The organism is Rhodosalinus sp. FB01, assembly GCF_041365715.1.
GTDB lineage: Bacteria > Pseudomonadota > Alphaproteobacteria > Rhodobacterales > Rhodobacteraceae > Rhodosalinus.
Window position 1 is genome coordinate 170,737 of record NZ_JBGFSH010000003.1, and the last position, 54,917, is coordinate 225,653.

Annotated in this window: 53 protein-coding genes and 2 pseudogenes (2 of these 55 only partly in view); 25 read left to right on the forward strand and 30 right to left on the reverse strand. The window is 68.7% G+C overall.

The window, feature by feature from the left end; genetic code table 11:
- Window positions 1-328, forward strand: partial view of a sodium:solute symporter gene (locus AB6A65_RS05525; protein WP_371037364.1) — the end only. The gene continues 1,145 nt to the left of window position 1, outside the view; the window shows 328 of its 1,473 coding nt (coding positions 1,146-1,473); its start codon lies off the left edge, out of view; it ends in the stop codon at window positions 326-328.
- A gap of 1 nt (window position 329) precedes the next feature.
- On the opposite strand, the gene AB6A65_RS05530 is transcribed toward AB6A65_RS05525, so the two are convergent.
- A complete protein-coding gene (locus AB6A65_RS05530; RefSeq protein ID WP_371037365.1) occupies window positions 330-1,856 on the reverse strand; it encodes a cryptochrome/photolyase family protein in 1,527 nt (508 codons plus the stop codon).
- On the reverse strand, window positions 1,853-2,524 hold the full coding sequence (locus tag AB6A65_RS05535) for an SDR family NAD(P)-dependent oxidoreductase (protein WP_371037366.1): 672 nt from the start codon (window positions 2,522-2,524) through the stop codon (window positions 1,853-1,855). Before AB6A65_RS05535 ends, AB6A65_RS05530 begins: the two co-directional genes overlap by 4 nt.
- Before the next feature lie 272 nt (window positions 2,525-2,796).
- On the opposite strand from AB6A65_RS05535, the pseudogene AB6A65_RS05540 reads away from it, so the two are divergent.
- Window positions 2,797-4,364, forward strand: a pseudogene (locus AB6A65_RS05540) (2-isopropylmalate synthase).
- 75 nt (window positions 4,365-4,439) lie between these two features.
- Here AB6A65_RS05540 and AB6A65_RS05545 read toward each other — a convergent pair.
- Both AB6A65_RS05545 and AB6A65_RS05550 read right to left on the reverse strand, forming a co-directional pair.
- Entirely contained in the window at window positions 4,440-5,564 is a 1,125-nt protein-coding gene (locus AB6A65_RS05545; RefSeq protein ID WP_371037367.1) for a class I SAM-dependent RNA methyltransferase, read from the reverse strand.
- A gap of 11 nt (window positions 5,565-5,575) precedes the next feature.
- Complete coding sequence (locus AB6A65_RS05550; RefSeq protein ID WP_371037368.1) at window positions 5,576-6,562, reverse strand: 2-hydroxyacid dehydrogenase; 987 nt, start codon at window positions 6,560-6,562, stop codon at window positions 5,576-5,578.
- 165 nt (window positions 6,563-6,727) lie between these two features.
- Between AB6A65_RS05550 and AB6A65_RS05555 the strand changes: the two genes are divergently transcribed.
- The 5 genes from AB6A65_RS05555 to AB6A65_RS05575 all read left to right on the forward strand — a co-directional run bounded on the left by AB6A65_RS05555 (window position 6,728) and on the right by AB6A65_RS05575 (window position 11,565).
- A complete protein-coding gene (locus tag AB6A65_RS05555; protein ID WP_371037369.1) occupies window positions 6,728-7,210 on the forward strand; it encodes an SH3 domain-containing protein in 483 nt (160 codons plus the stop codon).
- Between the two features lie 178 nt (window positions 7,211-7,388).
- A complete protein-coding gene (gene ugpB / locus AB6A65_RS05560; protein WP_371037370.1) occupies window positions 7,389-8,705 on the forward strand; it encodes a sn-glycerol-3-phosphate ABC transporter substrate-binding protein UgpB in 1,317 nt (438 codons plus the stop codon).
- A gap of 66 nt (window positions 8,706-8,771) precedes the next feature.
- Window positions 8,772-9,650 (forward strand): sn-glycerol-3-phosphate ABC transporter permease UgpA, encoded by an 879-nt coding sequence (gene ugpA / locus AB6A65_RS05565; protein WP_371037371.1) that lies wholly within the window; start codon window positions 8,772-8,774, stop codon window positions 9,648-9,650.
- Complete coding sequence (ugpE, locus tag AB6A65_RS05570) at window positions 9,650-10,498, forward strand: sn-glycerol-3-phosphate ABC transporter permease UgpE (protein ID WP_371037372.1); 849 nt, start codon at window positions 9,650-9,652, stop codon at window positions 10,496-10,498. The genes ugpA and ugpE overlap by 1 nt, the downstream gene beginning before the upstream one ends.
- A 2-nt stretch (window positions 10,499-10,500) precedes the next feature.
- Window positions 10,501-11,565: an ABC transporter ATP-binding protein gene (locus AB6A65_RS05575; RefSeq protein WP_371037373.1), complete on the forward strand. Its 1,065-nt coding sequence runs from the start codon at window positions 10,501-10,503 to the stop codon at window positions 11,563-11,565.
- Here the strand turns inward: AB6A65_RS05575 and guaD are convergent.
- Together guaD and AB6A65_RS05585 are read right to left on the reverse strand one after the other, a co-directional pair.
- Window positions 11,555-12,868, reverse strand: coding sequence for a guanine deaminase (gene guaD / locus AB6A65_RS05580; protein WP_371037374.1), 1,314 nt, complete (start codon window positions 12,866-12,868; stop codon window positions 11,555-11,557). The two genes, AB6A65_RS05575 and guaD, sit on opposite strands and share 11 nt — an antisense overlap.
- A complete protein-coding gene (locus tag AB6A65_RS05585; RefSeq protein ID WP_371037375.1) occupies window positions 12,861-13,259 on the reverse strand; it encodes a PaaI family thioesterase in 399 nt (132 codons plus the stop codon). The genes guaD and AB6A65_RS05585 overlap by 8 nt, the downstream gene beginning before the upstream one ends.
- Before the next feature lie 151 nt (window positions 13,260-13,410).
- Here AB6A65_RS05585 and AB6A65_RS05590 point away from each other — a divergent pair, with 151 nt between their 5' ends.
- Complete coding sequence (locus AB6A65_RS05590) at window positions 13,411-14,433, forward strand: NADP-dependent oxidoreductase (RefSeq protein ID WP_371037376.1); 1,023 nt, start codon at window positions 13,411-13,413, stop codon at window positions 14,431-14,433.
- Window positions 14,434-14,458: 25 nt separating this feature from the next.
- Here AB6A65_RS05590 and AB6A65_RS05595 read toward each other — a convergent pair whose 3' ends face one another.
- From AB6A65_RS05595 to AB6A65_RS05615, 5 genes are all read right to left on the reverse strand, one after another.
- Entirely contained in the window at window positions 14,459-15,994 is a 1,536-nt protein-coding gene (locus tag AB6A65_RS05595) for an ATP-dependent RecD-like DNA helicase (protein WP_371037377.1), read from the reverse strand.
- A gap of 47 nt (window positions 15,995-16,041) precedes the next feature.
- Window positions 16,042-16,758: an autoinducer binding domain-containing protein gene (locus AB6A65_RS05600; protein ID WP_371037378.1), complete on the reverse strand. Its 717-nt coding sequence runs from the start codon at window positions 16,756-16,758 to the stop codon at window positions 16,042-16,044.
- Complete coding sequence (locus tag AB6A65_RS05605; protein WP_371037379.1) at window positions 16,700-16,906, reverse strand: hypothetical protein; 207 nt, start codon at window positions 16,904-16,906, stop codon at window positions 16,700-16,702. Before AB6A65_RS05605 ends, AB6A65_RS05600 begins: the two co-directional genes overlap by 59 nt.
- A 386-nt stretch (window positions 16,907-17,292) precedes the next feature.
- Window positions 17,293-18,579, reverse strand: a complete 1,287-nt coding sequence (gene ccrA, locus AB6A65_RS05610; RefSeq protein WP_371037380.1) for a crotonyl-CoA carboxylase/reductase — start codon at window positions 18,577-18,579, stop codon at window positions 17,293-17,295.
- Window positions 18,580-18,714: 135 nt separating this feature from the next.
- Complete coding sequence (locus AB6A65_RS05615) at window positions 18,715-20,061, reverse strand: 1-acyl-sn-glycerol-3-phosphate acyltransferase (protein ID WP_371037381.1); 1,347 nt, start codon at window positions 20,059-20,061, stop codon at window positions 18,715-18,717.
- Between the two features lie 161 nt (window positions 20,062-20,222).
- On the opposite strand from AB6A65_RS05615, the gene AB6A65_RS05620 reads away from it, so the two are divergent.
- The 4 genes from AB6A65_RS05620 (at window position 20,223) to deoD (ending at window position 23,725) form a co-directional block, all read left to right on the forward strand.
- Window positions 20,223-22,202: a methylmalonyl-CoA mutase family protein gene (locus AB6A65_RS05620; RefSeq protein ID WP_371037382.1), complete on the forward strand. Its 1,980-nt coding sequence runs from the start codon at window positions 20,223-20,225 to the stop codon at window positions 22,200-22,202.
- Between the two features lie 186 nt (window positions 22,203-22,388).
- A complete protein-coding gene (locus tag AB6A65_RS05625; RefSeq protein WP_371037383.1) occupies window positions 22,389-22,697 on the forward strand; it encodes an H-NS family nucleoid-associated regulatory protein in 309 nt (102 codons plus the stop codon).
- A 19-nt stretch (window positions 22,698-22,716) separates the two neighbouring features.
- Window positions 22,717-22,995 (forward strand): acylphosphatase, encoded by a 279-nt coding sequence (locus AB6A65_RS05630; protein WP_371037644.1) that lies wholly within the window; start codon window positions 22,717-22,719, stop codon window positions 22,993-22,995.
- 25 nt (window positions 22,996-23,020) lie between these two features.
- Window positions 23,021-23,725: a purine-nucleoside phosphorylase gene (deoD, locus tag AB6A65_RS05635; protein WP_371037384.1), complete on the forward strand. Its 705-nt coding sequence runs from the start codon at window positions 23,021-23,023 to the stop codon at window positions 23,723-23,725.
- Window positions 23,726-23,728: 3 nt separating this feature from the next.
- Here the strand turns inward: deoD and AB6A65_RS05640 are convergent, their stop codons facing one another.
- The 9 genes from AB6A65_RS05640 to AB6A65_RS05680 all read right to left on the reverse strand — a co-directional run bounded on the left by AB6A65_RS05640 (window position 23,729) and on the right by AB6A65_RS05680 (window position 31,264).
- Entirely contained in the window at window positions 23,729-24,577 is an 849-nt protein-coding gene (locus AB6A65_RS05640) for an urea carboxylase-associated family protein (RefSeq protein WP_371037385.1), read from the reverse strand.
- Between the two features lie 244 nt (window positions 24,578-24,821).
- Window positions 24,822-25,601 (reverse strand): succinate dehydrogenase iron-sulfur subunit, encoded by a 780-nt coding sequence (locus AB6A65_RS05645; protein ID WP_371037386.1) that lies wholly within the window; start codon window positions 25,599-25,601, stop codon window positions 24,822-24,824.
- Between the two features lie 13 nt (window positions 25,602-25,614).
- A complete protein-coding gene (gene sdhA, locus AB6A65_RS05650) occupies window positions 25,615-27,417 on the reverse strand; it encodes a succinate dehydrogenase flavoprotein subunit (RefSeq protein ID WP_371037387.1) in 1,803 nt (600 codons plus the stop codon).
- Window positions 27,418-27,436: 19 nt separating this feature from the next.
- Window positions 27,437-27,808: a succinate dehydrogenase, hydrophobic membrane anchor protein gene (gene sdhD / locus AB6A65_RS05655; protein WP_371037388.1), complete on the reverse strand. Its 372-nt coding sequence runs from the start codon at window positions 27,806-27,808 to the stop codon at window positions 27,437-27,439.
- Between the two features lie 11 nt (window positions 27,809-27,819).
- Window positions 27,820-28,203, reverse strand: a complete 384-nt coding sequence (sdhC, locus tag AB6A65_RS05660) for a succinate dehydrogenase, cytochrome b556 subunit (protein ID WP_371037389.1) — start codon at window positions 28,201-28,203, stop codon at window positions 27,820-27,822.
- Between the two features lie 352 nt (window positions 28,204-28,555).
- A complete protein-coding gene (locus AB6A65_RS05665; protein ID WP_371037390.1) occupies window positions 28,556-29,608 on the reverse strand; it encodes a MaoC family dehydratase in 1,053 nt (350 codons plus the stop codon).
- 2 nt (window positions 29,609-29,610) lie between these two features.
- Entirely contained in the window at window positions 29,611-29,814 is a 204-nt protein-coding gene (locus AB6A65_RS05670; protein WP_371037391.1) for a DUF1737 domain-containing protein, read from the reverse strand.
- A gap of 4 nt (window positions 29,815-29,818) precedes the next feature.
- Complete coding sequence (locus tag AB6A65_RS05675) at window positions 29,819-30,364, reverse strand: NnrU family protein (RefSeq protein ID WP_371037645.1); 546 nt, start codon at window positions 30,362-30,364, stop codon at window positions 29,819-29,821.
- A 42-nt stretch (window positions 30,365-30,406) separates the two neighbouring features.
- On the reverse strand, window positions 30,407-31,264 hold the full coding sequence (locus AB6A65_RS05680; RefSeq protein WP_371037392.1) for a CoA ester lyase: 858 nt from the start codon (window positions 31,262-31,264) through the stop codon (window positions 30,407-30,409).
- 184 nt (window positions 31,265-31,448) lie between these two features.
- Between AB6A65_RS05680 and AB6A65_RS05685 the strand changes: the two genes are divergently transcribed.
- Entirely contained in the window at window positions 31,449-31,757 is a 309-nt protein-coding gene (locus tag AB6A65_RS05685) for a hypothetical protein (protein WP_371037393.1), read from the forward strand.
- Here AB6A65_RS05685 and AB6A65_RS05690 read toward each other — a convergent pair.
- Complete coding sequence (locus AB6A65_RS05690) at window positions 31,754-32,506, reverse strand: sulfite exporter TauE/SafE family protein (protein WP_371037394.1); 753 nt, start codon at window positions 32,504-32,506, stop codon at window positions 31,754-31,756. The two genes, AB6A65_RS05685 and AB6A65_RS05690, sit on opposite strands and share 4 nt — an antisense overlap.
- Before the next feature lie 141 nt (window positions 32,507-32,647).
- Here AB6A65_RS05690 and mdh point away from each other — a divergent pair, with 141 nt between their 5' ends.
- The 10 genes from mdh to lpdA all read left to right on the forward strand — a co-directional run bounded on the left by mdh (window position 32,648) and on the right by lpdA (window position 44,297).
- Entirely contained in the window at window positions 32,648-33,610 is a 963-nt protein-coding gene (gene mdh, locus AB6A65_RS05695; RefSeq protein ID WP_371037395.1) for a malate dehydrogenase, read from the forward strand.
- Window positions 33,611-33,912: 302 nt separating this feature from the next.
- Window positions 33,913-35,106: an ADP-forming succinate--CoA ligase subunit beta gene (gene sucC, locus AB6A65_RS05700; RefSeq protein WP_371037396.1), complete on the forward strand. Its 1,194-nt coding sequence runs from the start codon at window positions 33,913-33,915 to the stop codon at window positions 35,104-35,106.
- Between the two features lie 45 nt (window positions 35,107-35,151).
- Window positions 35,152-35,577, forward strand: coding sequence for a hypothetical protein (locus AB6A65_RS05705; RefSeq protein WP_371037397.1), 426 nt, complete (start codon window positions 35,152-35,154; stop codon window positions 35,575-35,577).
- 16 nt (window positions 35,578-35,593) lie between these two features.
- On the forward strand, window positions 35,594-36,475 hold the full coding sequence (gene sucD / locus AB6A65_RS05710; protein ID WP_371037398.1) for a succinate--CoA ligase subunit alpha: 882 nt from the start codon (window positions 35,594-35,596) through the stop codon (window positions 36,473-36,475).
- 29 nt (window positions 36,476-36,504) lie between these two features.
- A complete protein-coding gene (locus AB6A65_RS05715) occupies window positions 36,505-37,038 on the forward strand; it encodes a DUF805 domain-containing protein (RefSeq protein ID WP_371037399.1) in 534 nt (177 codons plus the stop codon).
- A complete protein-coding gene (locus tag AB6A65_RS05720) occupies window positions 37,035-37,565 on the forward strand; it encodes a DUF805 domain-containing protein (protein ID WP_371037400.1) in 531 nt (176 codons plus the stop codon). The genes AB6A65_RS05715 and AB6A65_RS05720 overlap by 4 nt, the downstream gene beginning before the upstream one ends.
- Window positions 37,562-40,531 carry a 2-oxoglutarate dehydrogenase E1 component gene (locus AB6A65_RS05725; RefSeq protein WP_371037401.1) on the forward strand — a complete coding sequence of 990 codons (2,970 nt, stop codon included), beginning with the start codon at window positions 37,562-37,564 and terminating at the stop codon, window positions 40,529-40,531. Before AB6A65_RS05720 ends, AB6A65_RS05725 begins: the two co-directional genes overlap by 4 nt.
- Window positions 40,532-40,538: 7 nt before the next feature.
- Complete coding sequence (gene odhB / locus AB6A65_RS05730) at window positions 40,539-42,113, forward strand: 2-oxoglutarate dehydrogenase complex dihydrolipoyllysine-residue succinyltransferase (protein WP_371037402.1); 1,575 nt, start codon at window positions 40,539-40,541, stop codon at window positions 42,111-42,113.
- A gap of 307 nt (window positions 42,114-42,420) precedes the next feature.
- Window positions 42,421-42,810, forward strand: coding sequence for an MAPEG family protein (locus tag AB6A65_RS05735; protein WP_371037403.1), 390 nt, complete (start codon window positions 42,421-42,423; stop codon window positions 42,808-42,810).
- Window positions 42,811-42,908: 98 nt separating this feature from the next.
- Window positions 42,909-44,297, forward strand: coding sequence for a dihydrolipoyl dehydrogenase (gene lpdA, locus AB6A65_RS05740; RefSeq protein WP_371037404.1), 1,389 nt, complete (start codon window positions 42,909-42,911; stop codon window positions 44,295-44,297).
- A 44-nt stretch (window positions 44,298-44,341) separates the two neighbouring features.
- On the opposite strand, the gene AB6A65_RS05745 is transcribed toward lpdA, so the two are convergent.
- The 3 genes from AB6A65_RS05745 to AB6A65_RS05755 are packed head-to-tail and all read right to left on the reverse strand — an operon-like array spanning window position 44,342 to window position 46,664.
- Entirely contained in the window at window positions 44,342-45,094 is a 753-nt protein-coding gene (locus tag AB6A65_RS05745) for a lysophospholipid acyltransferase family protein (RefSeq protein ID WP_371037405.1), read from the reverse strand.
- A complete protein-coding gene (locus AB6A65_RS05750) occupies window positions 45,094-45,990 on the reverse strand; it encodes a cell division protein FtsX (RefSeq protein ID WP_371037406.1) in 897 nt (298 codons plus the stop codon). The genes AB6A65_RS05745 and AB6A65_RS05750 overlap by 1 nt, the downstream gene beginning before the upstream one ends.
- On the reverse strand, window positions 45,987-46,664 hold the full coding sequence (locus AB6A65_RS05755) for a cell division ATP-binding protein FtsE (RefSeq protein WP_371037407.1): 678 nt from the start codon (window positions 46,662-46,664) through the stop codon (window positions 45,987-45,989). The genes AB6A65_RS05750 and AB6A65_RS05755 overlap by 4 nt, the downstream gene beginning before the upstream one ends.
- Window positions 46,665-46,856: 192 nt before the next feature.
- On the opposite strand from AB6A65_RS05755, the gene AB6A65_RS05760 reads away from it, so the two are divergent.
- Window positions 46,857-47,792 carry a zinc-ribbon domain-containing protein gene (locus tag AB6A65_RS05760; protein WP_371037408.1) on the forward strand — a complete coding sequence of 312 codons (936 nt, stop codon included), beginning with the start codon at window positions 46,857-46,859 and terminating at the stop codon, window positions 47,790-47,792.
- Between the two features lie 30 nt (window positions 47,793-47,822).
- Here the strand turns inward: AB6A65_RS05760 and AB6A65_RS05765 are convergent, their stop codons facing one another.
- The 5 genes and pseudogenes from AB6A65_RS05765 to argH form a co-directional block, all read right to left on the reverse strand.
- Window positions 47,823-50,456 carry a TIGR02302 family protein gene (locus AB6A65_RS05765; protein ID WP_371037409.1) on the reverse strand — a complete coding sequence of 878 codons (2,634 nt, stop codon included), beginning with the start codon at window positions 50,454-50,456 and terminating at the stop codon, window positions 47,823-47,825.
- Window positions 50,457-50,505: 49 nt separating this feature from the next.
- Window positions 50,506-51,771 (reverse strand): annotated as a pseudogene (gene lysA / locus AB6A65_RS05770) (diaminopimelate decarboxylase).
- A gap of 60 nt (window positions 51,772-51,831) precedes the next feature.
- Window positions 51,832-52,158: a DUF2834 domain-containing protein gene (locus tag AB6A65_RS05775; protein ID WP_371037410.1), complete on the reverse strand. Its 327-nt coding sequence runs from the start codon at window positions 52,156-52,158 to the stop codon at window positions 51,832-51,834.
- Window positions 52,158-52,304 carry an argininosuccinate lyase gene (locus AB6A65_RS05780; RefSeq protein WP_371037411.1) on the reverse strand — a complete coding sequence of 49 codons (147 nt, stop codon included), beginning with the start codon at window positions 52,302-52,304 and terminating at the stop codon, window positions 52,158-52,160. The genes AB6A65_RS05775 and AB6A65_RS05780 overlap by 1 nt, the downstream gene beginning before the upstream one ends.
- Entirely contained in the window at window positions 52,301-53,692 is a 1,392-nt protein-coding gene (argH, locus tag AB6A65_RS05785; protein ID WP_371037412.1) for an argininosuccinate lyase, read from the reverse strand. The genes AB6A65_RS05780 and argH overlap by 4 nt, the downstream gene beginning before the upstream one ends.
- A 22-nt stretch (window positions 53,693-53,714) precedes the next feature.
- Here argH and AB6A65_RS05790 point away from each other — a divergent pair, with 22 nt between their 5' ends.
- The gene (locus AB6A65_RS05790) at window positions 53,715-54,275 is read left to right on the forward strand and encodes a TlpA family protein disulfide reductase (protein ID WP_371037413.1); all 561 of its coding nucleotides are present in this window, start codon (window positions 53,715-53,717) and stop codon (window positions 54,273-54,275) included.
- A 74-nt stretch (window positions 54,276-54,349) separates the two neighbouring features.
- Here AB6A65_RS05790 and AB6A65_RS05795 read toward each other — a convergent pair whose 3' ends face one another.
- Window positions 54,350-54,917 carry the 3' portion of a cytochrome-c peroxidase gene (locus AB6A65_RS05795; RefSeq protein ID WP_371037414.1) on the reverse strand. 485 nt of this gene lie beyond the right edge of the window, so the window shows 568 of its 1,053 coding nt (coding positions 486-1,053); the start codon falls outside the window, past its right edge; the stop codon is at window positions 54,350-54,352.

The window sequence follows — 54,917 nt, forward strand, 5'->3', positions numbered from 1 at the left end:
GCTCAGGAACGCGCCGATCATCGACCAGCTCGCGGCGCTTTCGGCGGCCGGGCTCGTGGTCACGGTGCCCGCAACCATCGGCGCCTTCTTCTGGCGCGGCGGCACGGCGGCAGGGGTGCTGGCCTCCTTCCTGGGCGGCGCGGGGCTTGCGATCTGGCTCGTCATGGGGGCGAGCGTCAGCGTCTTCGATCCGCGCCTCGCGCTCGGCGTGATCTCGACCACGGTCGCGCTTTTCGTGGGTGTCAGCCTCGTGACGCAACCGCGCGCCGGGGCGCTCGATTTCAAGCGCGCGCTGCGCCGCGACCTCGACGACCACGGCGTCTGGTAGGTCAGACCGTCTCGCCGGCCTCCATGCGGTCGAGGAACGCCCCGGCCTCGCGCAGGACCGTCCTGCGCCGGTCCTCGTCCATCCGGTCCCATGTGCGGTACATCTGCGCCATGCGCGGGTTGCCCTCGAAGCGCTCGCGATGCCTGTCGAGGAAGTGCCAGTAAAGCAGGTTGAAGGGGCAGGCCCCCTCCCCCGTCTTGCGGCTGACCGCGTAGTCGCAGGACTTGCAGTAGTCCGACATGCGGTTGATGTAGGCGCCCGACGAGACATAGGGCTTCGAGGCGACGATGCCGCCGTCGGCGAACTGGCTCATCCCGATCACGTTGGGCGCCTCCACCCATTCGTAGGCGTCGGCATAGACGGCAAGGTACCAGTCGTGCACCTCGGCCGGATCGACGCCCGCCAGAAGCGCGAAATTGCCCGTGACCATCAGGCGCTGGATATGGTGGGCGTAGGCCTCTTCCCGCGTCTGGGCCACGCTTTGCGCGAGGCAGCGCATGTGCGTCCGCGCCCCCCAGTAGAAATCCGGCAACCGCCGGTCGTGGCCGAGCGCGTTACGCGCGGTGTAGTCCGGACCTTCGAGGAAGTAGATGCCGCGGACGTATTCGCGCCAGCCGATGATCTGGCGAATGAACCCTTCCACCGCGTTGATGGGCGCGCGGCCGTCACGCCACGCCGCCTCCGCCGCCCGGCAGACCTCGAGCGGGGACAGCAGACCGGCATTGAGATAGGGAGAGATCACGGCATGGTAAAGGAACCGGTGCCCGTCCAGCATCGCGTCCTGGTAGTCGCCGAAGCACGGCAGGGCATGGGTCACGAAGTGATCGAGCGCGCCACGCGCCTCCTCGCGATCGGTGGCGAACCAGAACGGCCGGACATCGCCGAAATTGCTGGCGAACTCCCGCTCGACAAGGTCCAGAACCTCCTCCACGGTCGCGTCCGGGTCAAACCGCGGCGGCCCGTCGTTCGCGATCTCGTCCGGGGCGGGCTTGCGATTCTCGTGGTCGAAGTTCCACTTGTCCCCCGCGGGGGTGTCGCCTTCCATCAAGAGACCGGTCTTGCGGCGCATCTCGCGGTAGAAATACTCCATGCGCAGCGACTTGCGCCCCTCGGCCCAGCTCTCGAACTCGGCGTGAGAGGCGATGAAGCGGTCGTCCTCGCAGAGCGTGACCGGCACCGGGCAATGGCGCAGCGTCTCGATCAGCCGCCATTCGCCGGGCTCGGTGGCGAAGACCTCTGTGGCGCCGGTCTCATCGGCCCGGCGCAGCAGTTCGCCGCAGATGCTGCCGGCGTTCTCCGGGTCGTCGAAGGGCGTGTAGAGCACCCGCCAGCCCGCCCCGCGCAGCCGCTCGGCGAACTTGCGCATGGACGCGAAGAGGAAGGCGATCTTCTTGGGGTGATGGCGCACGTAGCTCGCCTCGTCGCGCACCTCGGCCATGACGACGATATCCTGCGATGGATCCGCCGCGCGCAGCGCCGCGATCTCTTCGCTCAGCTGATCCCCGAGGACGAGGACGAGACGGCTCACCACGGGATCTCCTCGAAGGCGTAATCGTAGAACCCGCCCGAATGGCGCGGCTGCAACCGCTCCACCACTTCGGCCAGCCGCTCGGCGGCGCGCTCGGGGGTGACGGTGGGATGGCCGCCGGCGTATTTCGCAGTGAGCGCCGTCTCCACGGTGCCGGGATGCAGCGCGGCGATGACGGCCTCGGGCCGGGTGCGCGCGATCTCCACCGCCGCGCCGTGAAGCATCTGGTTCAGCGCCGCCTTGGCCACGCGGTAGGAATACCAGCCGCCCATGCGGTTGTCGCCGATGGAACCCACCCGCGCCGAAAGCGCGGCGAAGACCGATCTTCCCTCGCGCGGCATCAGCCCGACGGCGTGCTTCAGCACGATCGCCGGCCCGACGCAGTTGAGCGAGAACTGGTCGATCATCGCCCGGGGTTCGAGGTGGCGAAGGCTTTTCTCGGGTCCGTGCCCGTCGAGTTCGAGGGCGCCCGTCGCCACGAAGATGAGGTCGAAGGGGCCCTCGAGCCGGGACAATCCCGCCTCGACCGAGGCCTCGTCGGTGACGTCGAACCCGTCGGCGGATCGCGACAGGCTCGTGACGTTCGCGCCGCGGCGGTCCAGCTCGGCCGCAACGGCCGCGCCGATCCCGCCCGAGGCGCCGATCACAAGTGCGTTCGAAGGTATCATGGCCGCGAATTAACGCAGGCGCCCGCGCTGTCAATCGCGTCGCCGCCCCGGGGAGGCCGGCGCATTTCAGGGGTTTTCCCGAACGCCAAATGGCGTATAGTTCGCCCCCATGACGAGCCGGGATCATATCGCCGTTTCCCGCGTCGGTGCCGTCGCGCCGGCCCTCGGCCTTCTTCTCCTTAGCCGCCTCTGAGCGTGCCGCTCGGCGCGACCGCTCAGAGGACGCAGTGCCGCGCCGGAGAGAAGCCAAGGACAACCGAAGAGATCAAGCCATGACCGACCAGAGCACGAAAGATCGCGTGTTGATCTTCGACACGACGCTGCGCGACGGCGAGCAGAGCCCCGGCGCGACCATGACCCACGACGAGAAGCTCGAGATCGCGGATCTTCTCGACGAGATGGGCGTGGACATCATCGAGGCGGGCTTCCCGATCGCCTCCGAGGGCGACTTCCGCGCGGTGAAGGAGATCGCCGAGCGCGCGCGCAACGCGGCGATCTGCGGGCTCGCGCGGGCCAACCCGACCGACATCGACCGCTGCTGGGAGGCGGTGCGCCGCGCGAAGCACCCGCGCATCCACACCTTCATCGGCACCTCGCCGCAGCACCGCGCCATCCCGAACCTCGACCAGGACCAGATGGCCGCGCGCATCCACGAGACGGTCACCCACGCGCGCAACCTCTGCGACAACGTGCAATGGTCGCCGATGGACGCGACGCGGACGGAATGGGACTATCTCAGGCGCGTGGTGGAGATCGCCATCAAGGCGGGCGCCACGACGATCAACATTCCCGACACGGTGGGCTACACCGCGCCCGTCGAATCCGCCGATCTCATCCGGCGGCTGATCTCCGAGGTGCCGGGCGCCGACGAGGTGGTCTTCGCCACCCACTGCCACAACGACCTGGGCATGGCGACGGCGAACGCCCTCGCCGCGGTCGCGGGCGGCGCGCGACAGATCGAGTGCACCATCAACGGGCTCGGGGAGCGGGCCGGGAACACCGCGCTCGAGGAGATCGTCATGGCGCTCCGTGTGCGGGGCGACATCATGCCCTACGAGACCCGCGTGGACACCACGAAGATCATGAACATCTCGCGCCGCGTGGCCGCGGTGTCCGGCTTCCCGGTGCAGTACAACAAGGCGATCGTGGCAAGAACGCCTTCGCGCATGAATCGGGCATCCACCAGGACGGGATGCTGAAGAGCGCCGACACGTTCGAGATCATGCGCCCCGAGGATATCGGGCTCGCGGCCACCTCGCTGGTGATGGGCAAGCATTCGGGCCGCGCGGCGCTCCGCGCCAAGCTCGAGGAGCTCGGCTACAAGCTGGGCGAAAACCAGCTGAAGGACGTCTTCGTCCGTTTCAAGGACCTCGCCGACCGCAAGAAGGAGGTCTACGACGAGGACCTCATCGCGCTGATGCGCGCGGGCGAGGACGCGGCGAAGGACCATCTCGTGGTGCACTCGCTGCGGGTGGCCTGCGGCACCGGCGGGCCGGCGGAAGCCGAACTCGTGATGACGGTGGACGGCGTGGAGAAATCCGCCACGGCCCGGGGCGACGGCCCGGTGGACGCGACCTTCAAGGCGGTGCGCGAGATCTGGCCCAACGACGCGCGTCTCCAGCTCTACCAGGTTCACGCCGTGACGGAGGGGACGGACGCGCAAGCTACGGTCAGCGTGCGCCTCGAGGAGGATGGCAACATCGCCACCGGCCAGTCGGCGGATACCGACACGGTCGTGGCCTCCGCCAAGGCCTACGTCAACGCGCTGAACCGCCTGCTCGTCCGCCGGGACCGGCTGGGGCAGGACGAGAAGGAAATCAGCTACAAGGACGCGGGCTGAGGGCGCCACGCGGTCTACGGACCGCGTGCAAGCCGCTTCGAAGCGGCTTGCAAGGGCCTTCGAAGGCCCTTGCGCTCAGCCCAGCGGCCCCGCCGTCTGCCAAAGCCGGACGCGCAGCCCGCCATGGGGCACCTGCGGGCCGGCATCGAGCGGCAGGCCGCTCGCGCGTGCGAGCGTGTCCTCGCTCGTCACCAGCGCCACCCGCCAGCCCGCGAAGCGCGCGCGCATGACCTCTCCGAACCGGCCGTAAAGCGCGCGCAGCGCGCCCGCATCGCCGATCCGCCCGCCATAGGGCGGATTCGCGATGACGAGGCCGGGCGCCCCCTCGGGCGGGACGAGATCGCTGATCGCCTGTCGGGCGAAGGCGCAGCGTCCGTCGACGCCCGCGCGCGCTGCGTTTTCAAGGCTCATGCGCACGGCGCCGGCGTCGCGGTCGAAGCCGTGGAAGCGCAGTGGCCCGTCGCGCGCCGCGCGCGTGGCGCGCATCGCGTCCCAGCGGGTGGGGTCGAAGCCTGCCAGCCTTTCGAAGGCGAAGGGGCGGTCGCGCCCGGGCGCGAGTCCGGCGGCGATCTCGGCGGCCTCGATCACGAAGGTGCCCGAGCCGCACATCGGGTCCAACACCGGCTCCGCGCCGTCGAACCCGGCCGCGCGGAGAAAGAGCGCCGCCAGCGTCTCGCGCAGGGGCGCCTTTCCGACCGCCTGCTTGTGCCCGCGCCGGTGCAGCGGCGATCCGGAACTGTCGAGGCTGATCTCGACAAGGTTGTTCTCGATCCGGACGAGGACGCGCAACTCCGCCTCGTCCGACACCGGAACGCCCGCGCCGCCCAGCGCCTGGACCACGCGCTGGGCCGCGGCCTTTTCGTGGTAGATCCGCGAGCGCCGGCAGCTTGCCTCGACGCGCACCGGCGTGTCCGTGCGAAAGACCTCGCCCCAGGGGACGCGCCGTGCACGCTTGTCGAGTTGCGCAAGGTGCACCGCGGGAAACCCGACGAGCCGCACCAGGACGCGGCCCGCACCCCTGAGCTCGAGGTTGGCGCGCCAGACCTCCTGCCATCCGCCCCGCGCGAGCACGCCGCCCGCGACCGTCGCGGTCACGTCGAAGCCCTTTTCGCGCGCCTCTTCCGCGAGCACCGGTTCGAGGCCGGGCGGCGCCGCGAGAAAGATCTCGAACGGGCCGTCCGGTCGGAGGTCGTCGGCCATCGCGCGCCGCGTCAGAGCATCGCCGGCACGACGAGGTCGGGCGGGCGGTGGCCGTCGGCGTGGGTCTTGATGTTGATGATGACCTTCTCGCCCATCTCGATCCGCCCCTCGACCGTGGCCGAGCCCATATGCGGCAGAAGCACCACGTTCCTGAGCTGCCGCAGGCGCGGGTTCACGCCGGTGCCGTGCTCGTAGACGTCGAGGCCTGCTCCCGCGATCTCGCCCGCGCGCAACATCCGGGTGAGCGCGTTCTCGTCGATCACCTCGCCGCGCGAGGTGTTCACGATCACCGCGTCCGGCTTCATGAGCTTCAGCCGCCGCGCGTTCATCAGATGGAAGGTGGAGGGCGTGTGCGGGCAGTTCACGCTGATGATGTCCATCCGCGCGACCATCTGGTCGAGGCTTTCCCAGTAGGTGGCGCCATGGGCGTCCTCGATCTCGGGGCGGAGGCGGCGACGATTATGGTAATGCACCTGCATGCCGAAGGCCTGCGCGCGGCGCGCCACGGCCTGCCCGATCCGCCCCATGCCGAGGATGCCGAGGCGCCGGCCGGCGAGCCGCCCGCCCAGAAGCGCGGTCGGCGACCAGCCGCCCCATTCGCCCGACTGCATGAGCGCGAGCCCTTCGGGAATCCGCCGCGTCACGGCGAGGATCAGCGCCATGGTCATGTCGGCGGTGTCGTCGGTCATCACGCCGGGCGTGTTCGACACGAGGATCCCGCGCGAGCGCGCGGTTTCCACGTCGATATGGTCCACGCCGGCGCCGTAATTGGCGATGAGCTTCAGCCGCGGCCCGGCCTGCGCGATGAGCCGCGCGTCGATGTCGTCGACGATGGTCGGCACCAGCACGTCGGCCTCGGCCATCGCGGCGGCGAGTTCCTCTCTGCTCATGGGCGCGTCGTCCTCGCGCAGGCGGACGTCGAAGAGGTCCCGCATGCGCGCCTGCACGGGCTCCGGCAGGCGTCGCGTGACGACAACACTCAGCCGCTCAGATGTCATAGGGCGCCTCCTCTCGCTTCCCCTCGCCCGGGGTCGGTGGCACAGTGTCGAAGAAGACGCCGGGGCACAAGAACCCCGGCCGGAAAACGGCACCCGTCGCGGGTGCGGGGCAGCGGACAGGCGATGATCAGATCCTTCCGGAGGTGCGGCCGCGGCGTGGCCGCCATGGCTATCGCGGCGCTTCTTTGCGGGCTGGCGGTCGTCCCGGCCATCGCGGCCGAGCGCGGCCCGGTCACCAATCTTCCCCTGCCGCGCTACGTCTCGCTCAAGGCGTCCGAAGGCAATGTCCGCCGCGGCCCGTCGCTGACCCATCGCATCGACTGGGTGCTCAAGCGCCGCGACATGCCGCTTATGATCACCGCCGAGCATGGCCACTGGCGCCGCGTGCAGGACCGCGAGGGCGCGGGCGGCTGGATGCACTACTCGCTGCTTTCGGGCGTGCGCACCGTCATCGTCGTGGACGACATGCTGCCGCTGACGGTCCGGCCCGAGGCCCGCGCGCCCGAGGTGGCGCGTCTCGAGGCGGGGGTGGTCGCCCGGCTCGGCGCCTGCGACCGCACCCATTGCCGGCTGAGCGCGGGCGGCCATCGCGGCTGGGCCGAGAAGGCCGCGCTGTGGGGCGTCGACCCGGACGAGATCCGCGACTGAGCCACGCGCAGCCGCGCGGCGCGCCGCCCCCCGGTGCCACAACAATTTGGAATCGCTTGTCATCCGCGTGTCATCAAACGCGGTTAGCGGATGCGGCCAGAGAGCGAGGCTCTCTTCGCCCACCACTCGCAACATGTGCCCGCGCGCGGCCCGCGCGACGGGACCAGGAGAGATCACGATGACCAGCAAACCGATTGTCGCGGCCACGCTGCTTTGCACCGTCGCGGCTGCGCCGCTTTATGCGCAGGACCGCGCTCAGGTGAATTTCTGGCACGCCATGGGCGGCCAGCTCGGCGAGATCACCGACCGCTTCGCCACCGACTTCAACGCCTCCCAGGACGCCTGCCAAGTCAATTCGATCTACAAGGGCAACTATACCGAGAACATGACCCAGGCGATCGCGGCCTTCCGCGCCGGCGAGCAGCCGCACATCGTCCAGGTCTTCGAGGTCGGCACCGCCACCATGATGGCCGCCGAGGGCAACGGCGCAGTCTACCCCGTCTACAAGCTGATGGAGGACGCGGGCGTCGCCTTCGACCAGTCCGACTACCTGCCCGCGGTGATCTCCTACTACACCGACACCGACGGCAACCTTCTGTCGCTGCCCTTCAACAGCTCCACCCCGGTGCTGTGGTACAACAAGACCGCGCTCGACGCGGCCGGCGTCGAGGTGCCGGCCACCTGGGACGAGGTGGTCGAGGTGTCGCGCGCGCTGAAGGATAACGGCGTGAAATCGCCCTTCGGTTTCGGCTGGCAGTCCTGGACGCAGATCGAGAACTATTCGGCCTGGCACGACCTGCCGATCGGCAGCGAGGAGAACGGCTTTGCCGGGCTGGGCACCGATTTCACCTTCGACAACGCGAATGTCGTCAATCACATCGACCGCATCGCCAGGATGCGCGAGGAGGGGCTTTTCGCCTATGGCGGCCGCCGCGGCGACTCGCGCTCGATGTTCGTGAACGGCGAGACCGCGCTCTGGATCAACTCGTCGGCCTATTACGGCGGCTTCGCGAGCGACATCACCGACTTCGAGTTCGGGCAAGCCATGCTGCCGCTGGACACCGCGGTCGCCGACGCGCCGCAGAACTCGATCATCGGCGGCGCGACGCTCTGGGTGCTGACCGGCCACGAAGCGCCCGAATACACCTGCACCGCGCAGTTCTTCGACTACATCTCGCAGCCCGAGCAGCAGGCCGCGTGGCACCAGGAGACGGGCTACGTCCCGATCACCACCGCCGCCTACGAGCTGAGCCGCGAACAGGGCTTCTACGAGGAGAACCCGGGCACCGACGTGGCCATCAAGCAGCTTTCGCTGAACGAGCCCACGCCCAACTCCAAGGGCCTGCGCTTCGGCAATTTCGTGCAGATCCGCGACATCATCAACGAGGAACTGGAGGCCGTCTGGTCCGGCACCAAGTCGGCCGAAGAGGCGATGGACGCCGCGGTCGAGCGGGGCAACGACCTGCTTCGCCGCTTCGAGCAGTCGAACAGCTGATCCGTTGAAACGACACCCGCCCGGTCCCGCCGTCGCGGGGCCGGGCCCCCTTGCCTTCGGAACTGCATGAAACGCGTCTTCTTCCGGTCGAGGTGGCTGCCCTACGCCTTGCTGGCGCCCCAGATCGCCATCACGCTCGTCTTCTTCTTCTGGCCGGCTCTTCGCGCCGTCGAAAGCGCGTTCTTCATCGAGGACGCCTTCGGATTCTCGCGCCAGTTCGTGTGGTTCGAGAACTACGTCCGGCTGTTCAACGATCCCGGCTATCTCAAGAGCTTTCGCACCACGCTGATCTTCGGGCTGGGCGTGACCGGCCTTGCGATGTCGATCGCACTGGCGCTCGCGGTGGCGGCCAACCGGGTGCTGCACGCGGCGACGACCTATCGCACGCTCATCATCTGGCCCTATGCCGTGGCGCCCGCGCTGGCGGGCGTGATCTGGTTCTTCCTGATGAACCCGTCGCTGGGGATCGTGGCCTACTGGCTCGACCTCGCGGGCTATGACTGGAACCACTACCAGAACGGCGACGAGGCGCTTCTGATGGTAACCGTCGCGGCGGCGTGGAAGCAGATCAGCTACAACTTCCTCTTCTTCCTCGCCGGGCTTCAGTCGATCCCGAAATCCATGCTGGAGGCCGCGGCGATCGACCGGGCGAGCCCGTGGCGCCGGTTCTGGTCGATCACCTTTCCGCTCCTGTCGCCCACCACCTTCTTCCTGCTCGTCATCAACCTGGTCTACGCGTTCTTCGACACCTTCAGCCTGATCCACGCCACCACGAGCGGCGGGCCGGCCGACGCCACCTCCATCCTGGTCTTCCGGGTCTACAACACCGGCTTCGTCGGGCAGGACTACGGATCCTCCGCGGCGCAATCGGTGATCCTGATGGCGCTCGTGATCGCACTGACCGCGATCCAGTTCAGATACGTCGAACGCCGGGTGAACTACTGATGGTCGAAAACCGCCCCCTTGGCACCTTCCTGACCCACGCGGTGCTGATCGCGGGCGTGGCGTTCCTGTGCTTTCCGGTGTGGATGGCGCTCGTGGCGTCCACCCACGGTCCCGAGGCGCTGTCACGCGCGCCGATCCCGCTGTGGTTCGGGGACCGGGGCTGGGAGAACTACCGCACCCTGCTGACGACCGGGCTGCCCGAGGCCGGCGGCGTGCCGGTTGGGCTGATGATGGCGAACAGCCTCGTCATGGCGCTCGGCATCGCGGTGGGCAAGATCGCCATCTCGCTCACCGCGGCCTATGCCATCGTCTATTTCCGCTTCCCGTTCCGCATGGGCTTCTTCTGGATGATCTTCATCACGCTCATGCTGCCCGTCGAGGTGCGCATCCTGCCCACCTTCGACGTGATCACGCGGCTCGACATGCTCAACAGCTATCACGGGCTGATCGTGCCGCTCATCGCCTCGGCCACGGCCACCTTCCTTTTCCGGCAGTTCTTCCTGACCGTGCCTGACGAACTGGTGGAGGCCGCGCGCATCGACGGGGCGGGGCCGATGCGCTTCTTCCGCGACATCCTGCTGCCGCTCTCGCGCACGAATATCGCGGCGCTCTTCATCATCCTCTTCATCTATGGCTGGAACCAGTATCTGTGGCCGCTCATCGTCACGACGGACGAAAGCCTCTATACCGTGGTGATGGGCATCCAGCGCATGGCGAACTCGGGCGAGCAGCTGCCGGTCTGGCACTACATCATGGGCACCGCGGTGCTGGCCATGATCCCGCCCGTCCTGGTGGTGCTCGCGATGCAGCGCCTCTTCGTGAAAGGCCTTGTGGAAAGCGAGAAATAACGATGGCAACGGTGGAACTGAAGGCGCTGTCCAAGACCTACGCGGGCGGCGTGCAGGCGGTGGAGGCGGTGGACATCGCCATCCGCGACGGAGAGTTCGTCGTGCTCGTCGGGCCCTCGGGCTGCGGCAAGTCCACGATCCTGCGCATGATCGCGGGGCTCGAGACGGTGACGGGCGGCGAGGTCCGGATCGGCGGCGCGCCGGTCAACCGGCTGGAGCCCGGCGAACGCGACATCGCGATGGTGTTCCAGAACTACGCGCTCTACCCGCACATGAGCGTGCGGCAGAACATGTCCTACGGGCTCAGGAACCAGGGCATGGCGAAGGACGAGATCGCCCGCCGCATCGAGGAGGCCGCGCGCACCCTGCAATTGCAGGACTACCTCGACCGCAGGCCCCGCCAGCTGTCGGGCGGGCAGCGCCAAAGGGTGGCGATGGGCCGCGCCATCGTGCGCGATCCCAAGGCGTTCCTGTTCGACGAGCCGCTCTCGAACCTCGACGCCAAGCTCAGGACCCAGCTTCGCACCGAGATCAAGGCGCTGCACCGCCGGCTCGGCGCGACCTTCATCTACGTCACCCACGACCAGGTGGAGGCGATGTCGCTCGCCGACCGGATCGTGCTGATGAACGGCGGCCGGATCGAGCAGATCGGCAGCCCGATGGAGCTTTACGACCGCCCGGCGAGCCGCTTCGTGGCCGAGTTCATCGGAACGCCGCCGATGAACATCCTGCCCGCCGAAAGCCCCGCCGCGCAGGCGCTCGCCACGGGCTGGCGCGCGCCCGCGGAGGCGCGGTGGCTGGGCGTCCGCCCCGAGGCGCTCCAGGTCACGTCGGGGCCCGGCATGGCGGGCGAGGTCGTGCTGATCGAGGCGCTGGGTGCGGACATGCTGGCGCATGTGCTGCCCGACGGGCTTGATGCCCCGATCGTGCTGCGCGCCCATGCCATGGCCGGCCTTGCCGAGCGCGACCGGGTCTCTCTCGCCCCGGATGCCGGATCACTCCGCGCCTTCGACGCAGACGGGCGCGCGACGGACCCCGCTGCCGCGGTCATGGCGCTCAACGAGTGACGCCGGGTCCGAGCTGCGGCCGCCCGTCGACGTAGCACTGCGCGACCGCACGCTCGTCGCCCATGATCTGGAGGACGAAAAGCTCCTCGACGAGGGTTTCCGCCCGCGCCATCCTGAGGCGCATCGGTTCGGTGGCGCGCGCGTCGAGGACGACGAGATCGGCCTCCATGCCCGCGGCGAGCGTTCCGATCCGATCCCCCAGCCCCATCGCCACGGCATTTCCCCGCGTCGCCCAGTGAAACGCCTCGTAGGGATGGAGCCGCTGGCCGCGAAGCGCGAGCGCCTTGTAGCCCTCCCCGAGGGTCGCGAGCATCGACCAGCTGGTGCCGCCGCCGATGTCGGTGGCGATGCCCGTCACCACGCCCGCGCCGTGCAGCCGCGCCGCGTCGAAGAGCCCGCTGCCGAGGAAGAGGTTCGAGGTCGGGCAGAAGATCGCGCGGCTTCCCGTCTCGGCCATCCGCGCAACCTCGCGCGGCTCCAGGTGGATGCAGTGCCCGAGCAGCAGTTCGGGGCCGAGCAGGCCCGCCTTTTCGTAGACGTCGAGATAGTCGCGCGCCTGCGGGAAAAGCTCCCGCACGCGGGCGATCTCCGCCAGGCTTTCGGACATGTGGGTCTGGCGCAGGCAGCCGGGATGCTCGGCGGCCAGCGCGCCCGCCGCCTCGAGCTGCGCAGGCGTCGAGGTGATGGCGAAGCGCGGCGTGATCGCGTAGCCGAGCCGCCCGCGCCCGTGCCAGCGCGCGATCAGCGCCTTGCTGTCGTCGTAGGCGGATTGCGCGGTGTCGCGCACGCCCTCCGGCGCCTCGCGGTCCATCATCACCTTGCCCGCCACGAGCCGCACGCCGCGGCGCTCGGCCTCGGCGAAGAGCGCCTCCACGCTCGAGGCATGGGAGGAGCCGTAGACCACCGCGGTCGTGGTGCCGGCCGCCGCGAGCCGGTCGAGGAAGGGCCCCGCCATGGCCCGCGCGAGATCGGGATCGGCGTAGCGCGCCTCCTCGGGGAAGGTGTAGCGCGCCAGCCAGTCGAGCAGATCCGCGCCCCAGGAGGCAACGACCTGCGACTGCGGAAAATGGATGTGCGGGTCGATGAAGCCCGGAAGCACGAGATGGGGGCGGTGGTCGATCACCTCGGCGTCGCGCGCCCCGGGCGCGATCGCCGCGTAGTCCCCCGCGGCCGCGATCCGGCCCTCGCGGATGAGCAGCGCGCCGTCCTCTCGGTGGTCGAGCGCCGCCGCGTCGCCCGGCCCCTCCGGCGCACGGCGGAAGCTCAGCGTGCGGGCGCGGATCAGGCGGGCGGGCTCAGCCATCGCGGTAGCGGAAGACGCCGGTGGCGGTGGCGAGGCGCTCGCCGGTCTCGTCCCGCGCCGCGGCCTCGGCGAAGGAGATGCGCCGCCCGCCGCCCGTGCGCCGCGCCTCGGCGATGAGCCGCGTGCCTTTCGGGCGCGAGAGGAAGTTCACCGTCATGGAGAGGGTCATCGCCATCCGAAGGTGATCGGGATCGCCCGTGTAGCACCCCGCATAGCCCATCGCCGTGTCGAGAATCGCGGCATAGACGCCGCCATGCATGTTCCCGTGCCGGTTCGTGAGAACGTCGCTCACCGGCTGTTCGAAGCGGGCGTAATCCGGCCCCCAGTCCACCATCCCGAAGCCCATATGGCGCTGGAAGGGAAACGAATCCTCGATCAGCCGCTCGTCCATGGCCGGATATCCTTTCGCTCGCTGCGTCCGCGTTTCAGGGCCTCATAGCGGGATCGCCGCGGCCACGCCAGCGCGCGGGGGGGGGGGGGCGCGGGTTTTCCCCGCCGCGCGATGCGCCTAGGCTCGCGCACGAGCGACCGGAGGAAATCCCATGCCCGAAGAAATGCGCCGAATCGTGCTGGCCAGCCGCCCCGAGGCGGAGGCCGTGCCCGACAACTTCCGACTGGAAGAAGCCGACCTGCCCCGCCCGGCCGAAGGCGAGGTGCTGGTGCGCGTCACGTACCTGTCGCTCGATCCCTACATGCGCGGCCGGATGAGCGCCGCGAAAAGCTACGCGCCCCCCGTGGAGATCGGCGGGACGATGACCGGCCAGGGCGTCGGCGAGGTGATCGAGAGCCGCTCGCCCCGCTTCGCACCGGGCGACAGGGTGCTCGGCATCACCGGCTGGGCCGATCACGCCTGCCTGCCCGCGGAGGCGCTGCGCAAGCTCGACGGCACGCTCGCGCCCGAACTCTTCCTCGGCGTGCTCGGCATGCCCGGCTTCACCGGCTGGGTCGGACTTTCCGAATTCGGCCGCCCGCGGCAGGGCGAGACGCTGGCCGTCGCCGCCGCCACCGGGCCGGTGGGGTCGATGGTGGGCCAGCTCGCGAAGCGCAAGGGCCTCCGCGCCGTGGGAGTTGCCGGCGGGCCGGAGAAATCCCGCATCGCGCGGGAGACCTTCGGTTTCGACGCCTGCATCGATCACCGCGCCTTCACGGAGGCGGGCGCGCTCTCGGCCGCGATCGCCGAGGCCGCGCCCGACGGCATCGACATCTATTTCGAGAACGTGGGCGGGATGGTTCTGGACGCCGTGCTGCCGCTCTTGAACGACCACGCGCGCGTGCCCCTTTGCGGCACGGTCGCGTGGTATTCCGGCGGGGCCGGCGGCGCGCAGGACCGGCTGCCCATGCTCTGGCGGTCCATCCTCGTGCGCCGGCTGTCGGTGCACGGCTTCATCATCTTCGACCACTACGACCGCTACGACGCCTTCCTCGAAGAGGTCGCGCCGATGGTCGAGGCGGGGCGGATCGCGCATCTCGAGGACGTGGCGGACGGCATCGAGAGCGCGCCGGAGGCTTTCGTCGCCATGCTGAAAGGCGGAAATACCGGCAAGCAGCTCGTGCGGGTCGGCTGACCTTCCGCACGGAGGATCGCGCCCGTCAGGGGCCATCCTCCTGCGCCTCGAGGGCGAGCGGCGCGGCGGGCGGGCGTTCCAGGTCCTCGGCGGAGAGCGCCGCGGAAGGCCGCGCGAGGCGATTGCGCACCACCCAGATCAACCGCTCCTGCGCCCGCGTGATCGCGACATAGGCCAGCCGTTTCCAGAGCGGCTGACCCGCCTCGCTGCGCCCGGCCTGCGCCGCGGCGAAAAGATCGGGCGCGAAGACCTGCACCGTGTCCCACTGCGAGCCCTGCGCCTTGTGGATCGTCACGGCCGCGCCGTGCAGGAACACCGCGCCCATATGCGCCGCATAGGGCAGGAAGGGTTCCTCCTCGCCTGGCTTCTCGATCTTCACGATCGAGGCGGCGGAGACCTGCGGCTCCTCCGCGCCCACGACATGGAGCCGCGAAAAGCCCGGACGCTTGCCCGGCCCCTTGTAGATCACCTGCGCCCCCTTGATGAGCCCGCGCGCCTCGAGGTCGAGCCGCTTCTTGCGGTGCTTGAGCGGCAGCTCGATCCCGTCGCAGATCAGCGGCTCGCCCGGCAGCAGCCGGTCCTCGGGTGCATCATGCACCTTGCGGAAGGCATCGATGAGACGGATGCGCGTGGCGTTGCGCCAGACGAGCACGGGGCTGCGCGCCATCAGGTCCACCTCCACCCGCTGGCTCCAGACGACGCGATCGTCGCGCGCGGCGGCGGCGCGGATCATTTCCTCGAACTCCGCGAAGCCGAGCGCGGGATCGGCCAGGGCGTGGGCCAAGTCGAGGATCGGGTTGTCGGCCTCCTGCCGGTGGATGCGGTGCAGTTCCATCGTCTGCTCCGGTGCCAGCCGGTCGAAGATCATCTCGCCCGACTGCCCGACGGGGGCGAGCTGCGCGGGATCGCCGAACAGCAGAAGCGTCGGAAATATCTCCCGCAAGTCGTCGAACTGGCGCGCGTCGAGCATCGAGGCCTCGTCCACGAATCCCACGTCGAGCGGATCCTCCCGGCGCTTCCAGCCGGTGATGAAGTCCGACCCGCGCAAACCGGCCGCCGCGAGCGCCCCCGGCACCGAGGCGTGGCGGGCGTAGAAGGCCGCGGCCCGGTCGAGCGCGGCGTCGCCCGGCTCCGCGATCTCGGGGCGCTCCCCCTCGCCCGCCAGCCATTCCGCGATCCGCTCGTAATCGGGATCGTAGACGGGGGTATAGAGGATCCGGTGGATCGTGGTGGCGGGCACACCGCGCTGGCGCAGCACGCTCGCGGCCTTGTTCGTGGGCGCGAGCACGGCAAGGGTGCGCCGGTCGCGGCGCCGCCGCCCTGCCCAGTCGCCCGAGACGGTCTCCACCCCCGCATCCGCAAGCGAGCGGCAAAGCTCGGCCAGAAGCAGCGTCTTGCCGGACCCCGCCTTCCCCACCAGCGCCATGACCTGGGCCCGGCCTTCGCGCGGAGGGGCGAGGCGGCCCGCGTCGAGGTCGATCCCCGCCGCGCGCAGAAGTTCGGCGACACGGTCGTGGGCCTCGGCCTGGTCGGCCGAAAGGGTCAGGGCAGAAGCGGTCATGGCGCGACCCTAGCCCTGCCCCGAGCCGGACGCCAGAACCACCGCGCTCAGGGCATGATGAGCCCGCGGCTCATGGCGCGGGCCACCGCATGGGTGGTGTTGATCGCGCCCAGCTTGAAGCGCGCGCTTTCGATATAGACCCGCAGGGTGTGTTCGGAGATCGCGAGCGTTTCGGCCACCTGCGCCCGGCTGTAGCCCGCGGCAAGCAGCGTCATCGCGTCGACCTCGCGCGGGGAGAGCGCGCAGGCCCGCACGGGCGCGCGCGACGCGTCGAGCTCTAGCGCCTTCTGGTTGACCATGTGTCCCAGCAGGATCAGGTCGCGGCGATGCGCCTCGCTGAAGGCGCGCCAGTCCACGTCGTCGCAGTCGTGGTTCACCGTGAGAAGCGCGAATTGTCCGTTCGGCCCGCGCAGAGGCACCGAGACGCCCTGCTGTCCGACCCCGTGGCGCAGGGCGTCTTCCAGAAAGGCGCGCGCGGTCTTGCCGCGCCAGTCGAGGCGCTTCCAGTCGACCGGATGGACGTGATCGAGACAGCCCCGCACCACCGGATCGATCCGCAGATATCCCATCTCGGCATAGCGCTTGAGCCAGGCCGGACAGTAGGTTCCCAGGCGATAGCGCTCGCCCTCCGGGCCGACCCAGCGGTAGCCGACCTGCCCGACCCCGAGCCGCTCGCCCAGCGCCTCGATCGCCGTTTGCAGATCGTCAGTCCCGGCTGCCGTCTCCAGGCGTTTCAGAATGCCATCCAGCCGTAAGCCGGTCACCGCGCGGCGCCCTTCCGCTTTGCGACGCGATCTCGGCCATGGCGAGCAGGCGCGTGTCGTCCAGACGCTCGGCCAGAGCCGGCAACCCGTTGGCCCTGGAGAAGTTTTTCAGGTCCGCGAGTACGTCGAGTATCCAGTCGTGTTTCATCGCAAATCTCGTTCCGCCACGTTAAAGTATGGTTAATGCAATCATAGCACGAACCATGCGGGCGACTGTATTCGCACTATTCAACTCCCCGTTTCCAGTGAGTTGACAATCTCCACGGCGGGCGCGCGCACGCCGCGGGCGCGACGCGGCAACATGCCAAGCCTGTCGAGCGAATTTACGGTGAAGGGCGATGTCGGGTGCGGACCGACGCCGCGGGGTGGGAGGAAGCCTGCGACCGGCTCCGCGGCGAGGCGAATACGGCCGGGGATGCGCGATCGGGCCCTCGCGTGGCGGGCGGCCTTGTCCGGGAAGCGCGGGCAACGCCCGCCCGGGCAGGGATCGGCCGGCCCGCCCGACGATCGGGTGGGCCGGCCGGCCGCGGAAAGTCAGCGTCCGGCTTCGAGCACGTCCTCGAAGGTGCGCAGCCCGGTGCGCGGGGCCTGCACGAGGACCGCCATGTTGCCCGGTTTGTGGGCGTTGCGCAGCATCTTCATGTGCGCCTGGGGCAGCTCGTCCCAGGTAAACACCTCGGACATCGTGGGATCGAGCCGTCGCTCCAGCATGAGCTTGTTGGCCGCGCTCGCCTGCTTGAGATGGGCGAAGTGGCTGCCCTGAAGCCGCTTCTGGTGGCTCCACATGTGGCGCACGTCGAAGGTGCAATTATATCCCGTGGTGCCGGCGCAGATCACCACCATGCCGCCGCGCTTCACCACGAAGGTCGAGACGGGAAAGGTCGCCTCGCCGGGGTGTTCGAAGACCATATCGACGTTCACGCCCTTGCCCGTGATCTCCCAGATCGCCTTGCCGAACCGGCGGACCTCGGCGAACCATTCCTTGTACTCCTCGGTGCCGACCTCGGGCAGCCGCCCCCAGCAGTTGAAATCCTTGCGGTTGATGACGCCCTTGGCGCCCAGGTCCATCACGAACTCGCGCTTGTCCTCCTCGGAGATGACGCCGATGGCGTTGGCGCCCGCGGTGTTGATGAGCTGGATCGCGAAGGAGCCGAGCCCGCCCGACGCCCCCCAGACAAGCACGTTCTGGCCCGGTTTCAGATCATGCGGCTCGTGCCCGAAGAGCATCCGGTAGGCGGTGGCGAGCGTCAGCGTGTAGCAGCCCGACTCCTCCCATGTCAGGTGCTTCGGCCGCGGCATGAGCTGTTGCGCCTGCACGCGGGTGAACTGGGCGAAGGAGCCGTCGGCGCTCTCGTAGCCCCAGATGCGCTGGCTGGGCGAGAGCATCGGATCGCCGCCGTTGCACGCCTCGTCGTCGCCATCGTCCTGGTTGCAGTGGACCACGACCTCGTCGCCGACCTTCCAGCGCTTCACCTTGTCGCCCACCTTCCACACGATCCCGGCGGCGTCCGAGCCGATCACGGCATAGGGCGCCTTGTGGCCGAGGAAGACGCTGACCGGCTGGCCGAGGCAGGCCCAGACGCCGTTGTAGTTGACGCCCGCGGACATCACGAGCACCAGCACTTCGTGGCTGTCGATCTCGGGGACGTCCACGACCTCCTTCTGAAGCGCCTTGTCGGGCTCGCCGTGGCGTTCCTGGCGCAGGACCCAGGCGTGCATCTTCTCGGGCACGTAGCCGCGGGGCGGCATCTCGCCCATCTCGTAGAGATCCTTTTCCGGTGCCTCGTAGGCGGCGATGCCGGTGTCGGAATCCAGAGCCATCGGGGCCTCCTTCGCAAATGAGTCTCGCCGCGCTGCGGAGTTGCCGGCGACGCCCCGGGAATAGCGCCGGTCGCGCAACAATGCAACACCCTGAGGGGCCCGATTGAAACTTTATGACCGAGCGCGTGCAGAAAACTATTCCGCAGCCGCAGCATCGGGGGGCAGAAGATGCGCGATGGAGCGGGCGTAGAAGTCGAGCAGCACGGTCTCGTCCTCCGCCGGGGCGAGCGTGTCGCCCTGTTCCACCACGATCTTCCGCGCGGCAAGCTGGCCCACCGCCTGGTCGAGCGCCGCAGGCGTCAGAGCAGGCACGCCCAGCCCCTCGGTCAGCGCCGCGGCCCTGCGATGCAGCGCCGCGCGCGGCATCGCCCCGTCGCTGCGCAGAAGATGCGCGACGACCGGGACGGGGACCACCGGCACCGCGGCGCCGATCCGGCGCATCAGCGCCTCGGCCAGCGCCCGCGGGTCCGCGTCATGCGCGCCCCGGAAGTCCGCAAGCGAGAGGGGCCGCCCGAAGCGCACCGCCGCCTGCCCGAAGCGGCGGTGCCGGCCCGTGATCTTGAACCAGAGCTGCCCGAACACGAAGCGCGCGACCGCCACGGGGCGCGCCCGGAAGCGCCGCGTGCCGGCCTGCCCCGCAGAGGTGAGCAGCCGGTCCTCCAGCACTCGGTCGTAGTTCAGCCCCACGGGCACGAAGATCACGTCGCGCCCGGCCGTCTCGGCCTCGGCAATGTATTTCAGAAGGCCCAGCTTCGGCGGCCCCAGCCCTCCCGTCAGGCTCAGCCCGCCCTCGGGGTAGAGCGCCTGCGTCACGCCGCCCTCGGTGGCCAACTGGACGTAGCGCGCCAGCACACGGCGATAGAGCATGTTGCCCTCGCGCCTGCGGATGAAGTAGCCGCCCAGCGCCCGGATCAGCCGCGACACGGGCCAGACGCGCGCCCATTCCCCTACCGCGTAAGCCAGCGGCGAGGTTTCGGCCACGAGATGGGTCAGCAGCACGTAGTCCATGTTGCTTCTGTGGTTCATCACGAAGACCACCGTGGCGTCGCGGTCGATCCGGGCGACCACCTCGGCCTGTTCCAGCCGCACGGCGTAGAGCCTGCCCGAAAGCCACCGCGCAAGGCGGATGGCCAGGCCGAAGTAGAGCGAGGCGGAAAAGGCCGGCACGATCTCCCGCGCGTAGCGGCGCGCACGCTCGAAGGCCACGTTCTCGGGCACGCCCTCGGCCTCGGCGGTCGCGACGATCGCCCGGCTCACCTCGGGGTCGTAGATCAGGCGCTGGATGGTATCGTGGCGTTCGGCCAGCTTGAAGGGCCGGATCGGCCGTTCAAGCCTCTCGTTCAGCCGCGCGACCGCGCGCTCGAGCCGGCGGCGAAAGAACCAGCGCACGGAGGGGAACAGGAAATGCGAGGCGAACGTGACGCCCGCGAAGGCGAGGATCAGCAGGAAGAGCCAGAGCGGAAGGGTCACGGGCGCGGTCATCGCAGGGATATTGAAGGCTCCCCCGCCCCGCGTAAATCCTTGAAGGACGCCGCGATGGCGCCCCGCGCCGTGCCGCGGCGCAGCGAATTGACCGGCCAGAAAGTTTCAAGTATCCACGCCCGAACGCAACAAAGTTGCACGACAGAGTCGAGAGGCCCCAGATGACCGAGACCGGATCCGCGCCCAAGAAAGACAAACCCTGGCTCATGCGCACCTATGCGGGGCATTCCACCGCGAAAGCCTCCAACGCGCTTTACCGCCGCAACCTCTCCAAGGGGCAGACCGGCCTTTCGGTGGCCTTCGATCTGCCCACGCAGACGGGCTATGACAGCGATCACGTCCTCGCACGGGGCGAGGTGGGCAAGGTCGGCGTGCCCGTCGCCCATCTGGGCGACATGCGCACCCTCTTCGAGGACATTCCCCTCGACCAGATGAACACCTCGATGACCATCAACGCGACAGCGCCCTGGCTTCTGGCGCTTTACGTCGCGGTGGCCGAGGAACAGGGCGCCGACGTGTCGAAACTCCAGGGCACGGTGCAGAACGACATCATAAAGGAATACCTCTCGCGCGGGACATATATCTGCCCGCCGAAACCGTCATTGCGCCTCATCACGGACGTCGCGGCCTATTGCTACCGCGAGATTCCGAAATGGAACCCGATGAACGTGTGTTCCTATCACCTGCAGGAGGCCGGCGCGACGCCCGACCAGGAACTCGCCTTCGCGCTTGCGACCGCCACGGCGGTGCTGGACGACCTGAAGGGCAAGGTGCCGGACGAGGATTTCCCGCTGCTCGTCGGCCGCATTTCCTTTTTCGTGAACGCCGGCATCCGTTTCATCACCGAGATGTGCAAGATGCGCGCCTTCACCGATCTCTGGGACGAGATCTGCCGCGAGCGATACGGCGTCGAGGATCCGAAATACCGCCGTTTCCGTTACGGCGTGCAGGTCAATTCGCTCGGCCTGACGGAGCAGCAGCCGGAGAACAACGTCTATCGCATCCTGATCGAGATGCTCGCGGTCACCCTGTCCAAGAAAGCGCGGGCACGGGCGGTTCAGTTGCCGGCCTGGAACGAGGCGCTGGGACTGCCGCGCCCGTGGGACCAGCAATGGTCGCTGCGGATGCAGCAGATCCTCGCCTACGAGACCGATCTTCTGGAATTCGACGACCTCTTCGACCAGAACCCGGCCGTCGACGCCAAGGTCGAGAAGCTGAAGGCGGGCGCGCGCCACGAACTGGCCAGCATCGACGCCATGGGCGGCGCCGTGGCGGCCATCGAATACATGAAGGCCCGCCTCGTGGACGCCAACGCGGAGCGGCTCAACCGCATCGAGCGCGGCGAGACCGTCGTGGTCGGCGTCAACAAGTGGATGGAATGCGAACCCTCGCCGCTCATGGACGAGGAGGGCGGGATCATGGTCGTCGACGCCGCGGTGGAGCAGGACCAGATCGACCGGCTGAACGCGTGGCGCGCGGCGCGCGACGAGGCCGCCGTGGCGGCCGCCCTCGCCGATCTGCGCGCCGCCGCGGCCGAGGGCCGCAACATCATGCCGCCTTCCGTGGCGGCGGCGAAAGCGGGGGTCACCACCGGCGAATGGGCCGCCGAAATGCGCAAGGCCTTCGGTGAATACCGCGGGCCGACCGGCGTGTCGAAGAGCCCCTCGAACATGACCGAGGGACTCGACGAGATCCGCGAGGCGGTCGATGCCGTCAGCCAGCGTCTCGGCCGGCGCCTGCGCTTTCTCGTCGGCAAACCGGGGCTCGACGGCCATTCCAACGGGGCGGAGCAGATCGCCTTCCGCGCCCGCGATTGCGGCATGGACATCGAATACGAGGGCATCCGCCTCACCCCTGAAGAGATCGTTCGCGCCGCGCAGGAGAACACCCCGCACGTCATCGGGCTTTCCATCCTTTCGGGAAGCCATATTCCGCTCGTGGAAGACATGATGGGCCGGCTGCGCGAGGCGGGACTCGAGGAAACTCCCGTCATCGTGGGCGGAATCATCCCCGAGGAGGATGCAAGGCGCCTGCGCGCCATGGGCGTGGCGCGCGTCTATACGCCGAAGGATTTCGAATTGAACGCGATCATGATGGATGTCGTCGAGCTGGCCGATCCCAAAGCGGTCGCCGCGCAATAAGGATTACGCAGGGTCAGCGATTACTCCGCACGCCATCGCCTTTTCCACAACCACTCCGCGCAAAGACTTTGCGCGGAAACTTTTCCAATGCCGTTTTTTCTTGTATCCTTGAAAATTGCGGGTAAGGAGTCATGTCCACGCGGCCGGGGCGCAACAGAAGACGACCACGCAACAAAGGAAAAGCCCATGAATATTGATTTGTACAAGATGTCCGGCGAGGAACTGAAACAGCTGCGCGCCGATATCGACAAGGCGCTGGAGACGATCGAGCTTCGCCGCAAGGCCGAGGCGCTGAAAGCGGCCGAAGACGCGGCGAAAGCCTATGGTTTCTCGCTCAACGACCTCAAGGAAGCCGGGCCGAAAGGCAGCAAGAACCCGCCGAAATACGCCAACCCCGCCGATCCGCGCCAGACGTGGACCGGCCGCGGGCGCAAGCCGCAGTGGGTCAACGAGGCGCTGAAGGCGGGCAAGACACTCGAAGACCTCTCGATCTGACGCGGGGGCGCGCGTGGCGATGGCGGAAAAGGCGATCGCGGCTCGCGTGGAAGGCCGGGTGCAGGGCGTCTCCTTCCGCGCGTGGACGCAGGAGCAGGCGCGCAGCCTCGGCCTTGCCGGCTGGGTGCGCAACCGCTCCGATGGCAGCGTCGAGGCTCTGATTCAGGGGCCCGACGACGCCGTCTCCAGCCTTCTCGAACGGCTCCGCGAGGGGCCGCCCGCGGCAAGGGTGACGCAGGTTTCCGAAGAGGAGACTGCCGCCGATCCCGCGCTTCGGGATTTCGAGATCCGTCGCTAGCAACCGGCGTAAGGAAAGGCTCCGCATGACGATCCATATCGGCGCGGCCGAAGGCGAGATCGCGCCAACGGTGTTGATGCCGGGCGACCCCTACCGCGCCCGTTGGGCGGCCGAGCGTTTTCTCGATGCCCCGCGCCTCGTGAACGAAACCCGCGGCATGCTCGGCTTCACCGGAACCTGGCGGGGCGAGCCGGTCACGATCCACGGCTCCGGCATGGGAATGCCGTCACTGTCGATCTACGCCAACGAACTGATCCGCGATTACGGGGCGAAGACGCTCATCCGCATCGGGTCCTGCGGCGCGATGCAGACGCAGGTCGCGCTTCGCGATCTCGTGCTCGCAATGACGGCGTCGAGCCTTTCGACGCCCTCGCGCGGGACGTTCCGCGAATTGTCCTTCGCGCCCTGCGCCGACTGGCCGCTTCTGCGGGCGGCCGCGGCCGCCGCCGAGGCGCGCGGCGCCACGCATCATGTCGGCGGCATCTACTCGTCGGACGTGTTCTACGACGAGCGCCCCGACCTGAACGAGATCCTGACCCGTCACGGCACGCTCGCCGTCGAGATGGAGGCGGCGGAACTTTACAACGTAGCCGCGCGCCTCGGCGCGCGCGCGCTCGCCGTCCTGACCGTCAGCGCTCATCTTCGGACCGGGGAACACCTGCCGAGCGATGAGCGCGAGAGAGGCTTCGCAGAGATGGTCGAGATCGCGCTGGAGGCCGCCTTCGCCTGATCCCTATGTTCCGTGGCTGCGGTCGTAGGGGTTGGGCGCGGGCGGCCTCCACCCCTCGAGCGCGCCGGTTCTCGGGGCGAAACCCTCCACCAGCAGCGGATGGCAACGCGCCGCGTCGCTCGAATGTTCGGCTGAGCAGTCCCCGCCGGGGCAGGCACTGAGCGCGCCCAGAAGATCGATCTCGGCGAAGAACTCGAGGTAGTCGCCGGGCCGCACCGGGCTCGCCTTCATGAAATACTGCCCCGTGTCGGGGGTGAAGCCCGTGCACATGAAGACGTTCAGCACGTCGTGCACATGGCCCTCCGCCTCGGCCACGGCCATCCCGGTTTCCCCGGCCAGCGCCCGCGTCAGGTTCGAGTGGCAGCAATGGTGGTAGGCGTCCCCGCCCGAGAGCAGCGCGTGGGTGTAGGGATCGCAGCGCGTGCCGATCACGTCGTGCACCCGGCCGCCGAAGTCATCCGTGCCGTACCAGGCGAGCGTATCCTCCACGATGGTCGCCATCGGGCGCAGATGCGGAAAGGCCGACCACATCCGGTCGCCCGTCGTCAGATGCGTGCCGTGCAGCGCGCGCGTCTTGCCCGAGTAGAAGCGCTCGGACAGATCGCCCGCGTTCCAGAGGTTCAGGTCGCCCACCTGCGGCCCCTCGACGCTCGCGATGCGAAAGAACTGCCCGGCGGCCACGCGAAAGCAGCGACCCTCGCGCGGCGGCACGATGACCTCGCCCAGCTTTTCCGCCCCCGGCCACGCCGCGCGGTAAAGCGCCAGGTCCGGCGCGGGCAGCGTGTCGTCCGGATAGCAGATCACGGGGGCCACGGCGCGGCGCGCGTCGGCGTCGGCGGGTGGATTGGCCATTGGATACTCCGTTGCCCGTGCTTTCAGTCGCCGCAGGCATAGCCCCGGTGGCGCGGACTGTCACGGCATCGCGTGGGCCGGGGAAGCCGGGCGTGCGTCCTCCGCGTCAGCGGGGCGGCGCGCGTGATGTCCGTGCGGAACGGGCCTAATGCATCGCGCCATATCGCCCGAGCGCTGCAACCCTCACGGGCTGCGGGTCTGCCTGGGCGAGCGGCGTCAGCGACCGCTCGCCCGATACAAGGCCTCAGACCGCGCGGTCCACCATCATCTTCTTGATGTTGGCGATGGCTTTCGCCGGGTTCAGACCCTTGGGGCAGGTCTTCGCGCAGTTCATGATGGTATGGCAGCGGTAAAGCTTGAACGGATCCTCGAGGTCGTCCAGCCGCTCGCCCGTGGCCTCGTCGCGGCTGTCGATGATCCAGCGATAGGCATGCAGCAGCGCAGCTGGGCCGAGGTACCGATCGCCGTTCCACCAGTAGGACGGGCAGGCCGTCGAACAGCAGGCGCACATCACGCACTCGTAAAGCCCGTCGAGCTTTTCGCGATCCTCGATCGACTGCCGCCACTCCTTCGCGGGCGCGTTCGACTTCGTCTCCAGCCACGGCATGATGCTTTCGTGCTGGGCGTAGAAATGCGTGAGATCCGGGATCAGGTCCTTCACCACCGGCATGTGCGGCAGGGGGTAGATCTTCACGTCGCCCTTGATCTCTTCCATGCCGTAGATGCAGGCGAGCGTGTTGATCCCGTCGATGTTCATCGCGCAGGATCCGCAGATCCCCTCGCGGCAGGAGCGGCGGAAGGTCAGCGTCGGGTCGATCTCGTTCTTGATCTTGATGAGCGCGTCCAGGACCATCGGCCCGCAGCTGTCCATGTCCACCCAGTAGGTGTCCACGCGCGGGTTCTCCCCGTCGTCGGGGTTCCAGCGATAGATCTGGAACTTACGCAGGTTCGTCGCGCCGTCGGGCTTGGGCCAAGTCTTCCCGGTGCGGATCTTCGAATTCTTGGGGAGCGTCAGTTGAACCATCTCGGTCGTCTCCTCAGTACACGCGGGCCTTGGGCTTGATACGGTCGAGGTCGATGCCGCCCTCGTTGTGCCCCATGAGCGGGTTGAGGTGCACCGGGCGATAGTCGAGCTTCACGCCGCCGTTGACCCATGCGAGCGTGTGCTTGCGCCAGTTCTCGTCGTCGCGGTCGGGATGGTCCTCGTGGGCATGGGCGCCGCGGCTTTCCTTGCGCGCCTCGGCGCTCGCGATGGTCGCGAGCGCGTTCGGCATGAGGTTGGCAAGCTCCAGCGTTTCCATGAGGTCCGAGTTCCAGATCAGCGACCGGTCGGTGACGGCGATATCGTCGAGCTTGCCCGCGATCGTCGTCATCTTCTCGAGACCCTGCTTGAGGGTTTCCTCGGTGCGGAAGACGGCCGCGTCCTCCTGCATGGTCCTCTGCATCTCGAGCCGCAGCTCCGCCGTGGGCGTGCCGCCCTTGGCGTGGCGCATCGCGTCGAAGCGGTCGAGCGCCTGCTCGATGGCCGCCTTCGGCGCCTCGGGCACCGGCGTTCCATGCTCCACGGCCTCTCCGGCGCGGATGGCCGCGGCGCGGCCGAAGACCACGAGGTCGATGAGCGAGTTCGAGCCCAGACGGTTCGCCCCGTGGACAGAGGCGCAGCCCGCCTCGCCGACGGCCATCAGGCCGGGCGCGATGCGGTCGGGATCCGCCTCGGTGGGGTTCAGAACCTCGCCCCAGTAGTTGGTCGGGATGCCGCCCATGTTGTAGTGCACCGTGGGCAGCACCGGGATCGGCTCCTTCGTGACGTCGACGCCGGCGAAGATGCGCGCGGATTCGGAGATGCCCGGCAGCCGCTCGGCCAGCGTCTCGGGCGGCAGGGGATTGAGGTGCAGGTGGATGTGGTCCTTGTTCGGGCCCACGCCGCGCCCTTCGCGGATCTCGATCGTCATGCAGCGGCTGACCACGTCGCGGCTGGCGAGGTCCTTGTAGGTGGGCGCGTAGCGTTCCATGAACCGCTCACCCTCGGAATTGGTGAGATACCCCCCCTCGCCACGGGCACCCTCGGTGATGAGGCAGCCCGAGCCGTAGATGCCGGTGGGGTGGAACTGCACGAACTCCATGTCCTGGAGCGGCAGGCCCGCCCGCGCGATCATGCCGCCGCCGTCACCGGTGCAGGTATGCGCCGAGGTGGCCGAGAAATAGGCGCGCCCGTAGCCGCCGGTGGCCAGCACCACCATCTTGGCGGAAAAGACGTGCATGCTGCCGTCGTCGAGCTTCCAGCAGAGCACGCCGCGGCAGGCGCCGTCCTCGTCCATCAGGAGGTCGATGGCGAAATACTCGATGTAGAACTGGGCCTGCTGCTTCAGGCTCTGGCCGTAGAGCGTGTGCAGGATCGCATGGCCGGTCCGGTCGGCGGCCGCGCAGGTCCGCTGCACCGGCGGCCCCTCGCCGAACTCGGTGGTGTGGCCGCCGAACGGGCGCTGATAGATCTTGCCGTCCTCGGTGCGCGAGAAGGGCACGCCGTAATGCTCGAGCTCGTAGACGGCCTTGGGCGCCTCGCGGGCCAGGTATTCCATCGCGTCCACGTCACCGAGCCAGTCCGACCCCTTCACGGTGTCGTACATGTGCCACTGCCAGTTGTCGGGCCCCATGTTGCCGAGCGAGGCGGCGATGCCCCCCTGCGCGGCCACGGTGTGCGAGCGGGTGGGAAAGACCTTGGTGACGCAGGCGGTGCGAAGCCCCTGCTCCGCCATTCCGAGCGTCGCGCGAAGCCCCGAGCCGCCGGCGCCCACCACAACCACGTCGTAATCGTGCGTCTCGTAGTCGTATGCTGCCATGGAATGCTGCTCCGTTATCTCAAAGCGCCAGCTTCGCCACGGCGAAAATGCCGACGGCGGCGGCCGCGTAGCTGAGGCAAATCATCGCCACGATCAGAACCTTCTGACGCGTGCCGTGGACATAGTCCTCGATCAGGGTCTGAACACCGCCCCGGAAATGGTAGAAGCCGACGAGGAGGGTGAGGATCGCCACCATGGCCGGGAACGGCTGCTGGTAATAGGCCACGACCTCCGCATGGGGGCGGCCCAGCGCCTGCCCGAAGGTGAAGATGAAAAGCGGCACGAGCCCGATCAGGGCCGCCGACGAGACGATCATGCTCCAATGATGGTCGGTTCCCGTCTTTGCGGCGCCCGTGCCCTCGGCACGCTTGCGTGCGGTCAGAATATGCATGGCGATCCCCCTCAGATCACGAAGACGGTGGCGAGCGTGAGCACGACCGACCCGCCGATCATCACATAGCCCATCATGTAGGAGCTATCGAGGTCGAGGCCGCGCCCGCTGTCCCAGACGAGATGCCGGATGCCCCCGAGCGTGTGATACCAGAGCGCCCAGAGCGACAGGAACATCACCAGATCGCCGAACCAGCTCGTCAGCACCGCGTCGGCTCGCGCGAACGCCTCGGGAGAGGTCGCGGCGGCGAGAAACCACCAGACGACCAGAAGCGCGGCCACCAGAAGCGCATTTCCGGTGATGCGCACGAAGATGGACGTCACCGATGTGAGCTGCGGGCGGTAGATCTGCAGGTGGGGCGAGAGCGGGCGGTTGCCTCTGTTGACGTCGGCCATGGCATGTCCTTTCGGTCTGCTGTCCAACTGATAGCGCATTTTTCGGCGCTGTCATGGGGGCAAAGCCACGCCATCACCGGAAAATCTGCGCAACGCAACCTCTTCGGGGCCGTTCGTGATCACTGAGCGATATCATGTGATCGCAAATTTTCACCTGTCTTATCTGCGTCTTCGCGTGGCCATGGCGCACGATGCGGTGCATGCGGGCCGAGCGCGCAAGGATTCGGATGCGGCCTGGGACGGCCCCGCCCTTCGGCGCAAGGAGGCCGGCCCAGCCTGTGATCACGCCAGTCCGGTCTCGGCGGCACCCGGATCCCCCGGTGCCCCCGATCGCCGGCCCGGCCTTCGGCGATCACATCGGCATGAACGCCCAGTAGTCGAGGTCCAGAAGGACGTCCGGCAGATACTTGCCGTCCTCGCCCTTGAGCGTGAAGGGCGCGCCGCCTTTCGTCGCCACCAGACGCAACCGGATCGCGCCGACGCCGGGCGCGGGCGTCTCGGCCATGTCGAGCACCTCGGACCAGGCGCGCACGGTGTCGCCCGCGAAGCAGGGGTTCGCGTGCGCGCCCGCGTTGATCGCCGCGATCATCTGCGCGTTGGCGAGACCGTTGAACGAAAGCGCGCGCGCCATGGAGATGACGTGCCCGCCATAGATCAGCCGCTTGCGATCCTCGCGCGGCGTGGCGTCGAAATGGGTCTTGGACGTGTTCTGCCAGAGCCGCGTCGCCATCATGTGCTCGGCCTCTTCCAGCGTGACGCCGTCCACATGGTCGATCGTTTCGCCGACCTCGTAGTCCGACAGGCGGTGCGGTTCTCCGGCGAGGCCGAAATCATACTGGGTGAAGTCGAGCCCGGCCGGAATGACCAGGTCGCCCGGCGCGACATGCGGCGCGGTCTCGGGCACCACCGCTTCGGGGGCCGGCGTCCCGGGGTCCTTCTTGCGCACCATGACCCAGCGCTTGAACTCCATCACCGGAAGCCCGTGCTGGTTGAAGCCCGTGGTCTTCACGTAGACCACGCCGGTCTTGCCGGAGGAGTTCTGCTTCAGCCCGATCACCTCGGACGAGGCGCGCAGCGTGTCGCCGGCATAGACCGGCCGCAGCCAGCGCGCCTCGGCATAGCCGAGATTCGCCACGGCGTTGAGCGAAACGTCGGGCACCGACTTGCCGAAAACGATGTGAAAGGCGGCCAGATCGTCCACCGGGCTGGCCGGAAGGCCGCAGACCCGCGCGAACTCGTCCGACGAGTAAAGCGCGTGGCGCGCCGGGTAGAGCGCGTGGTAGATCGCCCGCTCGCCGCCCGAGATCGTGCGCGGCACGGCATGGGGGATCACCTCGCCCACGGTGTAATCCTCGAAGAAGCGGCCCGGGTTGGTCTTCATCCGGCTGGGCTTGTCCTTCGGCATGCTCACTGCTCTCCCAGCTTCATGTCGGGGTGGTAGGTGCCTTCCACCTCCTTCACCACCGCCTGCCCGCAGCGCATCACGCCGTTGCTTTCGTCGTAGGCATAGGCGGGGGCGCCGTAGAGATCCCAACCGGCGTTCAGCGCGGCGGTCACCTTGTGGCAGAAGGCGGAGGTGTCGTCGGCGGTCAGGAAGCGGTAGAGGCGCATCGCGTCACCCGAATGCCGGATAGCCGAACCAGTAATGCGCCCAGGCGATCAGGCCGTAGACCACCAGCGTGCCGACGACGGCGCCGATCTCCTTGCCCATCGAGGCGGGCGGCGGCGGCGCCGGACGCTCCGTCGCGCGATTGATCAGGATGACCTCCCACACGGCCCAGCCGAGCAGCCCGCCGAACAGGATGAGCGAGGGAAGATCGCCGTTGACGAGCAGATGGCCCACCGCCCACGCCTTGACGGCGGTCAGCTGCGGGTGGCGGATCCGGGCCGTGATCCGCGTCTTCATCCCCGAGGCGGCGAAGAGGTACACGGCGAAGAGGTTGAGCAGGTTGTTGATGCCCACCGTCGCCGGGTGACGCCCCCACCAGACATCGCCGTAAGCTCCGCGATAGCCCACGATCATCAATGCCAGCGCGACCAGAAGCAGCACGGCGACCACGCCCTTGCCGGTCTCGCCCATGCCGGCGCGCGTGTCGGGTGCAAGGCGCTTGAACGTGTGCGCCCCGATCCAGAGGATCACGCCGAGGATCAGTAACGTCAGTGCCATCGCGGCTCTCCCTGCCCTGTCGGTCGCTACCCTAGATCAATGCGCGAGCGCCGCAATGGCCTCTGCCTTCGCGAGCATCCTGCGGGCGGTTTCGACATGCAGGTTCTCGACGATCCGGCCGTCCAGCACGGCCACGCCCTCGCCGCGCGCCTTGGCGTCCCGGAATGCCGCGATCTGGCGGCGCGCGAGGTCGATCTCTTCCGCGCCCGGGGCGAAGACGGCGTTGGCGGTGGCCACCTGCGCGGGGTGGATGAGCGTCTTGCCGTCGAAGCCCATGTCGCGGCCCTGTTCGCACTCGGCGCGCAGCCCGTCCTCGTCCCGGAAGTGGTTGAAGACGCCGTCCACGCAGACCTTTCCCTCGGCCCGCGCCGCCATGAGCATGTGCTGCAGCGCCTGGAGCATCGGCAGCCGGTCGGCGCGCATGGCGCAGCCCAGCTCCTTGGCGAGGTCGTTGGTCCCGGCGACGAATCCCCCAAGGCGCGGATGCGCCGCGATGGCCTGCGCGTTCAGGACGCCGCGCGGCGTCTCCATCATGGCCCAGATCGGCACGTTCGCGCCCAGCGCGTCGGCCGCGGCGTCGAGCTGCGCGGGGTCATCGACCTTGGGCAGCAGCAGCGCGTCGATATCGGCGCCGCGGATCGCCTCGATGTCCGCCGCGCCCCAGGCGGTCTCCAGCCCGTTGACCCGGACGATCCGCGCGCGCTTGCCGTATCCGCCCGCGTCGAGCTCGGTACGCAACGTGCGCCGGGCCTCTTCCTTGGCATCGGGCGCCACCGCATCCTCGAGATCGAAGATGATGGCGTCCACCGGCAGCGACCGCGCCTTCTCGAGGGCACGCTCCTTCGAGCCGGGAATGTAGAGCACGGACCGGTAGGGGCGTGAGCGCGGGTCCATCGAAGCCTCCCGTAACAAAGTTGCGCGGTAGAGCGCATTTTCTTGGCAGATGTTCAAGCCCCTTTCTGCTGCAATGCGGCAAAACCGGCCCCGCAACGGCTGCGGCACGCGCCCTTCGGCCGCCGTTAACGCCTTCTCCGGCTCTTCATGGCGACGTCGCGCCCCCATCGAAGGAGATCCCGCCATGATCCGGCATGCCCTCGTCCACGCCACCGGCCTCGCGCTCATGGCGCTTGCCGCGACCACCGTCGAGGGCGAAGCCTTGCCCGGCTGCGGGCCGCGGGACGCGATGCTCGAGGAACTCGCCCGGGGCTGGGGCGAATCGCGTCGCGCGGCGGGTCTCGCCTCCGGGGCGCTCGTCGAGCTTTTCGCCAACCCGGACACGGGAAGCTGGACGCTCACCGCGACGACGGCCGCGGGCCGCACCTGCCTGCTGGCATCGGGAGAGGCGTTTTCCGCCCACGACGCGCCGCCCCCGGGCCGCGACGGCTAGGTGAGCGCGTCCCAGATCAGCTTCGCGCCGGTCAGCGTGAGCAGCGTGTAGGTCAGCAGGAAGAAGGCGCGCTCCGGCACGAGGAAATGCGCCTTCACGCCGAGCCAGGCGCCAAGCACCGCGAAAGGGGCGAGCGCGGCGTTCGCCATGAGCGTCTGGGCCGTGAAGATGCCGAGGACGCCGTAGGGAATCGCCTTGGCGATGTTGAGCGCCCAGAAGATCAGCACCGTTGTCGCCTGATAGGTCGTCTTGTCGGGCCGCCCCGCAAGCAGGTAGACGGCGGCCGCCGGGCCGCCGGCATGGCTGACGAAGCTCGTGAAGCCCGCGGTGAGCCCGGCCAAGAGCCCCCAACCCCGCCCCGGGCGGCGCGCGGCGGGCCGGATGACGCCACGCGTTTCCAGCACGCGCCAGGCGACGAAGGCCAGGCTGATCGCCCCGATCAGGAGCCGTATCAGGTCGTCGTCGGCCACCCGCCAGAGCGCCGCCCCGAGCGCGACGCCGGGCAGGCCGCCCAGGATGAGAAGCCGCGCCGCCGCCGGATCCCAGCGCCGCCAGTAAGGCGGCAGCGTGACAAGATCGATCAGCATGAGAAGCGGCAGCATGATGCCGAGCGCCTCGCCCGGCGGCATCACGAGGGCCAGGACCGCGGCGGATGCGAAAGCCGCGCCCGAGCCGAAGCCGCCCTTCGAGACGCCGGCGAAGACCACCGCGAGCGCCGCCAGCACGAAGATGCCCGGATCGTTCAGCATCGCCCCCTCCCCGCACGCAACACGCGTCGTGGTTCAGGCTTAGCCGCTCGGGCGGGCGCGCGACAGCCCCGCTCCGCTCTTGCGATGCGCTGCGCGAGGCTCTAGGCCATGCGGCGTCTGCAATCGACCGGAGAGACTTTCATGGCCAGACCCAAGATCGCCCTGATCGGCGCGGGGCAGATCGGCGGCACGCTCGCCCATCTCGCCGCCATCAAGGAGCTCGGCGACGTCGTCCTGTTCGACATCGCCGAAGGCACGCCCGAGGGCAAGGCGCTGGACATCGCCGAATCCGGCCCCGTGGAGCGCATCGACGCCGCGCTCAAGGGAACGCAGGATTACGCCGACATCGCCGGCGCCGACGTCTGCATCGTGACCGCCGGTGTGCCGCGCAAGCCCGGCATGAGCCGCGACGACCTTCTCGGCATCAACCTCAAGGTGATGAAGGCGGTCGGCGAAGGCATCCGCGACAACGCCCCCGACGCCTTCGTGATCTGCATAACCAACCCGCTCGACGCGATGGTGTGGGCGCTGCGCGAGTTCTCGGGCCTTCCGCACGAGAAGGTCTGCGGCATGGCCGGCGTCCTCGACAGCGCGCGCTTCCGCCACTTCCTGAGCGTGGAGTTCAACGTCTCGATGAAGGACGTGACGGGCTTCGTGCTCGGCGGGCATGGCGACACGATGGTGCCGCTCGTGCGCTATTCCACCGTGGCGGGCATCCCGCTGCCGGATCTGGTGAAGATGGGCTGGACGACGCAGGAAAAGCTCGACGCGATCGTGCAGCGCACCCGGGACGGCGGTGCGGAGATCGTGGGGCTGCTGAAGTCGGGTTCCGCCTTCTACGCGCCCGCCGCCTCGGCGATCGAGATGGCCGAAGCCTATCTCAAGGACCAGAAACGCGTGCTGCCCTGCGCGGCCTATGTTTCGGGCGCCTATGGCCTCGACGGCATGTATGTCGGCGTGCCCACGGTGATCGGCGCGGGCGGCATCGAGAAGGTGATCGACATCGCGCTCAACAAGGACGAGCAGGCGATGATGGACAAGTCCGTCGACTCGGTGCGCGGCCTCGTGAAGGCGTGCAAGGAAATCGACGAGACACTCGCCTGATACCGGCGCGACGCCCGCTCCCGGACCCGCCCCATGGCGCCGGCCCGGGAGTGGTCTGCCGCGCGGCGCGGGCACATGCGCCCGCGCGGACACGAGAATTGTTCCGCGGAGCGCCCGGTCGGAAGCGATTCTTGCCGCCACCGGCGCACCCGACGCCAGTTTCGTGATCACACCCCGAAAATGCGTGATCACAAACCTCCCCAAGAATGCACAAAACCGCGTGACAGACCAGAAAACGGTTTCGACCGGGTGCGACAATATGAGTATACCGGGACAAACGAACCGTGACGGGACAGTGCTGAATGAACATACATGAATATCAGGCCAAGGCACTTCTGCGGGATTACGGCGCGCCGGTGAGCGACGGGCGCGTGGTGCTGAAGGCCGAGGATGCGAAGACCGCCGCCGGAGCGCTCGACGGCCCGCTCTGGGTGGTGAAGGCGCAGATCCACGCGGGCGGTCGCGGCAAGGGCCACTTCAAGGAGGACGGCGCCGGCGAGAAGGGCGGCGTGCGCCTCACGAAGTCGGTGGAGGAGGCCGCCGAGGAGGCGCGCCGGATGCTCGGCCGCACCCTCGTCACCCACCAGACCGGCCCCGCGGGCAAGCAGGTGGGGCGCATCTACATCGAGGACGGCTCCGGCATCTCGCGCGAGCTCTACCTTGCGCTCCTGGTGGACCGGCAGACGAGCCGCGTGTCCTTCGTCTGCTCCACCGAGGGCGGCATGGACATCGAGGAGGTCGCCGCGTCGACGCCGGAGCGGATCCTGTCCTTCTCGGTGGATCCGGTGACCGGATACCAGCCCTTCCACGGCCGCCGCATCGCCTTCATGCTGGGCCTCGAGGGCAAGCAGATCAAGCAGTGCGTCGGCCTCATGGGCACGCTCTACAGGCTCTTCGTGGACAAGGACATGGAGATGCTGGAGATCAACCCGCTCATCGTGACGGACGAGGGCGAGCTGAAATGCCTCGACGCCAAGATGAGCTTCGACTCGAACGCGCTCTACCGGCACGCCGACATCGCGTCGCTGCGCGACGAGTCCGAGGAGGATCCGAAGGAACTCGCCGCGTCGAAATACGATCTCAACTACATCGCGCTCGACGGCGAGATCGGCTGCATGGTGAACGGCGCGGGCCTCGCCATGGCGACGATGGACATCATCAAGCTCTTCGGCGCCGAGCCCGCTAACTTCCTAGACGTGGGTGGCGGGGCCACCAAGGAGAAGGTGACGGAAGCCTTCAAGATCATCACGTCGGACAAGAACGTGAAGGGCATCCTCGTGAACATCTTCGGCGGCATCATGCGCTGCGACATCATCGCCGAGGGCGTCGTCGCCGCCGTCAAGGAGGTGGGGCTCGAGGTGCCGCTGGTCGTCCGGCTCGAGGGCACGAACGTCGAGCAGGGCAAGGAAATCATCAACACTTCCGGCCTGAACGTAATCGCGGCGGACGACCTGTCCGACGCGGCGCAGAAGATCGTCAAGGCGGTGAAGGGGTAATCGATCGTGGGTCCTCACGCTCCTATTTTGTCTCAGGCGCGCATCTTGGCAGACAGGAAAGCTATAGATTTGCTTTCGTTTGCAAGCACTGTGTTCCCAGGCGACAAAGGTCCATTGAACATTGCAACGCAACGACTGCTTGAAACAGGTGTTGAGTTTGCGGTCAACGCCCGCCGCTGTTTCGAAGTTGACGGAGCGAAGCAAGCGATTTCGGCACGGCGTTGGGAATACCAATTAGACAACAGCCTCAAAGTTGAAAGCGACCTGTGGAGGGCGCTAAATGGGATCATTCATGCTCGCCGCTTGGATGTTCATTTTGCGGACTCTCCACAGCGTATCTTTCATCAATCCACCAATGTGGTTGCGCTTCATTTTGTTTATGAAACCGACCGCTATCCAGAAACCTACGTCGACGTTTTCGGTATGGCTTGGGCATACCTAACTTTCGGAAACTTCGCGTGGCAGTATTGAAATAGGAGCCACCACAATGGCAGTTCTCGTCGACGAAAACACCAAGGTGATCTGCCAGGGCTTCACCGGCTCCCAGGGCACCTTCCACTCCGAGCAGGCCATCGCCTACGGCACCAAGATGGTGGGCGGGGTGACGCCCGGGAAGGGCGGGCAGGAGCATCTGGGCCTGCCGGTCTTCAACTCCTGCCACGAGGCGGTGCAGCAGACCGGCGCGAACGCCTCGGTCATCTACGTGCCCCCGCCCTTCGCCGCGGATTCGATCCTGGAGGCGATCGACGCGGGCATCCCGCTCGTCGTCTGCATCACGGAAGGGATTCCGGTGCTCGACATGATGAAGGTCAAGCGCGCGCTCGAAGGGTCCACGACCACGCTGATCGGGCCAAACTGCCCCGGCGTGATCACGCCCGACGCCTGCAAGATCGGCATCATGCCGGGCCACATCCACAAGCGCGGGAAGGTGGGGGTTGTAAGCCGTTCGGGCACCCTTACCTACGAGGCCGTGAAACAGACGACGGATGTCGGCCTCGGCCAGTCCACCTGCGTGGGCATCGGCGGCGATCCCATCAAGGGGACCGAACATATCGACGTGCTGGAATGGTTCCTCGCCGACGACGAGACGGAAGCGATCATCATGATCGGCGAGATCGGCGGCTCGGCCGAGGAGGACGCCGCGGACTTCCTGAAATCCGAGGCGAAGAAGGGCCGCTCCAAGCCGACGGCGGGCTTCATCGCCGGGCGCACCGCGCCCCCGGGGCGGCGGATGGGCCACGCCGGCGCTATCGTCGCCGGCGGCAAGGGCGGCGCCGAGGACAAGATCGAGGCGATGAAGTCGGCCGGCATCGTCGTGGCCGACAGCCCCGCCGGGCTGGGCGAGGCGGTGCTGAAGGCCATCGGCTGAGCGGGAGTGCCGCGAAGGAGGCACGTAGCATGGGGTTTTCGGAGGCAGTCCGGAACTGCCTGGGCAAATACGCCACCTTCTCGGGCCGCGCGCGGCGGCCCGAATACTGGTGGTTCTTCCTTTTCGTGATGCTGGGCGGCCTCGTGGCGCGCCTGGTCGACGGGGCGCTTTTCGGCTTCGGCACGCCGGAGGCGCCCGAGACCCGCATCGTCGGCCCGCTCTTCAGCCTCGCGATGTTTCTGCCGCTGCTCGCCGCGGGCTGGCGGCGTATGCACGACACCGGCCGGCCCGGGTGGTACCTTCTGATCCCGATGCTGATTTCCCTGGCGATCCTGTTCTTCGCGGGCTTCGGGCTCGCGGCGCGCATGGCCGGGGACGGGCCGGGCGCCGGGCCGGGCGCGATGATGCCTGGCATGGGTGCGGGGCTGGCGGCGGCGGCCGCGATCGCGCAGCTCGCGGCCTCGATCCTGATCTTGTGGTGGCTGACGCGGCCCTCTCAGAAAGGCCCGAACGACTACGGCCCCGAACCGAGGGTCCGGCCCGTCACGGAGGCGCCGGCATGAGTTTCGCCGACGCCGTCACCACCTGCCTGCGCAAGTTCGCCACCTTTTCCGGGCGCGCGTCGCGCCCCGAATACTGGTGGTTCACCCTTTTCGTCGTCGGGGGAAGCCTTGCGCTGAGCGTCCTCGACGCGGCGCTCTTCGGGGCCCGGGCCGTCGAGGTCGCCCCCGGCGTGATCGAGTACCGTAGCGAGGGCGTCCTCGCGACCGGCTTCTTTCTCGTCACCCTGTTGCCCGGTCTCGCCGCCGGCTGGCGACGGATGCATGACAGCGGGCGCTCGGGCCTGCACCTTCTCTACCCGCTCATCGTGATGGTGGGCATCGGCGGCTTCGCGAGCGTGGTGTCCGGCCTCGACGCGGTGCTTGCCGGCGATCTGCGCGCGATCCTTTTCGGCGCGAGCGCGATCGTCATGCATGTCGCCTTCCTGATCTTCCTGATTTCCCCCCTCATCGTCGTCTACTGGCTGACCCGGCCGTCCGAGCCCGGCTCCAACCGCTTCGGCCCCAACCCACAAGAGGTGCGCCCATGACCGAGCAAAGCCCGAACGATCTCTTCAAGGCCTCGAGCTTCATGCAGGGGCAGAACGCCGAGTATCTCGAACAGCTCTACGCGCGCTACGCCGAGGATCCCGGCGCGGTGGACGAAGCGTGGGCCGCCTTCTTCCGCGAGCTCGGCGATCCCGAGGCCGAGGTGCGCCGCGAGGCGCAGGGCCCGTCCTGGGCGCGCCCCGACTGGCCGCCCACGCCGTCGGACGAGCTGACCCACGCCTTCGACGGGCAGTGGCCGGAGGCCACGGCGCGCGCGGAGGCAGAGGCCGCCGGCGGCAAGATCCGCGAAAAGGCCGAGGCGCATGGCGTGGAGGTCACCGACGACCAGGTGCAGCGCGCCGTGCTCGACTCGGTGCGCGCGCTCATGCTGATCCGCGCCTACCGTATCCGCGGGCATCTGGCCGCCGATCTCGACCCTCTCGGCCTGCGCGCGAAGACCGACCATCCGGAACTCGACCCCCGGACCTACGGTTTCACCGAGGCCGACATGGACCGGCCGATCTTCATCGACAACGTGCTGGGGCTGGAGATCGCCTCGATCCGCGAGATCCTCGACATCGTGAAGCGGACCTACTGCGGCACCTTCGCGCTGCAGTACATGCACATCTCCAACCCCGAGCAATCCGCCTGGCTGAAGGAGCGCATCGAGGGCTACGGCAAGGAGGTCAAGTTCACCCGCGAAGGCCGGCGCGCGATCCTGAACAAGCTCGTGGAGGCCGAGGGCTTCGAGAAGTTCCTACACGTCAAGTACATGGGCACCAAGCGCTTCGGCCTCGACGGCGGCGAGGCGGTGATCCCGGCGATGGAGCAGATCATCAAGCGCGGCGGCGCGCTGGGCTTGAAGGAGGTCGTCATCGGCATGCCCCACCGCGGGCGGCTGTCGGTGCTGGCCAACGTGATGGGCAAGCCCTACCGCGCCATCTTCAACGAGTTCCAGGGCGGCAGCTTCAAGCCCGAGGAGGTGGACGGCTCGGGCGACGTGAAATACCACCTCGGCGCTTCGTCCGACCGCGAATTCGACGGCAACTCGGTGCACCTGTCGCTGACGGCGAACCCCTCGCATCTGGAGGCCGTGAACCCGGTGGTGCTGGGCAAGGCGCGCGCCAAGCAGGACCAGCTCAACGACGCCGAGCGCCGCAAGGTGCTGCCGGTGCTGCTCCACGGCGACGCGGCCTTTGCCGGACAAGGCGTCGTGGCCGAATGCTTCGGGCTTTCCGGCCTCAAGGGGCATCGTACCGGCGGCACCATGCATATCGTCGTGAACAACCAGATCGGCTTCACCACGGCGCCGCATTATTCGCGCTCTTCGCCCTACCCCACCGACATCGCGCTGATGGTCGAGGCGCCCATCTTCCACGTCAACGGCGACGACCCCGAGGCGGTGGTGCACGCCGCCAAGGTCGCCACCGAGTTCCGCCAGAAGTTCGGCAAGGACGTTGTCATCGACGTGATCTGCTACCGGCGCTTCGGTCACAACGAGGGCGACGAGCCCATGTTCACCAACCCGCTGATGTACAAGGAGATCAAGCAGCACAAGACCACGCTGTCGCTCTACACCGAACGGCTGGTGCGGGACGGCCTGATCCCCGAGGGCGAGGTCGAGGACATGAAGGCGCAGTTCCAGTCGCTGCTCGCCGACGAGTTCGAGGCCGGCAAGACCTACCGCCCGAACAAGGCCGACTGGCTGGACGGCCGCTGGTCGCACCTCGACCGCGAGGGTAAGGAATACCAGCGCGGCGACACCGCGATCTCCGAGAAAACGCTGGAGGACGTGGGCGTCGCGCTCACCCGCGTGCCCGAGGGCTTCAACCTCCACAAGACCGTGGGGCGCCTTCTCGAGCACAAGAAGCAGATGTTCGAGACAGGCACGGGCTTCGACTGGGCGACGGCCGAGGCGATCGCCTTCGGCTCGCTTCTCCTCGAGGGCTACCCGGTCCGCCTGTCGGGGCAGGACAGCACGCGGGGCACCTTCAGCCAGCGTCACTCCGCGCTCGTCGATCAGGACACCGAAGAGCGCCATTACCCGCTCAACGCCATTCGCGAGGGCCAGGCCCGCTACGACGTCATCGACTCCATGCTGTCGGAATACGCGGTGCTCGGCTTCGAATACGGCTTCAGCCTGGCCGAGCCCAACGCGCTGACGCTGTGGGAGGCGCAGTTCGGCGACTTCGCCAACGGCGCGCAGATCATGTTCGACCAGTTCATCTCGTCGGGCGAGTCGAAGTGGCTGCGCATGTCGGGGCTCGTCTGCCTCTTGCCGCACGGCTATGAGGGCCAGGGCCCCGCGCACTCCTCGGCGCGGCTCGAACGCTTCCTTCAGATGTCCGGTCAGGACAACTGGATCGGGGCCAACTGCACGACGCCGGCCAACTACTTCCACATCCTGCGCCGCCAGCTGCACCGAAGCTTTCGGAAGCCGCTCATCCTGATGACGCCGAAATCGCTGCTGCGGCACAAGCTCGCCGTGTCGGATGCCGAGCAGTTCGTCACCGGCTCCAGCTTCCACCGCGTGCTCTGGGACGATGCCGAGAAGGGCAACTCCGACACCCGGCTCAAGCCCGACGCCAAGATCCGCCGCGTGGTGATGTGCTCGGGCAAGGTCTATTACGACCTGCTGGAAGAGCGCGACGCGCGCGGGATCGACGACGTCTACCTGCTGCGGGTGGAGCAGTTCTATCCGTTCCCGGCGATCTCGGTGGTGAAGGAGCTCGAGCGCTTCAAGCAGGCCGAGATCCTCTGGTGCCAGGAAGAGCCGAAGAACCAGGGGGCCTGGACCTTCATGGAACCCAACCTCGAATGGGTTCTGGGGCGCATCGGCGCCGAGCACGGGCGCCCGCGCTATGTCGGCCGCCCCGCGAGCGCCTCGCCCGCCACCGGGCTCGCCTCGCAGCACAAGAAACAGCAGGAGGCGCTCGTCGACGAGGCGCTCTCCATCGAAGGAAAGTGAGATAAAGATGACTGTCGAAGTCCGCGTGCCGACGCTCGGAGAGAGCGTGACAGAGGCCTCCGTCGCCACCTGGTTCAAGAAGCCGGGCGACAGCGTCACCGCCGACGAGATGTTGTGCGAGCTCGAGACCGACAAGGTCACGGTGGAGGTGCCCGCGCCCACCGACGGGGTGCTCGAGGACATCGTCGCCCAGGAGGGCGAGACGGTGGGCGTCGACGCGCTGCTCGCCAATCTCGCCCCGGCCGGCGAGGTGGACAGCACCGAGATCAAGCCGCGCGAGACGCCTGCCGCGTCCGAAGCGGGCGCCGGGAAGGCCGGCGACGCGGGCGGCGATGACGACGGCGGCGCGGGGGACAGCGCGGACGTGATGGTCCCCGCGCTGGGCGAACGCGTGACCGAGGCCACCGTCTCGACCGGGTTCAAGAAGCCCGGCGACAAGGTCGAGCAGGACGAGATGCTTTGCGAGCTCGAGACCGACAAGGTCTCGGTGGAAGTGCCGGCACCCGCCTCCGGCGTGCTGTCCGAGATCCTCGCCCCCGAAGGCGAAACGGTGCACGCTGGCGGGAAGCTCGGCGTGATCTCGGGCGCGGCGGGCGGCGCCTCCCCCGCGCCCGCATCGGATGACACGGCCCGGACGGACAAGCACGAGACCCCGCAAGAGACGGCCGCGGAGCGTGCGGACGTGGAAGACGCACCGGCCGCGAAAAAGGCCATGGCCGAGGCGGGGCTGTCGCGCGACGCGGTCACCGGCACCGGCCGCGACGGGCGCGTCATGAAGGACGACGTCGCCAAGGCGGCCGCCGCCGGAAGCGCCGCGAAGGCCCCCGCGGCCCCCGCGGCCCCCGCGCAGGCCCCGCGCGCCCCGGTCCCGGCCGAGGATGCCGGGCGCGAGGAGCGGGTGAAGATGACCCGCCTGCGCCAGACCATCGCGCGCCGCCTCAAGGATGCGCAGGACACGGCGGCGATCCTGACCACCTACAACGAGGTGGACATGTCGGCGGTCATGGACCTGCGCTCGGAATACAAGGACCTCTTCGAGAAGAAGCACGGCGTGCGGCTCGGCTTCATGTCGTTCTTCACCAAGGCCTGCTGCCACGCGCTCCGCGAGGTGCCCGAGGTCAACGCCGAGATCGACGGCACCGACATCGTCTACAAGAACTTCGTCCATATCGGCATCGCCACGGGCACGCCGCAGGGCCTCGTGGTGCCGGTGATCCGCGACGCCGACGCCAAGTCCTTCGCCGAGCTCGAAAAGGAGATGGCGGAAAAGGCGAAGCGCGCCCGCGACGGCAAGCTCTCGATGGCCGAGATGCAGGGCGGCACCTTCACCATCTCCAACGGCGGCGTCTACGGCTCCCTCATGTCCTCGCCGATCCTCAACCCGCCGCAATCGGGCATCCTGGGCATGCACAAGATCCAGGACCGGCCCGTGGTGGTGAAGGGCGAGATCGTGATCCGCCCGATGATGTACCTCGCGCTCAGCTACGATCACCGCATCGTGGACGGCAAGGGCGCGGTCACCTTCCTCGTGCGCGTGAAGGAGGCGCTCGAAGACCCGCGGCGGCTCCTGATGGACCTGTAGGCGGGCCTTGCGTGTCCGTCGCAAAGATCATCGCCCGCGTGCACGGGGCGTCGCGGCGCGCGGGCAGCCGTCCCCACGGCCCCGCCACCGCGTTGCCGGCCTGCAGCGCCCGCGCAGGGACGGACACACGGATTTCCAATCTGACGGTTTTGAGAACGCGCATGTTCAGCTTTACCGGAACAATGGCTAGGGTATTCGGGGCGCCCGTCATATCCCCCGCCACCACGCGTCCTCGGCCCGCTGCGCCGCCCCCGCAGTGGCCGGATGCGCTATCGGCCACGTCGTCGATCACCAAGGCAGAGATTCCATGACCCCCGAACTCACCGCCCTCGCCCTCGCCGTGCTGCTGCAGGCCGGGCAGCTCGCGCTCTACTCCGTGCTCGGCCAGAAGGTGGCCGGCCCCCGCGCCGCGATGAGCCCGCGCGACGAAGCGATTGCGCTGCCCGGCATGGCCGGGCGGGCCAAGCGCGCGCTCGACAACCACTTCGAGGGGCTGACCCTCTTCACAGCAGCCGTGGCGATCGTCATGCTGTCGCAGCAATCCAGCCCCGTCACCGCCGCCTGCGCCTGGATCTACCTCGCCGCCCGCCTTCTCTACGTGCCCGCCTACCTCTTCGGCTGGGTGCCGGGCCGCTCGCTCATCTGGGCGGCGGGCTTCCTCGCCACCCTGGTGATGATCCTCGCGGCGCTCCTGTGACTTCTTCTTGGTTCAAATACTCCGGGGGGTGAGGCGGCGCAGGCCGCCGAGGGGGGCAGCGCCCCCCTCCTCCGCCAGAAAGGGAAAGGACTGACCCAATGGCCTCCTACGACGTGATCGTTATCGGCTCCGGACCCGGCGGCTACGTGGCCGCCATCCGCTGCGCGCAGCTGGGCCTCAAGACCGCCTGCGTGGAAGGGCGCGAGACGTTGGGCGGGACATGCCTCAACGTGGGCTGCATCCCCTCCAAGGCGCTTCTGCACGCCACCCACCAGCTTCACGAGGCCGAGCACAATTTCGAGAAGATGGGCCTCAAGGTCGGCGCGCCCAAGGTCGATTGGAAAGCGATGCTCGCCTACAAGGACGACACGATCGCGCAGAACACCAAGGGCATCGAGTATCTTTTCAAGAAGAACAAGATCGACTGGCTCAAGGGCTGGGGCGCGATCCCCGCGCCCGGCAAGGTGACGGTGGGCGAGGAGACGCACGAGGCGAAGAACATCATCGTCGCGACGGGATCCGAGGCCTCCGGCCTGCCCGGCGTCGAGATCGACGAGACCGTGGTCGTCACCTCCACCGGCGCGCTCGAGCTTTCCAGGATCCCGAAAAGGATGGCGGTGATCGGCGGCGGGGTGATCGGGCTCGAGCTCGGCTCCGTCTACGCGCGCCTCGGCGCGCAGGTCACGGTCGTGGAATACCTCGACCACATCACGCCCGGAATGGACGCCGAGGTGCAGAAGGGCTTCCAGCGCCTGCTGAAGAAACAGGGTCTGGACTTCGTCATGGGGGCCGCCGTCCAGTCCGTGGAGGCGCTCAAGACCAAGGCCAAGGTCCACTACAAGCTCCGCAAGGACGAGAGCGAGGCGACCCTCGACGCCGATGTCGTGCTGGTGGCGACGGGCCGCAAACCCTTCACCGACGGCGTCGGCCTCGAGGCGCTCGGAGTCGAGATGACCGAGCGCGGCCAGGTGAAGACGGACGGCCACTGGCGCACGAACGTCGACGGGGTCTACGCCATCGGCGACTGCATCGCGGGGCCGATGCTGGCCCACAAGGCCGAGGACGAGGGCATGGCCTGCGCCGAGGTCATCGCCGGCAAAGCCGGGCACGTGAACTACGGCGTGATCCCGTCGGTGATCTACACCCATCCCGAGGTCGCCGCTGTCGGCGAAACCGAGGAGACCCTCAAGGAGCAGGGCCGCGCCTACAAGGCGGGCAAGTTCAACTTCATGGGCAACGGCCGCGCCAAGGCCAATTTCGCCGCCGACGGTTTCGTGAAGATCCTCGCAGACAAGCAGACCGACCGCATCCTCGGCGCGCACATCATCGGCCCGATGGCCGGCGACCTGATCCACGAGATCTGCGTGGCGATGGAATTCGGCGCCAGCGCCGAGGATCTCGCGCTGACCTGCCACGCGCACCCGACCTATTCCGAGGCGGTTCGCGAGGCGGCGCTGGCCTGCGGCGATGGTCCGATCCACGCCTGACCGCGGGGGGCCGGGGGACGTCGCGCGCCCCCGGCAGGATCCGCTCAGCTCTCTTCCGCGCTCTCCCGCCCCGGCGGGCGCGGATCGAAACCGGCCTCGGCCATCAACGCGTCCGACCGCGTTTCCACGACCTGCTCGAGGCGTGCCATGAAGGTTTCGGCGGGCAGTCCCGGCGGGATCGGCTCGAGGAACTCGACCACGGCGAGGCCGGGCTTGCGCAGGATGCCCTTGCGCGGCCAGAAGACGCCGACATTGGTCGCGGCCGGCACGCAGGGCTGCCCCGTCTCCTCGTAGAGCACCGCCGTCCCGATCTTGTAGGGCGCCTTCACCCCCGGCGCGACCCGCGTGCCCTGGGGATAGATGATGAGCTGCCTCGGGGGCGCGTCACCGTGGCGTACCCCCTCGACCATCTGGCGCATCGCCGCGCGGCGGCGGCCGCGATCCACGGCCACGCACCCGATGCGCTTGGCGTACCAGCCCAGGATCGGCGCGCGCCCGAGTTCCTTCTTCATGATGAACTTCGGCCGTGGCACGACGCTGACGATGAGGATGATGTCGAGGAAGCTCTGGTGCTTGGAGCCGATCAGCACCTCCTCCACCGGGACCCGTCCGCGGACCTCCGTGCGCAGCCCCACCATCCAGCGCGCCGTCCAGCGGACATAGCGGCAATAGGTGCGGACGCCGGCATAGGCGCCGCGCCGGTCGAAGATCGCCCAGGGCGTGAAGAACACGGCCATGATCGCCATCATGGCGTACATCTGCCCGACGAAAAGCACCGAGCGCGCCCAGCGCAGCATCAGGTCAGCGCCCTGAGCGTGCGCCCGGCCGCCGCGCGCGTCGCCCAGAACGCCACGACCGCCGCGAGCGGCGGCACGAGAAGCGGCGCAAGCCAGTGCCAGCCCCGAAAGCCGAGCCCCGTGAGGAAACTGTCCTCACCGCTGCCGCCGCCCGGCAGCGCCGCCACCGCGATCATGCCGAACGCCGTTCCCACGGCCGCGCCGGTGAGCGTGCGGAGCGTGAAGCGGCGCACGAAGGCGCGCGCGATGTAGACGTCGCGCGCGCCGACGAGCCGCAGCACCGCGATCACCTGCGCGTTGGCCGCCAGCGCTGCCTGCGCGGCCAGGGTGATCATCGCCGCCACCGCCGCGCCGATGAGCGTGATCGAGACCCAGCCCAGAAGGCGCAGACGGTCGGCCGCCTGCACCAGCGGACGGCGCCAGCGGGTGTGATCGTCAAGGACCGCCCCCGGCACCTCCGCCGCGAGACGCAGTCGAAGTCCCGCCGCGTCGTAGCCCTCTTCGGTCTCGATGATCTCGATGAGCTGCGGCACCGGCAGCGTGTCGAGCGGAAGGTCCGGCCCGAGCCAGGGCTCCAGCAGCGCGCGCTGCTCTTCCGGCGCCAGCGCGCGTGCCCCGGCGACCCCCGGCGTCGTCTCCAGCAGCCGCAGCGCCGCGCGCGTCTGTTCCGCCATCTGCCCCTCGGGCGCCGAGATGCGCAGCGTGGCCGAACGGGCGAGTTCCTCGCCCCAGCGGTCGGCGAGGCGCCCAGCGGCAAGCGACAGCGCCAGCGCGAAGACCGCCAGAAAGGCCATGGCCGCGGCGGTGAAGACGGTCAGCCGCGCGGTGATCCCGGTGGGCGGGACCACCCGGTCGGCCTGCGTGTCCCCGCGCAGCAGCGTGACCGCGCCCCTCACAGATCGGCCCCCGCCGCCTGCAACCGGCCACCGGCGATCCGGACGACGCGCGCCTGCACATGGTGTTTCGCGGCGCGGATGAGCGCAAGGTCGTGGGTGGCGACCATGACCGCCTTGCCGAGCCGGTTGAGCTCCACCAGAAGCTGAAGAAGCCGTTCCGACATTTCCCAGTCCACGTTGCCCGTCGGCTCGTCGGCAAGGATCACGTCCGGCGACATGATGACCGCGCGGGCGAGCGCGGCGCGCTGGCGTTCCCCGCCGGAGAGTTCGGGCGGCAGCGCCGTGGCGCGCTCCGTCAGGCCCACCCAGTTCAGCAGTTCGTGCAAGTCCTGTTGTGCGGCACCGCCCCCCTGCCCCGACACCGTGAGCGGCAATGCCACGTTCTCCATCACGGGCAGATGGTCCAGGAACTGGCAATCCTGGTGCACCACCCCGATGCGGCGCCGCGCCAGCGCGATGGCATCGCGGCTCATGGCGGTCACGTCGGTCTCGAAAATCCGCAACCGGCCGGCGCTGGGCTGCAGCGCGCCGTAGCAAAGCTTCAGGAAGGTCGTCTTTCCCGCGCCCGACGGCCCGGTGAGGAAATGGAAACTGCCGGGCGTGATGGCCAGCGAGATGTCCTGCAGAAGCTCGCCGCCCCCGTAGCTGTAGCCCACACCGTCCAGCTCGATCACCGCCGCCCCCAGTTTTCCGCCTGCCCGCAGGGGCCATGTTGTGCCTCAGCACCGGTCGGGTTGCAATCGCCGGCTGGGCGGGCGAATGGGCTTTCGCGGCCTCGCACCAGCCGGTAACTTCATGCGCGGTGGGCTTGGGGAAAGGGCCGTTCCGGCGCGACGCGCCGGCTGGTTGGTCCGAGAGGAGTGGCGATGCGTCTGACTTGCCCGAATTGCGGTGCGCAGTACGAAGTTCCCGATGAAGTCATCCCCGAAGAGGGGCGCGACGTCCAGTGCTCGGCCTGCGGCATCACATGGTTCCAGAACCATCCGACCCATGCCGGAGAAGAGGCTGACGGGCCGGCGGCCGCCCCTGAAGCGGCGCAGCCCCGGGCGGAAAGCGACGACGACATGGCCGAGGACGCGCAGGACAGCGCGGAGGCGCCACCGCCGCCCCCGCGACGCGAACTCGACCCCTCGGTCGCCGATCTTCTGAAAGAGGAAGCCGAACAGGAGGCTCGCGCCCGCGCCTCGGAGGCGGCGTCCCCGATCGAAAGCCAGCCCGAGCTTGGCCTCGACGACGGCGACGGAGAGGATGCGGCAAGCCGCCGCGCCCGCGAGGCGCGCGCGCGCATGGCCCGGATGCGGGGGGAGGTGGCTCCGGAAGCGGACGCGCTGGTCGATCGCGACGCCGACGCCCCGGCAGAGCCCGCGGACACGCCCGACATCCCCGCCCCGGCGCAGGAAGAGGAGGTCGCGGCGGCCACCGGATCGGCCGCCGCAGGCGCGCGGCGTGATCTTCTGCCCGATATCGACGCGATCAATCCGACGCTGCGCGCCACCGATGAGGGGACCGCGATCCACGCCGCCCCGGCCGCGGACGACGGTCACGAGCCCGAGGAGACAGGCAGGGGCGGCGGCTTCTCCCGCGGCTTCGCGATCGCGCTGCTTCTGGCGGTCATGCTCGTCGTCACATACGCGCTGGCGCCTCAGCTTTCCCGGGACATCCCGGTGCTCGCCCCCCTTCTCGAAGGGTATGTCGCGGTGGTCGATGCGGGGCGGGGCTGGCTCAACGGGCAGGTCACCGGCATCCTCGTCTGGCTCGACGGCCTCACGGAGGCGAAACCCGCGGATCTCGACACGGCCTGATCACCGCGCCTTTCGCGATCGCGCCCGGGATCAGAAGCGGTCCAGCAACCGTTCCAGATACTCGCGCTCGATCTCCGGGCGCTCGCTGTCGCCGCTCCGGCGTCGCAGCTCTTCGAGAAGGTCGCGCGCCCGGCGATAGACATCGTCCCCCTGAAGAAGGCTGTCTTCGGTGCCCATCTGGCCCGCGTTGCCCGCGCTGCGTCCGGGCGGATCGCGGGACTCGCTGCCCGGATCCCCCTCGGCCATGCCCTGCTGGCCCTGCCCGTTCTGGCGCTGCTCCTGCGCGAGCGCCTCGCCCATGTTGCGCAACCCTTCGCGGAGCGCATCCATGGCCTCCGCCTGGCGGTCGATCGCCTCGGCGAGGTCGCCCTCGCGCAGCGCGCCCTCGGCGCCTTCCATCGCGCCTTCGGCCCGATCGAGCGCGCGCCGCGCCTCCTCGCCCGCCTCGCCGCCGAGGCCGGGCAGGTTCCCGCGCTGGCGGTTCAGTTCCTGGCGAAGCGCGCGCTGCCGGTCGGCGAGCGACTCCTCGGTGCCGGGCGCCTCGCCCTGCCCCTCGCCGGGGCGGGCCTGTTGCTGGCCGCCCTGCCCGGGCTGCTGCTGACCGGGCGCCTGCCCTTGCCCCTGTCCGGGCTGCTGGCCGAACTGCTGGCCCTGCTGTCCTTGTTGCCCCTGTTGACCTTGCTGACCTTGCTGACCCTGCTGGCCGGGATTGAAACGCTCCTGAAGATCGCGGAAGGCCTCGTCGGACAGCCCCTGCTGGTTGCGCAGCGTCTCCGACAGACCTTCCATCGCCTGCTGGCCCGGGGATTGCTGACCCTGCCCTTGGCCTTGGGTCACGCGCATGTTCTCCATCATCTGCTGAAGCTGGCGCAATGCCTCCTGCGCCTCGGCCATGCGGCCCTGCTCCATCAGCTCCTGGATGCGGTCCATCATGCGTTGCAGGTCGTCCTGCGACATTTCCATGCCGGGCATCTGCTGGGCCATCTGGTCCTGCGCGCCCTCTTCGCCGTCGCGCTGCGCCTGGCGGGCCAGTTCGTTCAGGTATTCGTTCGTCGCCTCGCGCAGCTCCTGCATCAGTTCGGCGATCTCCTGGTCGGAGGCACCGTTGCGCATAGCCTCCGAGAGCCGGTCCTGGGCCCGGCGCAGCCGTTCCAGCGCGTCCCCGAGATCGCCCTCTTCCAGAAGGATGGCGAGATCCCAGAGCGCCTCGGCGATCTCGTCGCGCTGCTCCCCGCTGAGCCCGCCGCCATGGTTCGTGAAGGTCTCCATCCGGTGCAGAAGCACGCGAAGCCGCAGGTAGGCCGTTTCCGAGCGGAACACGTCGTCCGGGCGGTGCGAGACGGCACGCAGCACCTGCGCCACCCGGCGCGCGTTGTCGCGGGTCCACAGCAGGTCGCGGCGCTGCTCTGCCACCGCGGCGGCCAACGGATCGAAGAAGCGGCGGCCGGGCAGGTCCATGGTCTCCGGGGCGGACGCGCCCTGCTGCCCGGCGGCGTCCTCCACCGAAAGTTCGACGCGCACCGGCAGGTTGGCCCAGGGGTGCTTCGAGAAGTCCTCGATCAGGCTTTCCTCGAACTCGGCCCGATCCCCGGTGACCGGCATGGGCAGCGGCACCTCGATGGCGGGACGGGCTTCCGGCTCGGCGGCAAGCCCGTGCTGCCGCTCCACCGCATCGAGATCGAGGGCGAGCCGCGCCGTGCCCGCCACCACGCCGTAATCGTCGCGCGCCGTGAAGGGCAACGTCATCTCGCCGCGCGCCGACGCTTCCGCCTCGCCGGCAAGGCTCACGCGCGGAGCGGCGTCGCCACGGAGCGCGACATCCCAGCCGCGGCCCCCGGGTCCGTCGATCTCGATCCGGCCCGAGCGCGCCACGTCGAACCCCTGCGAGGGCTCCGCGGCCGGTTCCGCGGGGGCCTCGCGCTCCGAGACGGTCTCGGCCACGGACAGCGCGCCCACCTCGCCGTAAAGGCGGATCGTCACGCGGCTACCCTCGGCGACGGAAAGCTCGCCCGCGGTAATGTCGTTGAGATAGACGGCGGGAAGCCCGGTGTAGGCGGGCGGTTCCACCCAGCCCTCCCAGGCCGGCCCGCCGGCCAGCGCGCTCGCCGGCCCGGGGGCCATCTCGGTCACCGAGCCGACCCGCCAGAAAGAGCCGAAGACGAGCGCGACCGAGAGGGCCAGCAGCGCCACGTAACGCAGCGCGAAGGGATCGCGCGACGAGACCCGCAGGTCGGGGGGCGCGGCGCGTGCCGCCGCGACGCGGGCGGCCATTCGGCGCTGATGCGCCGCCCAGACGGCCGCCGAGGCCGCGTCGCCCGCGCCGATCGCCTGCTCGTCGAGCAGCGTCCGGATCGGCCGGCCCGCCATCGTCGCATCGAGCCGCACCAGCGTCTCGGCCGGCGACGGCCAGCGGAACCGGCGCGCCCCGTGGATCGCCGCAGCGGTCGCGCCCAGACCCGCGAGCGCGCCCGCGGCCCACACCGCCTCGACCGGCACCATGTCCTGAACGCCGAGCATGAGAAGAGCGAGCGCCGCGGCCAGGATCGACCAGAGCGGCCAGAACGCCCGCACCGCGCGTTCGGCTGCCATCCCCGCGCGCGTCAGCCTGAAAGGCCAGCGTATCGCGCGGAAAACGTCGTCCTGTCCGGTCGGGTTGTCCTGCATGATCCCTTCCCTCTGCCATGAGGCACGGGCGCGTGACTGCGCCCCCGTCCTATAGCCATTCAGGAATGGTATCCCGATTCAGGATGTCGTCAAAGGATGGGCGGGCGCGGATGACGGCCACGTGATCGCCCCGCACCAGAACCTCGGGGATCAGGGGGCGGGTGTTGTACTCGCTCGCCATCACGGCCCCGTAGGCCCCGGCGGAGCGGAATGCCACGAGATCGCCCTCGGCGAGCGGGGGCAGCATCCTTTCGCGGGCGAAGGTGTCCCCCGTCTCGCAGACGGGCCCCACCACGTCGAAACGCGCCTGCGCGACGCCCGGCGCAGGTTCGACGACCGGCACGATCTCGTGCCACGCGTCATACATCGCAGGGCGGATCAGGTCGTTCATGGCCGCATCGAGAATGAGGAAATCCCGCCCCTCCCCGGATTTCACGTAGATCACCCGCGAGACCAGGATGCCGGCGTTCCCGGCGATGAGGCGGCCCGGCTCGATCTCCACCTCGCAGCCCAGATGGCCCACGGTGCGCCTTATCATCGCACCGTATTCGGTGGGCAGCGGCGGCGCCGCGTTCGACCGCTCGTAGGGGATGCCGAGCCCGCCGCCAAGATCCAGCCTGCGGATGTCGTGGCCGTCGGCGCGCAGGAGTTCGGTCAGCTCCGCGACCTTGGCATAGGCGGCCTCGAACGGGGCGAGCTCGGTCAGTTGGGAGCCGATATGGACGTCGATCCCCACCACCTCGATCCCGGGCAGCGCCGCGGCCTCGGCATAGACCTCCCGCGCCCGCGAGATCGGCACGCCGAACTTGTTCTCCGCCTTGCCGGTGGCGATCTTGGCATGCGTGCGCGCATCCACGTCGGGGTTCACGCGCACGGTGATCGGGGCCGTGCGCCCCATTTGCGCCGCCACGGCCGAAAGTGCCCGCATCTCGGGCTCGCTTTCCACGTTGAACTGGCGCACCCCGCCCGCGAGCGCCTGCGCCATCTCCTCGCGCGTCTTGCCGACGCCCGAGAACACGATACGCTCGCCCGGCACGCCGGCGGCGCGGGCGCGGGCGTATTCCCCGCCCGACACCACGTCCATCCCGGCGCCCATGTCGCCCAGAAGCTTCAGGATCGCGAGGGTGGAGGCGGCCTTCACCGCGAAGCACACGAGATGGTCGAGCCCCTCGAGCGCCTCGTCGAAAAGCCGGTAATGCCGCGCCAGCGTGGCGGCCGACTACAGGTAGAAGGGCGTGCCGACCCGCGCCGCGAGCTCGGCCACGGGCACGTCTTCGGCGTGAAGCGCGCCGTCGCGGTAAAGGAAGTGATCCATCCTCGAACTCCAGGCCCGGGGCCCTCATGGGATGCGCGACGCGCGCGCGGCGGGACGCCCCTATGCCGCCGGGCCCTGCCGCCGCGCCCGGAAATAGAGGTAAAGCGGCAGCCCGCAGCTGACACCGATGCCGTAGATCGCCGGGATCGTGACCAGCGATGGCCAGTCGCGCCGCGCCACCGCGTCGAAGAGCACCCAGAGCGTCAGCGCGATGGCCGCGATGGCCAGGTCCCAGACGAGCCCCGTGGTGGCGGCGTTGACATACCACGCGTCGATCATTGCGCCGAGGTCCCAGCCATTCTGCCGGAACCACGTCACGAACCAGTACATCGGGTGGATCGAGCCCCAGACGGCGAGCGCGGCCCACAGATACTTGAGCCGCGCCATCAGCGCCGTCCCGACACGCCGATCTCGGCGGTTCCGCTGATCGTGATCCCGGTGGCGGGCTTCGACGCGGGCGGTTCCGGCGCGCCGTCGGCGCCGCATCCGGCGAGCGCCAGAAGCGCCGCTGCGGTGATCGGAAGACGTTTCATCCCAGTCGCTCCTTCCAGCGCGCGACTTGCGCACGCACCTGCTCAGGCGCCGTGCCGCCATAGGACCGGCGCGACGCCACCGAATTGTGGACGCCCAGCACATCGAACACGTCCTCGCGGATGCCCTCGTGCACCGAGCGCATTTCCTCGAGCGTGAGATCGGGCAGGTCGCGGCCCGCCGCCTCGGCCACGGCCACGAGCCTCCCGGTGACGTGGTGCGCCTCACGGAAGGGTAGCCCGAGTTCGCGCACGAGCCAGTCCGCCAGATCGGTGGCGGTGGAAAAGCCGCTCGCGGCGGCCGTCTCCAGCGCGTCGCGGTTGGCGGCCATGTCGCGCACCATCCCCTCCATCGCGGCGAGCGCCAGCATCAGGGTGTCAGCGGCGTCGAAGACCTGTTCCTTGTCCTCCTGCATGTCCTTCGAATAGGCCAGCGGCAGGCCCTTCATCACCGTCATCAGCGCCACGTTCGCACCGAAAATCCGCCCAATCTTGGCGCGGATCAGCTCTGCGGCGTCCGGGTTCTTCTTCTGCGGCATGATCGACGAGCCGGTGGAAAAGCGGTCCGACATGGCGACGAAACGGAACTGCGCCGAAGACCAGATCACCAGCTCCTCGGCCAGTCGCGAGAGGTGCATGGCGCAGATCGAGGCCGCGGCGAGGAACTCGAGCGCGAAGTCGCGGTCGCTCACCGCGTCGAGCGAATTCGCGCAGGGCCGGTCGAAGCCGAGCTCGCGCGCCGTCATCTCCCGGTCGATCGGGAAAGATGTGCCGGCAAGCGCCGCCGCCCCGAGCGGGCATTCGTTCATCCGCGCGCGCGCGTCCCGAAGCCGGCCGCGGTCGCACGCGAACATCTCCACATAGGCCAGCATGTGATGGCCCCAGGTGACAGGCTGCGCGGTCTGGAGATGGGTGAACCCCGGCATGACCCAGTCCGCCCCCGCCTCCGCCTGCGCGAGGAGCGCGCGCATCAGCGCGGCGAGGCCCGCGTCGGCCGCGTCGGCCTGGTCGCGTACCCACAGCCTGAAATCCGTGGCCACCTGGTCGTTGCGCGAGCGGGCCGTGTGCAGCCGGCCCGCCGGCTCGCCCACGATGTCCTTCAGCCGCGCTTCCACGTTCATGTGAATATCCTCCAGCGCGGTGGAAAATCCGAAGCTGCCGCCCTCGATCTCTGACAACACCGTGAGGAGGCCTTCCCGGATCGCCTCGGCATCGCTATTGCTCAGGATGCCCGTCGCGGCGAGCATCGCCGCGTGGGCCCGAGAGCCCGCGATGTCTTGCGGCGCGAGCCGTCGGTCGAAGCCGATGGAGGCGTTGATCGCCTCCATGATTGCATCGGGACCGGCCGCAAAGCGCCCGCCCCACATCGCGTTCGAGGAATCTGCTGACATGCCGCTACCCGGGAGTTCGTCCATGCGCCTTTCGACCCTCGCCCTCTACACGGCTCTCGCGCTCGGCGCAAATGCCGCCGCGGCCGCCGACACCGCCGCGCTTCGGGCGCTCGCCGAGGGCGACATGAAGAAGCTCGCCTTCGCGACAGAAGCGAAGCCCGCCCCCGAGACCGCCTTCGAGACGGCGGAGGGCGCGACGCGCTCGCTCGCCGATTACCGCGGCAAGCATCTCGTGGTGAATTTCTGGGCCACCTGGTGCGCGCCCTGCCGCAAGGAGATGCCGCAGCTCTCCGAGCTTCAGTCCGAGTTCGGCGGCAAGGATTTCGAGGTCGTGACCATCGCCACCGGGCGCAACGCGCTGCCGGCGATGCGCAACTTCTTCGAGGAGATCGGGGTGGACAACCTGCCGCTCCACCGCGACCCGCGTCAGGCGCTGGCGCGGGAGATGGGCGTCTTCGGCCTGCCCATCACCGTGATCCTCGATCCGCAGGGGCGAGAGATCGCGCGGCTCCAGGGCGATGCCGACTGGGCGTCGGAGAGCGCGAAGGCCATCGTCGCCGCGCTTCTGCCCGGCGCCGGCTGACCCGCGCGGAGGCATCCTCGACGCAAAAACCCCCGGCACGAGGCCGGGGGCTTCGCATCGGGCCGGATGCCGGGTCAGTTCGGCAGCACTTCGCCGGTCGGGCGCGGCGTGTCGGCGGTTTCCGCCGGCAGGATCGGGTAGGTGATCTCCGGCATGTCGCCGGTCAGCGAGCCCAGGAACGCGGTGATCGCGTCGATCTCCTGTTCGTCGAGGTCCGCGCCGAGCTGCGAGCTCGCCATGATGTCGACGGCGGGGCGCAGATCCCAGACCACCCCGGAATGGAAGTAGGGGGCCGTGACCGCGATGTTGCGCAGCGGCGAGGCGCGGAAGACGTATTCGTCCACCGCCGTCTCGGTCACGGTGAAACGGCCCTTGTCGCCCACGGGCAGGATGTCGGCGCCGGGCTTCTCGACGAGGCCGAAGGGATAGTAGCCGTTGCCGCCGAGGTTCACGCCGTTGTGGCAGCTCGCGCAGCCCGCCTCGAGGAAGAGCTCCAGGCCCTGCGTCTCCTCCGCGTCGAGCGCGTTGTCGTCTCCGTTCAGCCAGGCGTCGAAGCGCGACGGCGTGATGAGCGTGGCCTCGAACGCCTCGATCGCCTTCGCGAAATTGTCGAAGGTCACGGGATCGTCCTCGCCCGGGAAG

What these genes read in the sequence shown, in the direction of transcription:
- AB6A65_RS05665 (WP_371037390.1), bottom strand. Translation starts at nt 29,608, where the DNA reads ATGCCGAAGGACAAGCCCAGCCGGATGAAGACCAACCCGGGCCGCTTC.
- ugpE (WP_371037372.1), top strand. Translation starts at nt 9,650, where the DNA reads ATGGTCGAAAACCGCCCCCTTGGCACCTTCCTGACCCACGCGGTGCTG.
- AB6A65_RS05790 (WP_371037413.1), top strand. Translation starts at nt 53,715, where the DNA reads ATGCGCCTTTCGACCCTCGCCCTCTACACGGCTCTCGCGCTCGGCGCA.
- AB6A65_RS05720 (WP_371037400.1), top strand. Translation starts at nt 37,035, where the DNA reads ATGAGTTTCGCCGACGCCGTCACCACCTGCCTGCGCAAGTTCGCCACC.
- AB6A65_RS05595 (WP_371037377.1), bottom strand. Translation starts at nt 15,994, where the DNA reads ATGACCGCTTCTGCCCTGACCCTTTCGGCCGACCAGGCCGAGGCCCAC.
- AB6A65_RS05680 (WP_371037392.1), bottom strand. Translation starts at nt 31,264, where the DNA reads ATGGACCCGCGCTCACGCCCCTACCGGTCCGTGCTCTACATTCCCGGC.
- AB6A65_RS05615 (WP_371037381.1), bottom strand. Translation starts at nt 20,061, where the DNA reads ATGACCGCGCCCGTGACCCTTCCGCTCTGGCTCTTCCTGCTGATCCTC.
- AB6A65_RS05575 (WP_371037373.1), top strand. Translation starts at nt 10,501, where the DNA reads ATGGCAACGGTGGAACTGAAGGCGCTGTCCAAGACCTACGCGGGCGGC.
- sucC (WP_371037396.1), top strand. Translation starts at nt 33,913, where the DNA reads ATGAACATACATGAATATCAGGCCAAGGCACTTCTGCGGGATTACGGC.
- AB6A65_RS05685 (WP_371037393.1), top strand. Translation starts at nt 31,449, where the DNA reads ATGATCCGGCATGCCCTCGTCCACGCCACCGGCCTCGCGCTCATGGCG.
- deoD (WP_371037384.1), top strand. Translation starts at nt 23,021, where the DNA reads ATGACGATCCATATCGGCGCGGCCGAAGGCGAGATCGCGCCAACGGTG.
- AB6A65_RS05735 (WP_371037403.1), top strand. Translation starts at nt 42,421, where the DNA reads ATGACCCCCGAACTCACCGCCCTCGCCCTCGCCGTGCTGCTGCAGGCC.
- mdh (WP_371037395.1), top strand. Translation starts at nt 32,648, where the DNA reads ATGGCCAGACCCAAGATCGCCCTGATCGGCGCGGGGCAGATCGGCGGC.
- AB6A65_RS05545 (WP_371037367.1), bottom strand. Translation starts at nt 5,564, where the DNA reads ATGGCCGACGACCTCCGACCGGACGGCCCGTTCGAGATCTTTCTCGCG.
- AB6A65_RS05765 (WP_371037409.1), bottom strand. Translation starts at nt 50,456, where the DNA reads ATGCAGGACAACCCGACCGGACAGGACGACGTTTTCCGCGCGATACGC.
- AB6A65_RS05670 (WP_371037391.1), bottom strand. Translation starts at nt 29,814, where the DNA reads ATGCGCCTCTACCGCTTCCTGACCGCCGACGACACCTCCGCCTTCTGC.
- guaD (WP_371037374.1), bottom strand. Translation starts at nt 12,868, where the DNA reads ATGGCTGAGCCCGCCCGCCTGATCCGCGCCCGCACGCTGAGCTTCCGC.
- AB6A65_RS05605 (WP_371037379.1), bottom strand. Translation starts at nt 16,906, where the DNA reads ATGAAACACGACTGGATACTCGACGTACTCGCGGACCTGAAAAACTTC.
- sdhC (WP_371037389.1), bottom strand. Translation starts at nt 28,203, where the DNA reads ATGGCCGACGTCAACAGAGGCAACCGCCCGCTCTCGCCCCACCTGCAG.
- AB6A65_RS05625 (WP_371037383.1), top strand. Translation starts at nt 22,389, where the DNA reads ATGAATATTGATTTGTACAAGATGTCCGGCGAGGAACTGAAACAGCTG.
- AB6A65_RS05555 (WP_371037369.1), top strand. Translation starts at nt 6,728, where the DNA reads ATGGCTATCGCGGCGCTTCTTTGCGGGCTGGCGGTCGTCCCGGCCATC.
- AB6A65_RS05640 (WP_371037385.1), bottom strand. Translation starts at nt 24,577, where the DNA reads ATGGCCAATCCACCCGCCGACGCCGACGCGCGCCGCGCCGTGGCCCCC.
- odhB (WP_371037402.1), top strand. Translation starts at nt 40,539, where the DNA reads ATGACTGTCGAAGTCCGCGTGCCGACGCTCGGAGAGAGCGTGACAGAG.
- AB6A65_RS05760 (WP_371037408.1), top strand. Translation starts at nt 46,857, where the DNA reads ATGCGTCTGACTTGCCCGAATTGCGGTGCGCAGTACGAAGTTCCCGAT.
- ccrA (WP_371037380.1), bottom strand. Translation starts at nt 18,579, where the DNA reads ATGGCTCTGGATTCCGACACCGGCATCGCCGCCTACGAGGCACCGGAA.
- AB6A65_RS05725 (WP_371037401.1), top strand. Translation starts at nt 37,562, where the DNA reads ATGACCGAGCAAAGCCCGAACGATCTCTTCAAGGCCTCGAGCTTCATG.
- AB6A65_RS05585 (WP_371037375.1), bottom strand. Translation starts at nt 13,259, where the DNA reads ATGGACGAGCGGCTGATCGAGGATTCGTTTCCCTTCCAGCGCCATATG.
- AB6A65_RS05550 (WP_371037368.1), bottom strand. Translation starts at nt 6,562, where the DNA reads ATGACATCTGAGCGGCTGAGTGTTGTCGTCACGCGACGCCTGCCGGAG.
- ugpB (WP_371037370.1), top strand. Translation starts at nt 7,389, where the DNA reads ATGACCAGCAAACCGATTGTCGCGGCCACGCTGCTTTGCACCGTCGCG.
- AB6A65_RS05690 (WP_371037394.1), bottom strand. Translation starts at nt 32,506, where the DNA reads ATGCTGAACGATCCGGGCATCTTCGTGCTGGCGGCGCTCGCGGTGGTC.
- lpdA (WP_371037404.1), top strand. Translation starts at nt 42,909, where the DNA reads ATGGCCTCCTACGACGTGATCGTTATCGGCTCCGGACCCGGCGGCTAC.
- AB6A65_RS05535 (WP_371037366.1), bottom strand. Translation starts at nt 2,524, where the DNA reads ATGATACCTTCGAACGCACTTGTGATCGGCGCCTCGGGCGGGATCGGC.
- AB6A65_RS05630 (WP_371037644.1), top strand. Translation starts at nt 22,717, where the DNA reads ATGGCGGAAAAGGCGATCGCGGCTCGCGTGGAAGGCCGGGTGCAGGGC.
- argH (WP_371037412.1), bottom strand. Translation starts at nt 53,692, where the DNA reads ATGTCAGCAGATTCCTCGAACGCGATGTGGGGCGGGCGCTTTGCGGCC.
- AB6A65_RS05645 (WP_371037386.1), bottom strand. Translation starts at nt 25,601, where the DNA reads ATGGTTCAACTGACGCTCCCCAAGAATTCGAAGATCCGCACCGGGAAG.
- AB6A65_RS05715 (WP_371037399.1), top strand. Translation starts at nt 36,505, where the DNA reads ATGGGGTTTTCGGAGGCAGTCCGGAACTGCCTGGGCAAATACGCCACC.
- sdhA (WP_371037387.1), bottom strand. Translation starts at nt 27,417, where the DNA reads ATGGCAGCATACGACTACGAGACGCACGATTACGACGTGGTTGTGGTG.
- AB6A65_RS05780 (WP_371037411.1), bottom strand. Translation starts at nt 52,304, where the DNA reads ATGAAACGTCTTCCGATCACCGCAGCGGCGCTTCTGGCGCTCGCCGGA.
- sdhD (WP_371037388.1), bottom strand. Translation starts at nt 27,808, where the DNA reads ATGCATATTCTGACCGCACGCAAGCGTGCCGAGGGCACGGGCGCCGCA.
- AB6A65_RS05590 (WP_371037376.1), top strand. Translation starts at nt 13,411, where the DNA reads ATGCCCGAAGAAATGCGCCGAATCGTGCTGGCCAGCCGCCCCGAGGCG.
- AB6A65_RS05620 (WP_371037382.1), top strand. Translation starts at nt 20,223, where the DNA reads ATGACCGAGACCGGATCCGCGCCCAAGAAAGACAAACCCTGGCTCATG.
- ugpA (WP_371037371.1), top strand. Translation starts at nt 8,772, where the DNA reads ATGAAACGCGTCTTCTTCCGGTCGAGGTGGCTGCCCTACGCCTTGCTG.
- AB6A65_RS05745 (WP_371037405.1), bottom strand. Translation starts at nt 45,094, where the DNA reads ATGCTGCGCTGGGCGCGCTCGGTGCTTTTCGTCGGGCAGATGTACGCC.
- AB6A65_RS05775 (WP_371037410.1), bottom strand. Translation starts at nt 52,158, where the DNA reads ATGGCGCGGCTCAAGTATCTGTGGGCCGCGCTCGCCGTCTGGGGCTCG.
- sucD (WP_371037398.1), top strand. Translation starts at nt 35,594, where the DNA reads ATGGCAGTTCTCGTCGACGAAAACACCAAGGTGATCTGCCAGGGCTTC.